The organism is Bradyrhizobium niftali (assembly GCF_004571025.1).
Taxonomy (GTDB): domain Bacteria; phylum Pseudomonadota; class Alphaproteobacteria; order Rhizobiales; family Xanthobacteraceae; genus Bradyrhizobium; species Bradyrhizobium niftali.
Genome location: NZ_SPQT01000023.1, coordinates 1 through 56,071 on the forward strand (window position 1 = coordinate 1; position 56,071 = coordinate 56,071).

At 64.9% G+C, this 56,071-nt stretch carries 52 protein-coding genes and 2 pseudogenes (1 of these 54 cut by a window edge); 27 read left to right on the top strand and 27 right to left on the bottom strand.

Going from position 1 to position 56,071, the window contains the following annotated elements; all coding sequences use genetic code 11:
• From E4K65_RS31745 to E4K65_RS31770, 6 genes and pseudogenes are all read right to left on the bottom strand, one after another.
• Positions 1-223, bottom strand: a pseudogene (locus E4K65_RS31745) (IS110 family transposase); the annotation flags it as partial.
• 154 nt (positions 224-377) lie between these two features.
• Positions 378-1,226, bottom strand: a pseudogene (locus E4K65_RS48910) (acyltransferase family protein); the annotation flags it as partial.
• Positions 1,227-1,676: 450 nt separating this feature from the next.
• Positions 1,677-2,354 (bottom strand): hypothetical protein, encoded by a 678-nt coding sequence (locus E4K65_RS31755; RefSeq protein WP_135177479.1) that lies wholly within the window; start codon positions 2,352-2,354, stop codon positions 1,677-1,679.
• A 135-nt stretch (positions 2,355-2,489) separates the two neighbouring features.
• Positions 2,490-2,972 carry a transcription elongation factor GreA gene (gene greA, locus E4K65_RS31760; RefSeq protein WP_135177480.1) on the bottom strand — a complete coding sequence of 161 codons (483 nt, stop codon included), beginning with the start codon at positions 2,970-2,972 and terminating at the stop codon, positions 2,490-2,492.
• A gap of 68 nt (positions 2,973-3,040) precedes the next feature.
• The gene (locus E4K65_RS31765) at positions 3,041-3,529 is read right to left on the bottom strand and encodes a hypothetical protein (protein WP_135177481.1); all 489 of its coding nucleotides are present in this window, start codon (positions 3,527-3,529) and stop codon (positions 3,041-3,043) included.
• Positions 3,530-3,673: 144 nt separating this feature from the next.
• Positions 3,674-4,012 carry a hypothetical protein gene (locus E4K65_RS31770; RefSeq protein ID WP_135177482.1) on the bottom strand — a complete coding sequence of 113 codons (339 nt, stop codon included), beginning with the start codon at positions 4,010-4,012 and terminating at the stop codon, positions 3,674-3,676.
• Between the two features lie 513 nt (positions 4,013-4,525).
• Here E4K65_RS31770 and E4K65_RS31775 point away from each other — a divergent pair.
• The 4 genes from E4K65_RS31775 to E4K65_RS31790 all read left to right on the top strand — a co-directional run bounded on the left by E4K65_RS31775 (position 4,526) and on the right by E4K65_RS31790 (position 7,517).
• A complete protein-coding gene (locus E4K65_RS31775) occupies positions 4,526-6,061 on the top strand; it encodes a peroxidase family protein (RefSeq protein WP_135177483.1) in 1,536 nt (511 codons plus the stop codon).
• Positions 6,062-6,399: 338 nt separating this feature from the next.
• A complete protein-coding gene (locus tag E4K65_RS31780) occupies positions 6,400-6,681 on the top strand; it encodes a hypothetical protein (RefSeq protein WP_135177484.1) in 282 nt (93 codons plus the stop codon).
• A gap of 39 nt (positions 6,682-6,720) precedes the next feature.
• Positions 6,721-6,951: a hypothetical protein gene (locus E4K65_RS31785; protein WP_135177485.1), complete on the top strand. Its 231-nt coding sequence runs from the start codon at positions 6,721-6,723 to the stop codon at positions 6,949-6,951.
• Positions 6,952-7,049: 98 nt separating this feature from the next.
• Positions 7,050-7,517: a peroxidase family protein gene (locus E4K65_RS31790; RefSeq protein ID WP_235885798.1), complete on the top strand. Its 468-nt coding sequence runs from the start codon at positions 7,050-7,052 to the stop codon at positions 7,515-7,517.
• Positions 7,518-7,623: 106 nt separating this feature from the next.
• Here E4K65_RS31790 and E4K65_RS31795 read toward each other — a convergent pair whose 3' ends face one another.
• The 3 genes from E4K65_RS31795 to E4K65_RS31805 all read right to left on the bottom strand — a co-directional run bounded on the left by E4K65_RS31795 (position 7,624) and on the right by E4K65_RS31805 (position 9,743).
• Complete coding sequence (locus E4K65_RS31795; RefSeq protein WP_135177486.1) at positions 7,624-7,998, bottom strand: DUF427 domain-containing protein; 375 nt, start codon at positions 7,996-7,998, stop codon at positions 7,624-7,626.
• A 74-nt stretch (positions 7,999-8,072) separates the two neighbouring features.
• On the bottom strand, positions 8,073-8,984 hold the full coding sequence (locus E4K65_RS31800) for an alpha/beta fold hydrolase (RefSeq protein WP_135177487.1): 912 nt from the start codon (positions 8,982-8,984) through the stop codon (positions 8,073-8,075).
• A 15-nt stretch (positions 8,985-8,999) separates the two neighbouring features.
• The gene (locus tag E4K65_RS31805; protein ID WP_135177488.1) at positions 9,000-9,743 is read right to left on the bottom strand and encodes an SDR family NAD(P)-dependent oxidoreductase; all 744 of its coding nucleotides are present in this window, start codon (positions 9,741-9,743) and stop codon (positions 9,000-9,002) included.
• Positions 9,744-9,934: 191 nt separating this feature from the next.
• On the opposite strand from E4K65_RS31805, the gene E4K65_RS31810 reads away from it, so the two are divergent.
• Positions 9,935-10,885 carry a LysR family transcriptional regulator gene (locus E4K65_RS31810; RefSeq protein ID WP_135177489.1) on the top strand — a complete coding sequence of 317 codons (951 nt, stop codon included), beginning with the start codon at positions 9,935-9,937 and terminating at the stop codon, positions 10,883-10,885.
• A gap of 214 nt (positions 10,886-11,099) precedes the next feature.
• On the top strand, positions 11,100-11,456 hold the full coding sequence (locus tag E4K65_RS31815) for a hypothetical protein (RefSeq protein ID WP_235885800.1): 357 nt from the start codon (positions 11,100-11,102) through the stop codon (positions 11,454-11,456).
• An 83-nt stretch (positions 11,457-11,539) separates the two neighbouring features.
• Here E4K65_RS31815 and E4K65_RS31820 read toward each other — a convergent pair whose 3' ends face one another.
• Both E4K65_RS31820 and E4K65_RS31825 read right to left on the bottom strand, forming a co-directional pair.
• Entirely contained in the window at positions 11,540-12,058 is a 519-nt protein-coding gene (locus E4K65_RS31820) for a hypothetical protein (RefSeq protein WP_135177490.1), read from the bottom strand.
• Positions 12,059-12,247: 189 nt separating this feature from the next.
• Positions 12,248-13,795, bottom strand: a complete 1,548-nt coding sequence (locus tag E4K65_RS31825; protein ID WP_135177491.1) for an acetolactate synthase large subunit — start codon at positions 13,793-13,795, stop codon at positions 12,248-12,250.
• A 442-nt stretch (positions 13,796-14,237) separates the two neighbouring features.
• Between E4K65_RS31825 and E4K65_RS31835 the strand changes: the two genes are divergently transcribed.
• Both E4K65_RS31835 and E4K65_RS31840 read left to right on the top strand, forming a co-directional pair.
• Positions 14,238-14,738 carry a L,D-transpeptidase gene (locus tag E4K65_RS31835; protein WP_404559184.1) on the top strand — a complete coding sequence of 167 codons (501 nt, stop codon included), beginning with the start codon at positions 14,238-14,240 and terminating at the stop codon, positions 14,736-14,738.
• Positions 14,739-14,823: 85 nt separating this feature from the next.
• Positions 14,824-15,639, top strand: a complete 816-nt coding sequence (locus E4K65_RS31840; RefSeq protein ID WP_167771305.1) for a DUF2927 domain-containing protein — start codon at positions 14,824-14,826, stop codon at positions 15,637-15,639.
• A gap of 253 nt (positions 15,640-15,892) precedes the next feature.
• Here the strand turns inward: E4K65_RS31840 and E4K65_RS31845 are convergent, their stop codons facing one another.
• From E4K65_RS31845 to E4K65_RS31855, 3 genes are all read right to left on the bottom strand, one after another.
• Positions 15,893-16,699 (bottom strand): class I SAM-dependent methyltransferase, encoded by an 807-nt coding sequence (locus tag E4K65_RS31845; protein ID WP_135177495.1) that lies wholly within the window; start codon positions 16,697-16,699, stop codon positions 15,893-15,895.
• A gap of 111 nt (positions 16,700-16,810) precedes the next feature.
• Positions 16,811-17,464 (bottom strand): helix-turn-helix transcriptional regulator, encoded by a 654-nt coding sequence (locus E4K65_RS31850; protein ID WP_135177496.1) that lies wholly within the window; start codon positions 17,462-17,464, stop codon positions 16,811-16,813.
• 9 nt (positions 17,465-17,473) lie between these two features.
• Positions 17,474-18,601, bottom strand: coding sequence for a threonine synthase (locus E4K65_RS31855; RefSeq protein ID WP_135177497.1), 1,128 nt, complete (start codon positions 18,599-18,601; stop codon positions 17,474-17,476).
• A gap of 377 nt (positions 18,602-18,978) precedes the next feature.
• On the opposite strand from E4K65_RS31855, the gene E4K65_RS31860 reads away from it, so the two are divergent.
• From E4K65_RS31860 to upp, 3 genes are read left to right on the top strand one after another with little or no spacing between them, the layout of a single operon-like run.
• Positions 18,979-20,235, top strand: coding sequence for a GTP cyclohydrolase II (locus tag E4K65_RS31860; protein ID WP_135177498.1), 1,257 nt, complete (start codon positions 18,979-18,981; stop codon positions 20,233-20,235).
• A 7-nt stretch (positions 20,236-20,242) separates the two neighbouring features.
• On the top strand, positions 20,243-21,481 hold the full coding sequence (locus E4K65_RS31865) for a URC4/urg3 family protein (protein WP_135177499.1): 1,239 nt from the start codon (positions 20,243-20,245) through the stop codon (positions 21,479-21,481).
• A gap of 54 nt (positions 21,482-21,535) precedes the next feature.
• The gene (gene upp, locus E4K65_RS31870) at positions 21,536-22,165 is read left to right on the top strand and encodes a uracil phosphoribosyltransferase (protein WP_027548356.1); all 630 of its coding nucleotides are present in this window, start codon (positions 21,536-21,538) and stop codon (positions 22,163-22,165) included.
• A gap of 9 nt (positions 22,166-22,174) precedes the next feature.
• Here upp and E4K65_RS31875 read toward each other — a convergent pair whose 3' ends face one another.
• Entirely contained in the window at positions 22,175-23,284 is a 1,110-nt protein-coding gene (locus E4K65_RS31875) for a M48 family metallopeptidase (protein ID WP_135177500.1), read from the bottom strand.
• A gap of 3 nt (positions 23,285-23,287) precedes the next feature.
• Complete coding sequence (locus tag E4K65_RS31880) at positions 23,288-24,442, bottom strand: YjgN family protein (RefSeq protein ID WP_167771306.1); 1,155 nt, start codon at positions 24,440-24,442, stop codon at positions 23,288-23,290.
• A 391-nt stretch (positions 24,443-24,833) separates the two neighbouring features.
• Between E4K65_RS31880 and E4K65_RS31885 the strand changes: the two genes are divergently transcribed.
• Positions 24,834-26,099 (top strand): cytochrome P450, encoded by a 1,266-nt coding sequence (locus E4K65_RS31885; RefSeq protein ID WP_135177502.1) that lies wholly within the window; start codon positions 24,834-24,836, stop codon positions 26,097-26,099.
• A gap of 92 nt (positions 26,100-26,191) precedes the next feature.
• Positions 26,192-27,466 carry a cytochrome P450 gene (locus E4K65_RS31890; protein WP_135177503.1) on the top strand — a complete coding sequence of 425 codons (1,275 nt, stop codon included), beginning with the start codon at positions 26,192-26,194 and terminating at the stop codon, positions 27,464-27,466.
• A 272-nt stretch (positions 27,467-27,738) separates the two neighbouring features.
• Here the strand turns inward: E4K65_RS31890 and E4K65_RS31895 are convergent, their stop codons facing one another.
• Positions 27,739-28,659, bottom strand: coding sequence for a LysR substrate-binding domain-containing protein (locus E4K65_RS31895; protein ID WP_135177504.1), 921 nt, complete (start codon positions 28,657-28,659; stop codon positions 27,739-27,741).
• Positions 28,660-28,784: 125 nt separating this feature from the next.
• Between E4K65_RS31895 and E4K65_RS31900 the strand changes: the two genes are divergently transcribed.
• The 4 genes from E4K65_RS31900 (at position 28,785) to mdlC (ending at position 33,746) form a co-directional block, all read left to right on the top strand.
• Positions 28,785-29,954: an acyl-CoA dehydrogenase family protein gene (locus tag E4K65_RS31900; protein ID WP_135177505.1), complete on the top strand. Its 1,170-nt coding sequence runs from the start codon at positions 28,785-28,787 to the stop codon at positions 29,952-29,954.
• Between the two features lie 10 nt (positions 29,955-29,964).
• Complete coding sequence (locus E4K65_RS31905; protein ID WP_135177506.1) at positions 29,965-31,065, top strand: CaiB/BaiF CoA transferase family protein; 1,101 nt, start codon at positions 29,965-29,967, stop codon at positions 31,063-31,065.
• 15 nt (positions 31,066-31,080) lie between these two features.
• The gene (locus tag E4K65_RS31910; protein WP_135177507.1) at positions 31,081-31,932 is read left to right on the top strand and encodes an HTD2 family dehydratase; all 852 of its coding nucleotides are present in this window, start codon (positions 31,081-31,083) and stop codon (positions 31,930-31,932) included.
• 191 nt (positions 31,933-32,123) lie between these two features.
• Positions 32,124-33,746: a benzoylformate decarboxylase gene (mdlC, locus tag E4K65_RS31915; RefSeq protein WP_135177508.1), complete on the top strand. Its 1,623-nt coding sequence runs from the start codon at positions 32,124-32,126 to the stop codon at positions 33,744-33,746.
• Positions 33,747-33,922: 176 nt separating this feature from the next.
• Here mdlC and E4K65_RS31920 read toward each other — a convergent pair whose 3' ends face one another.
• The gene (locus E4K65_RS31920; protein WP_135177509.1) at positions 33,923-34,699 is read right to left on the bottom strand and encodes an SDR family NAD(P)-dependent oxidoreductase; all 777 of its coding nucleotides are present in this window, start codon (positions 34,697-34,699) and stop codon (positions 33,923-33,925) included.
• A 75-nt stretch (positions 34,700-34,774) separates the two neighbouring features.
• On the opposite strand from E4K65_RS31920, the gene E4K65_RS31925 reads away from it, so the two are divergent.
• On the top strand, positions 34,775-35,236 hold the full coding sequence (locus E4K65_RS31925) for a MarR family winged helix-turn-helix transcriptional regulator (protein ID WP_167771307.1): 462 nt from the start codon (positions 34,775-34,777) through the stop codon (positions 35,234-35,236).
• Between the two features lie 141 nt (positions 35,237-35,377).
• On the opposite strand, the gene E4K65_RS31935 is transcribed toward E4K65_RS31925, so the two are convergent.
• Positions 35,378-36,172: an SDR family oxidoreductase gene (locus E4K65_RS31935; protein WP_135177511.1), complete on the bottom strand. Its 795-nt coding sequence runs from the start codon at positions 36,170-36,172 to the stop codon at positions 35,378-35,380.
• Between the two features lie 66 nt (positions 36,173-36,238).
• Positions 36,239-36,934 (bottom strand): PAQR family membrane homeostasis protein TrhA, encoded by a 696-nt coding sequence (gene trhA, locus E4K65_RS31940; RefSeq protein ID WP_027547154.1) that lies wholly within the window; start codon positions 36,932-36,934, stop codon positions 36,239-36,241.
• A 178-nt stretch (positions 36,935-37,112) separates the two neighbouring features.
• On the opposite strand from trhA, the gene E4K65_RS31945 reads away from it, so the two are divergent.
• A complete protein-coding gene (locus tag E4K65_RS31945) occupies positions 37,113-38,582 on the top strand; it encodes a YcjX family GTP-binding protein (RefSeq protein ID WP_135177512.1) in 1,470 nt (489 codons plus the stop codon).
• Entirely contained in the window at positions 38,579-39,607 is a 1,029-nt protein-coding gene (locus tag E4K65_RS31950; RefSeq protein ID WP_135177513.1) for a YcjF family protein, read from the top strand. The genes E4K65_RS31945 and E4K65_RS31950 overlap by 4 nt, the downstream gene beginning before the upstream one ends.
• Before the next feature lie 7 nt (positions 39,608-39,614).
• Here the strand turns inward: E4K65_RS31950 and E4K65_RS31955 are convergent, their stop codons facing one another.
• Positions 39,615-41,132, bottom strand: a complete 1,518-nt coding sequence (locus tag E4K65_RS31955) for a glycosyltransferase family 39 protein (RefSeq protein WP_135177605.1) — start codon at positions 41,130-41,132, stop codon at positions 39,615-39,617.
• A 460-nt stretch (positions 41,133-41,592) separates the two neighbouring features.
• On the opposite strand from E4K65_RS31955, the gene E4K65_RS31960 reads away from it, so the two are divergent.
• The 4 genes from E4K65_RS31960 to E4K65_RS31975 all read left to right on the top strand — a co-directional run bounded on the left by E4K65_RS31960 (position 41,593) and on the right by E4K65_RS31975 (position 45,392).
• A complete protein-coding gene (locus tag E4K65_RS31960; RefSeq protein WP_135177514.1) occupies positions 41,593-43,317 on the top strand; it encodes an adenylate/guanylate cyclase domain-containing protein in 1,725 nt (574 codons plus the stop codon).
• 155 nt (positions 43,318-43,472) lie between these two features.
• Positions 43,473-44,672 (top strand): SorA family sulfite dehydrogenase catalytic subunit, encoded by a 1,200-nt coding sequence (sorA, locus tag E4K65_RS31965; RefSeq protein ID WP_135177515.1) that lies wholly within the window; start codon positions 43,473-43,475, stop codon positions 44,670-44,672.
• 13 nt (positions 44,673-44,685) lie between these two features.
• Positions 44,686-44,994, top strand: a complete 309-nt coding sequence (gene sorB, locus E4K65_RS31970; protein WP_167771308.1) for a SorB family sulfite dehydrogenase c-type cytochrome subunit — start codon at positions 44,686-44,688, stop codon at positions 44,992-44,994.
• A 197-nt stretch (positions 44,995-45,191) separates the two neighbouring features.
• Complete coding sequence (locus E4K65_RS31975) at positions 45,192-45,392, top strand: cold-shock protein (protein WP_008563500.1); 201 nt, start codon at positions 45,192-45,194, stop codon at positions 45,390-45,392.
• A gap of 172 nt (positions 45,393-45,564) precedes the next feature.
• On the opposite strand, the gene E4K65_RS31980 is transcribed toward E4K65_RS31975, so the two are convergent.
• Positions 45,565-46,026: an Lrp/AsnC ligand binding domain-containing protein gene (locus tag E4K65_RS31980; protein ID WP_135177517.1), complete on the bottom strand. Its 462-nt coding sequence runs from the start codon at positions 46,024-46,026 to the stop codon at positions 45,565-45,567.
• Positions 46,027-46,140: 114 nt separating this feature from the next.
• Between E4K65_RS31980 and putA the strand changes: the two genes are divergently transcribed.
• Together putA and E4K65_RS31990 are read left to right on the top strand one after the other, a co-directional pair.
• Positions 46,141-49,140: a bifunctional proline dehydrogenase/L-glutamate gamma-semialdehyde dehydrogenase PutA gene (gene putA / locus E4K65_RS31985; protein ID WP_135177518.1), complete on the top strand. Its 3,000-nt coding sequence runs from the start codon at positions 46,141-46,143 to the stop codon at positions 49,138-49,140.
• A 111-nt stretch (positions 49,141-49,251) separates the two neighbouring features.
• On the top strand, positions 49,252-50,457 hold the full coding sequence (locus tag E4K65_RS31990; protein WP_135177519.1) for a CaiB/BaiF CoA transferase family protein: 1,206 nt from the start codon (positions 49,252-49,254) through the stop codon (positions 50,455-50,457).
• A 178-nt stretch (positions 50,458-50,635) separates the two neighbouring features.
• Here the strand turns inward: E4K65_RS31990 and E4K65_RS31995 are convergent, their stop codons facing one another.
• From E4K65_RS31995 to E4K65_RS32015, 5 genes are all read right to left on the bottom strand, one after another.
• Complete coding sequence (locus E4K65_RS31995; RefSeq protein ID WP_135177520.1) at positions 50,636-52,171, bottom strand: hypothetical protein; 1,536 nt, start codon at positions 52,169-52,171, stop codon at positions 50,636-50,638.
• A 93-nt stretch (positions 52,172-52,264) separates the two neighbouring features.
• Positions 52,265-53,236 (bottom strand): hypothetical protein, encoded by a 972-nt coding sequence (locus tag E4K65_RS32000; RefSeq protein ID WP_167771309.1) that lies wholly within the window; start codon positions 53,234-53,236, stop codon positions 52,265-52,267.
• Positions 53,237-53,608: 372 nt separating this feature from the next.
• The gene (locus tag E4K65_RS32005) at positions 53,609-54,106 is read right to left on the bottom strand and encodes a TPM domain-containing protein (protein WP_135177522.1); all 498 of its coding nucleotides are present in this window, start codon (positions 54,104-54,106) and stop codon (positions 53,609-53,611) included.
• A gap of 5 nt (positions 54,107-54,111) precedes the next feature.
• Complete coding sequence (locus tag E4K65_RS32010; RefSeq protein WP_209312105.1) at positions 54,112-55,029, bottom strand: TPM domain-containing protein; 918 nt, start codon at positions 55,027-55,029, stop codon at positions 54,112-54,114.
• 138 nt (positions 55,030-55,167) lie between these two features.
• Positions 55,168-55,776 carry a LemA family protein gene (locus tag E4K65_RS32015; RefSeq protein WP_008563456.1) on the bottom strand — a complete coding sequence of 203 codons (609 nt, stop codon included), beginning with the start codon at positions 55,774-55,776 and terminating at the stop codon, positions 55,168-55,170.
• A 177-nt stretch (positions 55,777-55,953) separates the two neighbouring features.
• On the opposite strand from E4K65_RS32015, the gene E4K65_RS32020 reads away from it, so the two are divergent.
• Positions 55,954-56,071, top strand: the beginning of a protein-coding gene (locus tag E4K65_RS32020; RefSeq protein WP_135177524.1) for an enoyl-CoA hydratase. 737 nt of this gene lie beyond the right edge of the window; only the first 118 of its 855 coding nucleotides appear in the window; the start codon lies at positions 55,954-55,956; the stop codon falls past the right edge of the window.

The window sequence follows — 56,071 nt, forward strand, 5'->3', positions numbered from 1 at the left end:
GACCAAGCGATGCGAGTTTGCGGCTCAAATGATGTGCGCCGACGCAGGCTTCCATGCCGATCAGGCAAGGCGGCATATTGGCGAGCCGCGCCTCCACTTGGCCACGCGACCACTTTTGCCGCAGCACGATGGCGCCGCGCGTATCGTGGCCCACGACATGGAACGAGTTTTTGCCGATATCGATGCCGATCACGGCGATCGCGGTATTGGGTGTCTGGGACATGGCGTGCTCCTTGTCTTGGCGCCCCTGGCCAGCTTATCGCTGGCGGGGCAGGAGCACGGCCGGACCATCCCATTAGCGATGATGGCATGAGCCATGCGATGATCTTCACGATCGTGAAGTGGATGAGATACAGGCTATAGGAATAGTTGGCGAAGAACCCGATGACAGGCTGAAGCCGTAAGAGCCATTGCTGCCCTTGCGCAGCGATCACGATGCTCACAAACCACAACGCAAAATAGGGCTGTGCAGCGAGCGCAGCCTCGTCGCCGCGCACATGAGCGACGCGCCATTGCCAAAACAACAGGACGGAAAGGATGGCGCAGGCGACTGTCGTCATCCGGTTCATCTTCATGCTGATTGCGACGAAGTATCCGCCGAAGCCGAGCAGCCAGAGCACGAAAAGGCTATGGGAGGCGTTAGTCCTCTCCGCAAAATGGAATAAAGGGGCGGCGGCGGCGGCGATTGCCAGCACCAGGCCAGCGATCTGGTTGCGGCCCTTGCAGAAGAAGAACAGTCCGCCAACGAAGAAGTAGATATGAAACTCGATCGCGATCGTATTGAGCTGGCCCGCCGAACCGAACGCGCCTCCGCCCAATGCGCCGGGATACCCCTGCAGCATCAGCAAGTTTCTCAAGAAACTCGCCGTGCTGTCGAGTTGGAACCAGGCAATGCCGAGGGCGACGGCGACATAGTCCAGCGCAGCGATCACGACGAGTGCCGGCGCGTAAGCGCAGTAGATCCGGGCGAAGCGTTCGACGACGTAGTTCAGAAGTGAATAGTCGTCGGCCTTGGTGCGATCGTGAAGCGTGAAGGCGATGACGAAGCCCGACAGCACGAAAAACAGGAGTACGCCGATATCGGGGACTAACGTCTGCTGCGCTCCGCCGAAGGACGCGAAGGTCAAATTCCAGGTATGCCCGACGCAAACCATTTGGGCCGCCAGTGCGCGGAGGAGATCCAGCAACGCGGAGCTATCGTTCTTCGTTCGGTCGAGGCTGAACATTCAAACCTTGCGGCGGCTTGGGCCAGAGCCGTTCTGATGGGGAGCGTCCGCAAGGAGTTAAGACCTAGGCGTAACACCTCCATAGGCGCGGGCGCATGGAATAGGCGGGGACCTCAACTTTATCAACGACAGAAGCCCCATGCCACCGGGTATCGACGCCGGACGGCTTTCGTTACCCGTTTCGTCAAAAAATCGGAAAACAACCCCATGCACAGTAGCCGACGTCAGTCGGATCAATGGGTTACGCATTTCCCGAATCCGCTTGCTCCGTCGGGCAAGACACGGGCATGATGGGAGCATCCGAGGAGTTAGTTCCTGAGCCCGTCATTGCGCGCGCAGCGTAGCAATCCAGAATCCCTCCGCGGAAAGACTCTGGATTGCTTCGCTGCGCTCGCAATTACGGAGCAAGGGGTGAGACCGCGCCGGTTGACGCGCACGCCACCGCAAGCCCTAAGCGGCCCGCTCCGGTCGCAAGGCCGCGTAGAGACCGGCCAGCGTTCCGATCGCCACCAGCGCTGCCGCCAGCAGCACCTGCAATTCGCCATCATCGGTGGTGCCTACCGACGACACGAGTCTGGTCACGACGACGAACAGAATGCCCACGGAGGCTGCTGCACCCACGCTGAGATAGGCGAGCTCTCGCGTCAGGTTTCGGCCGAGAAGTCCGAGTGCGGTGAAATACATCGCGCAAGCGTTGGGATGAACGAACAGGGCGACGCGCGCGTAAGGACCGTAGGCGTCGAGGAGGGACTCACACCGGTTCAGCGCCGCTCTTGAGGCAACCCGCTGCAACAGCGGTCTGAAGAAACGAGCCTGCCCGTAACTCAAGACGGCGCCCGCAATGATGGCCAGCCAGGCCACGATGAAAACGGAGAGATCCGCAGGCTTCGGATTGAGCGCCGCGGACATCAGGATGAGGGCGGTTCCGGGAAAATAGCCGAAATACGGGAAGACCGATTCCAGGAGCACGCAGATGAACATGAAGACCAGAAACCATGACGAACCGGTCGCGCCATGGACGATGGCGTTCAAGTCGAAGAGGTCAGTCTTGTAGAGGACGAGGTACATGCACATGGCCAATCCGGCCAGCGCATAAAACGGCAACGCCCCCGACAGAAACCGTCTCATCCAACCATCGGGCTTTGTTGCGCGGGCACGGCGGAGACCATCGATATCAGGACAAGACAAGGAAGACGCATGGATCATGCTTTAGGCGAATGGGCTTGCTCCTGTCGATAGCATTCCTCGCCTCACCTGCGCCCCCTACGCGATCGACAAAATCTCGATCTCCTGCGTCCCCGACCCCACGACGTCGCCCACCGCCTTTCCCATCAGCGACCTTGCGACCGGCGAGACGAACGAGATCGAGCCGGCCTTCGGGTCGGCCTCGTCCTCGCCGACGATGCGATAGGTCTGCACGCGGCCGTCAGGGCGGCTGAAGGTCACCGTGCTGCCGAAGGCGACGGTTTCGGTCGACACTGGGGTAGGAACGACCTGGGCGGTGCGCAGCCTTTCCGTCAGATAGCGGGCATCGCGCAGGGGGACCGCGGACTGCCGGCGCTTCTCGTTGATGTCGTCGATGGCTTGCGCGGCCTCATAGGCCTCGCGCGCCTGTTGAAGCTGGGTCTGCAATGCCTGCAGGCCGGCTTCGGTCACGAGGTTCGGATGAGGCGAGATCGGCCGATCCGGCAACAACGTCTCGGACGCCGTCTCGGCGCTTTCTTCCTTGGTAAAGGCAACGCTCAATTCGTAGATCCTGTCGAACTGTCTTGGCCAACGGCGGCGCGTCCGCTCCGCACCGGCGATTGCCCGGACTATATCTCAAGTTGGACGAAACGGCGCAGCTTGAAGACGAGGTCCGGCATGGCCTGGCGGAACCGCGTCGCGTTCTGGAACGTGGTCGAGAACGGCGCGAAGGTGATCATCGCGTTCCAATGCCGGTAGCCATAGACCGTGACCGAGACGCCGGACGCTGGAAAGTCATCCAGCTTGCGCAACTCGCCGAGCACGAGATCGGCAATCGCTTCCGCGGGCAGCAATTGCTTGCCATCCGGTGTCGTGGCGATCTTCGCGGGCGGTTCGACCGGCTTGGTGACTGCCGGCGCGGCATCGGAGGCATGATCGTCCGGCTTGACTGGTGCCGCAGCGGGGATGGGCGCCTCGACCGGGTCAAATGCATTCGTCGGCGCTGTTGGTGGACCCTCGGTGAGCGGCGGCGGTGCGACGATGTCTGCGCGCTTGCCGCCTCCCAGGATGCTGCTGATCATGGCCACAAGGCCAGCATCCTTCACGTCGTCGCTCATCACTTCCCCCGGCTTCGCCCTACTCTAGCACTGCTCCGGCAGACCGCCACAACGTATCTGTAGTCGGCCTCCCGCTTGGCCAGGGCCGCCTCCGTATCGCACGGCGGCGCGACGTCCAATCGCGCCGCGCCGCCGTGCGATTCGTCACTGCTTCTCGAACGGAATATATTGCTGGTACTGCTTGGGCACGGAACTGCGATAGCGCGCGGGCACCGTGCCGGTGTCGACCGAATGATCGATCTCCTGCTGCCGCGTCATCTTCTTCTTCGCCGGCTTCTTCGATGCGCTCTTCTTGGAGTCGGACGGCTGGCCTGACGTGTCGGTGGTCGCGCTCGGCGTTGTCGTCGTTGTGGCCGGTGCGGCGGTCGTGGCCGCAGGTGCTGCGGTCCCGCCGGCGGCCGGCGCGCTCTGCGCCAGCGCGAGCGGTGTTTGCATGAGAAGCGCCAGCGCTGCTGTCGCAGCCAGCAAATATGACCTTTGCATCAGAACCTCCAAAATAACTGACCCGAATGCGGCAAAGCGTAGGCCTCCGGGAGCAACGTGTGCAAGTCCGCCGACGATAGGCCGGAACCCGGCCTCGAACTGTGGCCGAGATCACATGACTCGCCGCGGCTCATCATAGACGCATGTCGAACGCGGCGCCCACTACGGACACCAGGACGAGCACGACAAAGTGTCGGGCAAGTCCCCGCGCATGACGCGCGCGCTGCCACAGTCTTCGCGTGAAGACGATCCGCCGCGCCGACAGCCCGGCGAACTGACGCGAAGCCGCTTGCGCTGATCGATGACGAGAATGTTATCCGTCATCGCTCCGGGAAAAATTTGCAAAGTGCGGCCGCAGCTTGCTCGCAAAGCACCTCCCTCTGAAGAACCGCCGATGCCGGACAAGTGTGATCTATCTCGCTTTTGGCGAGTGCGATCTAGCCTAGCCTGCATATTCCAGCGCGAACAACTTCAGCTTGACTTGTTTCCATCGTGACTTTTCAGGGAGGTCTCATGAGCAGCCGCCACAGCATTGTTCCGCGCGGTCTGAACGCAACGCGCTCGCCGCTTTCGCAAGGCCGCTTCGGCCGCATGTTTCGCAAGCTCACACCGGCAAAATTCGGTCTCAACGATGCCGACAACATCGCGAACCTTTCGGCGCTGGCCGACAAGATGGTCGGCACGTTCGATGCGCCGAAGGACGGACCGGACGCAGAGGAGAGCGGCATTCCTTCGCTCTACACCTATTTCGGCCAGTTCATCGACCACGACATCACGTTCGATCCGGTCAGCTCGCTGACCAAGCAGCAGGATCCCGACGGGCTCGTTGACTTCCGCACGCCGGCGCTCGATCTGGACAATCTCTACGGCCGCGGTCCGAACGACCAGCCCTACATGTATGACGGCATCAAGTTCCGCCTCGGCGAGAAGCTGACCGGCGCGGGCGTGCCCGATGCCAGCGACCTGCCGCGCTTCAAGGGCCGTGCGCTGATCGGCGATCCCCGCAACGACGAGAACAGCATCGTCTCGCAGTTCCAGGCCCTGATGCTGCGCTTTCACAACCGCATGGTCGACGACAACGACAGCCTGTCGTTCGAGGAGGTACAGCAGCGCGTCCGCTTCCACTATCAATACGTCGTCATGAACGACTTCCTGCCGCGCATCGTCCACGCCAGCGTGCTGGACGAGCTGAGGACCGCGGGCCGCTACGACCGCAGCAAGCTCGCTCACTACCACTGGAAGACCTACCCCTTCATGCCGGTCGAGTTCTCGGTCGCGGCCTACCGGCTCGGGCACTCCATGATCCGCCCCGGCTATCGGCTGAACGATGCGGCCAACATGCTGTTGCAGATCTTCCCCGATCCGCACAATCCCGACCACAATGCGCTGACCGGCTTCCGCGCCATGGGCCCGGGACGCGCCATGGACTGGGGCCGCTTCATCGATCTCGACACGCGCCCCTATGGCGTCGAGGACGACGACACCAATGCCGACAACAGCAGGCGACTTCAGTTCGCCTACCGCATCGATGCGTCGCTGGTCGACCCGCTGCGCAAGCTGCCGCCGGAAGTCGCGTCCAATCCGTCGTCGCTCGCGCTGCGCAATCTCGAACGCAGCTGGCGGCTCGGCCTGCCCTCGGGCCAGGCCGTCGCCAGGGCGATGAATCTGACGCCGCTGACGGACGACCAGATCATCATCGGCAAGGCCGTCGACGAGCCGGGACCGGACGATCCGCAAGTTCAGATCGCCTCGATCGCGAACGGCGTGTTCGCCGGCAATTGCCCGCTCTGGGCCTACATCCTGGCCGAGGCACGGCAGTTCCAGACCGCCGTCACGATCCCGGCCACCGGCGCGCCCGGCCCCATCAACACGCCGCAGCTCGGCCCCGTCGGCGGTCGCATCGTGGCCGAGGTCTTCCTGGGCATGATGTTCGGCGACCATTCCTCCGTGCTGTCGCTCGACCCGCAATGGACACCGGTGACCGGCGCCGGCTTCGCGCTGAGGGATCTCGTGGCCTACGCGCTCGGCCAAGGCGATCCCCTGCACTGAGCGCGTGACGGAAGATGGTGCAAAGGCCGCTCGTGTCGTGCGAGCGGCCTTATGGCCATCTTGCCCCGACGAGGAGAGGTGATTGAGGTCCTAGCGCGCATCGAGCCAAACGCCGCGCGAGCGGCGGGTTCTTTGAACGTGTCATTCGGGGTAAAATCAACAAGGAGATCGCCGGCTTTGGGCGCAACAGAGCGCACGATGACGTGCATACCGCCACGGCTGCAGCACTGACATCTTCGCGAAACACCTTGCAGCGCACCTACGGAACAGCATTACATCTGAGAAATTCGCGGAACGAAACGGCTCATCAGTCTTTCTCTGACCTTCGGGAGGTGCCCATGACTTCTCAGGCCATAGAAGGCGCATGTGCGTTCGCATGGCGGAACTACTTGCTGCTCCATAGTGGTATTAGTGAGAACGATAGCAGGCGTTCCGCCCTCTTTCGCTACGTCACCAATCTTCGCGGTACCGGCGAATATGATTTCGATCTCTTGCAAATAGCAGCGGTCGCTTACCTGAAAAAGCTGGACGAACTGCATGACGACCGACGTGCGAGACTCGCGGCAGATCAGGCTTTGGCCGAGCGGTTAGCATCACGTAGTGCACAACCTGGCAGGTAGCTTTGGGCTCAATCACCAGAGCAGAAGGAGCAAGCAGCCATGGCAGACAACACCTCTAACTCAGACCGTCTCGCGCGCGACGCCCAAAAGCGCACAACCGCAGCGACAGAAATCGGTATGATTGCCTTGAAGCCAATTATGCATTTTCAGGTCTCAATGCTGAGGATGTGGGCCGACAGCATCGAAAGGTTTGCGGGCAATTACGAAAAGGGATTCGAAGAAACCGTGACCGCAGTCGAGGAACAGTCCGACAAGGATCGCGCCGCGTAAATCAACGCAATCGTTCGGCGGAGTCCGAGCTGGGTCAAAAGCGGTCATTGCCGGAAGGCGCTTCATACATCCGCTATCGGCTGAACGATGCGGCCAACATGCTGTTGCAGATCTTCCCCGATTCCCACGATCCCGACCACAATGCGCTGACCGGCTTCCGTGCCGTGGGTCCAGGGCGCGCCATGGACTGGGGCCGCTTCATCGATCTCAACACGCGCCCTTATTGCGTCGAGGACGACGACACCAATGCCGACAACAAGCGGCGGCTTCAGTTCGCCTACCGCATCGATGCGTCGCTGGTCGACCCGCTGCGCAAGCTGCCGCCGGAAGTCGCGTCCAATCCGTCGTCGCTCGCGTTGCGCAATCTCGAGCGCAGCTGGCGGCTCGGCCTGCCCTCGGGCCAGACCGTCGCCAGGGTGATGAATCTGACGCCGCTGACGGACGACCAGATCATCATCGGCAAGGCCGTTGACGAGCCGGGACCGGACGATCCGCAAGCACCCCACCACCATAAATGCTACGATCCTTGGGCTGTTCTTAGTTCCTGTTCGCACTGGTCGTCGTGACTTTCTCCATCACATCGCTCACGGTGAGGCTAGCCGCCTTCGCTCCGTCGCTATCATGATCGATCTTCGAAGCTGTTGCCGAACATCAGCAGACCGCTCCGTGCTCTCACCGGTTAATTATCTCGTCGACCCGGTCCGGGTAGAAGGCGACGTAGTCCTTGACCTGCGCCACCGCTTCAAACGGCGTCTCATAAGTCCACACCGCATTGACCGAACGATCTCCTCCAACCGGAATGCTGTAATAGGAGGCGTCGCCCTTGTAGGGACAGTACGACGTGTGTTCGCTCCGCGTGAGCGCGGTCATATCGACGTCCCGACGGGGGATATACTGAACGGACGGATAGGACGCCTCGCGCAGCGTTAGCGCAGCGCTTGTGTCTGCGACGGTCTTTCCGCCGATCTTGACCACGATGCGCGACGGGTTCACCTCGATCGAAATCGGGTGATCAGCCCCCGGAATCTTCACCACTTTGTCTGCCATGATTTGCATCCTTTTTCAGTTGGAAACGGGGTCTTGGGCGGCGTTTCCATGACCTGGCTCCGTGTCCCAGCCAGCTAAATTGCTTCCGAGACGATGGAGGGGAATGGTAGCCGCTCGGCGGGTTGCAGGTTCGCATCGTCGCCTTGATGTGACGATCTGAGGAACTGATCGGCTTGCGACACGAAGAGTTCCGGGTACTGGTAGAACGACCCGTGATTTGCATCCGGATAAAGGATGAGCTGCGCATTCGGCAGGTTTCGCTGCAGGATGTAAGAGTTCACCGTAGGTATGATGACATCGTTACTGCCCTGCACGATCAGCGTCGGCTGGCGGATATTTTTCAGATGGTCGAAGACGCGGTCGGCCGGCGCAATGTATTTGCCGATGGCTTCGCGCTGCGCGGATGCAGCTTCTCCGCTCACCTCGGGATCGCGATCGTCGCGCGAAAGCTTGCGTTCCAGAAAGGCGAGGCCTGCCGCCTGGCTCGAAGGGGACGGCGAGAAGTGAACGGCGAGCCAGAGATACTCCGGCGAGTCGTAGGTGGCGGCGAATATCTCTGCTGATCTGCTCGTTGCCATGTCAGCCCCACGCGGCCCGGTTCCGACAAGAATGAGCCGGCGAACAAGATCGGGAGCCTGGATTGCAATTTCCTGGGCGACCATGCCGCCGATGGAAAAGCCGAGCACGTCGACCTTGGTAAGCCCGAGTGCCTTGATGAACGCGATCGCATTTGCACCCATTTCCTGAAAGCTCGTCGGGACCCGGCCTGAACTGCTCGATACGCCCGCATTGTTGAAGAGGATCACCTCGTGGTTCCCGGCCAGACCGTCGGTGACGGCCGGGTCCCAATAATCCATGGTCCCGCGGAAATGCTGGTTGAAGACCAGCGGCACGCCACCTGCCCTGCCGAAGCGGCGATAGGCGAAGCGGATGCCGTTGGCCTCGATGAACCGCGTGGGAGCGGTCTGGTGATTGTGTTTTGTCATGGAAGGCCCCGACAGTCAGTGGCTCTTGCCGCCATCGACATGGAGGACATGGCCGGTGATGAATGAGGCTCCTTCCGACGCGATGAAGACGATCGTATTGGCAAGCTCCTCCGAGAGGCCGAGGCGAGCCATCGGCACGGTCGTCACCAGAGCCGCCTTGTTCTCGGGGGTGCCGGTGAAGCGGGTCAACATGCCGGTGTCGGTCGGACCGGGAGCCACGGCGTTCACACGGACGCCCGACTTTGCGAGTTCGAGCGCCACCGACTTGGTAATGCCTTCGACGGCGTGCTTGCTGCCGACATAGATGGACGCTCCAGCCGCGCCCTCATGCCCGTAGGTCGAGGAGATGTTGATGATGTTGCCGCTGCCCTGTCCCTTCATGACGCGGGCTTCGTGCTTCATGCTCAGCAGCACACCGAGAACATTGGTGTCGAACGTCGCGGCGTAGCTTTCCGCGGTCTGGTCGGTAATCGGGCCGGGTTTGCCTTCGGTGCCGGCATTGTTCACCGCGACATCGAGACGCCCGAAGCGCTCGACCGTGCGGTCGACAAGGCGACGGACATCGTCTTCCTTGCGCACGTCGGCTTGGACGAACTCGGCCTCGGCACCGGACGCACGGAGTTCGCGGACCAAGGCCTCCCCGGCATCCGGCTTTCTCCCGGAAACAACGACGCGATGGCCTGCTTTTGCGAACGCGACTGCTGCAGCGCGGCCGATGCCAGTGAGGGCCCCTGTGATCAATACGACTGACGATGACATGACTATCTCCTTGAAAAAGCGAGGTTTTGAACAGAGGCTCCTCTGCTCTGGACCGCCCGTCATCTCCATCTCTTCAGTGAAGCGAAAGAGACCGCAGCGTTCGGCCGAAGATGAGCGCTCCTGAACGCTTTGAAAATTGGGCCGCAATTCCAAACATATCGGACTAGAATGTCCGAAATGGAGGATCGCCTATGGACAGTCTGGGGTCGCTCAATGCCTTCGTACGGGCGGCGGAAGCCCGAAATTTCACGGTCGCGGGACGGCAGCTTGGCGTGTCGTCGTCAGCGATCGGCAAGGCGGTAGCGCGGATGGAGGAACGGCTCGGCGTGCGCCTTCTCCATCGCAGTACGCGCAGCATCACGCTCACCGCGGAAGGTGCCCGGTTTCTGGAGCGTTGCCGTCGCATCTTTGCTGAGATTGAAGCGGCCGAGCTTGAGCTGTCGCAGACGCACGAAACTCCGCGCGGCACACTGCGTGTCGCCCTGCCATTGGCCGGCATGCTGATGATGCCCACTCTGGTCGCGTTCATGCGGGCATATCCGGAGGTAACATTGGATCTCGATTTCAGCGATCGGGTCGTCGATGTGATCGAGGAAGGCTTCGACGCCGTCGTGCGCTTCGCCGACGCCGGCGACACGCGCTTGATGTCCCGGGCTTTGGGCATGTATCGACGACGCCTGGTGGCATCGCCGGCCTATCTGGCGGCCAAAGGCGTTCCTCAGACCCCCGACGACCTTAAGGCTCATGCCTGTCTGCGCCACATGTTTCCAACCAGCCGAAGGTTCGAGCGATGGCCGCTGCGGGGAGAGCATGCCGACATCGAGAACGAGCTGCCAAAGACGGTCGTGGCGAGTACGCTTGAGCCGCTCATCTATATGGCCGAACAGGGCATGGGCATCGCATACCTGCCGGACTTCGCCATCAACCGCCAGCTTCGCGAAGGTCTGCTCGTCCCCGTGCTCGACGATTACACTGATCGTTCGGGACCACTACGGGTCCTGTGGCCGTCGAGCCGGCAACTCGCTCCCAAACTCAGAGCCTTCGTGGACTTTCTCGCCGCGAACCTTGTGCCATCCGTCGAGGGCGAAGCAGAAAGCGGGATAAGTCCCCTAGCAAAGGTCGATCTCGATCGGCGCGGGTAAGCAATGTTGGCTGCACTTCGAGACCGAGCGCTTCTGCGGTCGTGAGGCCAGTGTACACCTCAATCTTTGTGGACTGCTGAAGGGCAAGTCAGTCAATTTTCTTGGGCAATCGCCTGATCGACACAGGTCGACATGTTGATGCAGATCAATGGTCATCCCGACGCTTCGGGGATCAATGGCCGCGGATGCCACTTCATCGTCACGGGAGACGAGCATGCGGATGTTGGCTGTCGCTGCTGTCCTGAGCCTGACGCCGGTTACGGCATTCGCCGCCTCCGAGTGCCGGGTCACCGGTCATCCGTCCGCGTTTGGCGTCGACATGACGGCCTACTTCGCCGTCAGGTCGGGTGAAACGTGCAATTTCCCGATGCGAATTCCGGGAGCGATGCTTAGCTCGGGCGTTTCGCAGAAGCCTGCGCACGGGACGCTCAGACAGATCAACGTAACGACGTTCAGGTACACCGCGGCATCCGGTTACAAGGGCAACGATACGTTCGCCATCTATGGTGAAGGAAAGGGTCCATACGGGTCAGGCAGATCGGTCATGACGGTGAATGCAACGATCGAGTAGGAGCGGCAAACGAACCATCCGAGGCCGTTGGGCAAGCTCCAATCACTCTGTGTCCTCGACATCCGACGTTAGAAGTCCACGCCCTAATGTGCGGCTCCGAGGCCGAGCTCCGCGAGGCGCGTTGCGAACCAGCGCGACAGCGGCTCATCCACGAGGCCGCCGACATAGACCTCCGACATCGTCACATGGTGCTTGTCCAGCACCAGCAGAACGCCGATCCAGCAGGCGAACCAGACATGCGGATCGGTCAGCGCCCGCAGCTTGTGCTGGTCGTGCGTCACCGGCGTGTGATTGCTCGCCTTGCGGATCTCGACGCTAAGCAAATTGTTCGGGATCTCGCGCTGATGCACGACGACATCGGGGTAGATCGACTTGTCCAGGTGATCGTCGGTCGAGATGATGGTGCCGTGCGGCAGGTGCAGCGTGCGCTCGCCGAGCCGGTCGTAGTTGCAATCGACAGACCAACCCGAGAACTGCTTCTCCAGATGCACGGCGAAGCGATGCGTGATCGCGCGCTCGCCGATATCCTTTTCGAACAGGAATCCCTCGTGGGCGTAGAAGTCCCGGAGCGCCGCGATCACCTTGTTCAGCTCGGTCTGCATCTTGCCACCCGGCCCATTGCGCGCTTAGCTCAGTGTCGTCCCGGCGAAGGCCGGGACCCATACCGCGAGGTCTATCGAGTGCGCGCGGTGCGCGTACCGGACCCCGAATCTTCGCCAAATCTCTCCCTGGGGTTATGGGTCCCGGCCTTCGCCGGGACGACGCCGAGAGAGAACTTGGCCAACCAGACCCTACATCTGAACTTCGATCAGCCGCGGGCCGGGCTCGGCGACGGCTTCGGCGAGTGCCTTGTTGAACTCGTCGGCATTGGTGACAGCGCGGCCGGGCACGCCCATGCCCTTCGCCAGCGCCACGAAATCCAGCGTCGGACGGTCGAGCCGCAGCATATCGTTGGCGCGCTGGCCGGGCTCGCCGGCGCCGACATTGTCGAATTCGCCGCGCAGGATCTGGTAGATGCGGTTGGCGAACACGATGGTGACGATGTTGAGATTCTCTCTCGCCTGCGTCCACAGCGACTGGATCGTGTACATCGCGCTGCCGTCGCCGACCATGGTGATCACCTTGCGGTCCGGGCAGGCGATCGCGGCGCCGATCGAGAGCGGCGTGGAGAAGCCGATCGAGCCGCCCATGTTCTGCAGCCAGTCGTGCGGCGCGGCGGCCGCCGTCGGCGGGAAGAAGGCGCGGCCGGTGGTCAGCGACTCGTCGACCAGGATCGCGTTCTCGGGGATCGCGTACGCGATCGACTGCGCGATGGACGCGTGGGTCAGCGCGCCGGTCGGCTTGACCAGCTCAGCCACGGCCTGCGGCTTGACGTCCCTGGCGCTCGCCTTCACGGCACCCGCAAGCGCTTCCAGCGCCGCGACCGAATTCTCGCCCCAGGAGGTCATGCGATGGACGTCGCAGCCTTCGGGCCTCAGTACGCTTGGCTTGTTCGGATAGGCGAAGAACGCCACGGGATCGTCGGACTCGACCAGCACGATATGGCGGAACTTCGCCAGCATCGGCAGCGCGTTCTCGATCACGTAGTGGATGCGGTCGATCGAGAAGCGGCCGCGGCCGCGCGCCATCTTGGGACGGAAGGTCGGGCCCATCACGGTGCAGCCGGTCTTGGCCGCGATGCGCTCGGCCAGCGCCAGGCCCTGCTCGGAGAGCGCGCTGCCGGTCATCAGCAGCAGCGTGCCTTCGCCGTCGCCGTGCAGGATTTTTGCGGCCTGCTCGACCGCCTGCGGCGAATAGCTGGCGCGCTGCTGCTCGGCCGGGACCTCGGCGATGCCGTCGGCTTCGTTCCAGGCGGTGTCGGCGGGCAGGATCAGGGTCGCGACCTGCGGCGGCGCGCTTTTGGCGGCGGCAATCGCAGCGGCACCGTCGGCGGCAACCGACTTGGAATCCGGCGAGGTGCGGACCCAGGACGACATCGGCCGGGCAAGGCCCTCGATGTCGGAGGTCAGCGGCGCGTTGTAGCCGATATGGTAGACCGCGTGCTGGCCGACGATGTTGACGATGCCGGAATTGGCCTTCTTGGCATTGTGCAGATTGGCAAGGCCGTTGGCGAGGCCGGGACCGAGATGCAGCAGGGTCGAAGCCGGCGTGCCCTTCATGCGGAAATAGCCGTCGGCAGCGCCCGTCACCACGCCCTCGAACAGGCCGAGCACGCAGCGCATTCCGGGCACGCGGTCGAGCGCTGCGACAAAATGCATCTCGGAGGTGCCCGGGTTGGTGAAGCAGACGTCGACCCCACCCTTGACCATCGTCCGCACCAGGCTTTCCGCACCGTTCATCCCAAAGCTCCCGCAACCGGCAATATCCAAAGATCCGTCCGATCAATCATTGTTCGCTCGTCTCGTCAAAGCAATAGCCGGCATCGCGGCCCTGCCCCGCATGACGACGCGCTGGTTTGGCTAACGCCCCGTTCCGATGGAATCGGAACGGAGCGTTAGATTCTTGTTTTGACGCGTTTTCTTTGTGCGAGCCGGTATCCACTTCGCTTGAAAACGCTCTAATGTTTTCCGGCAAATTGGCCCGGTTGCCGATTTGGTAACGGCATTCGTTAAGGTTGACCTGCCTCACGGGGCCGTGGCTTGCGAAATGCCGGCAAATATGGCCTGTGACGTTCGTTGAATCGATTTTTTGCTGGGGGAAACAATGATCCGGTTTTTTGCCGCGCCGATTGCCGCCATGGCGCTCTTGCTGGCTGGTGCGGCCGACGCATCCGCGGCGGGGATGATAGACTTCACAGGCACCAGCTCAACCGGCTATCTCGGCGGCGGCGGCGCGAGCCCGATTCCCCGCTCCACCGTGATGTATCCGACCAATTACGCGCCCGGCACGATCGTGGTGAACACGACCGAGCGCCGGCTCTATCTGGTGCTCCAGAACGGCCAGGCGCTGCGCTACGGCATCGGCGTCGGCCGCGACGGCTTCCGCTGGGGCGGGGTGCACAGGATCACCGCCAAGAAGGAATGGCCGGACTGGACGCCGCCGTCGCAGATGCTGTCTCGCCGGCCCGACCTGCCGCGCCACATGAAGGGCGGCATCGAGAACCCGCTCGGCGCGCGCGCGATGTATCTCGGCTCGACGCTGTACCGCATCCACGGCTCCAACGAGCCCGAGACGATCGGCCAGGCGGTATCTTCAGGCTGCTTCCGCATGACCAATGACGACGTCAGCGACCTCTACAGCCGCGTCTCGGTCGGCACCACCGTGGTCGTGCTCAACAACTAGCCGGCCGTCGAACTGCGGGAACCCGCGGCGCGCGTGAATTTGCGGTCTTGTGCGCGCGACGCGAATACGGCAGCGTCGGGTGACGATGAGCGCATTGAACCCACCCGCGCGTGGCCTTCGCATCGCCCTCCTGGCGCTCGCGGCGCTCACCTGTGTGCCTGACACCGCTACCATGGCCGCCGCGGGCGAATTGCCCGCGATCGCCTCGCGCCAGCGCGCCGAGACGAAGAGCTTTACCGACAGCGAGATCGTCGAGGGCTTTCTCAAGACCGCTTTCGGCGCCGAATACCATCTCGCCGGCCGCGTCGACCGCATCCGCAAGTTCGACGGGCCGGTGCGCGTGTTCGCCGAGAGCGACCGCGCCGATCGCAAGGCGCAGCTCGCCAAGGTCGTCGCCGACATCGGCAGGCGCGTGCAGCATCTCGACATCGCCATGACCGACAGCAGCGAGGCGGCGAACGTGCGGGTGAAGCTCGTGCGCGACCGCGATCTCTTCCGCACCATCTCGAGCTTCTACGGCGCGGAGAAGGCGCGCGAGATCCGCGCCTCGCTCGATCCGCAATGCCTGTCCGGCTTCCGCAAGAACGACAATTTCGAGATCGAGCATTCCGACGTCATCCTCACCGTCGACAACGGCGACTTCACCTTCCTCGACTGCGCCTATGAGGAGCTGTTGCAGTCGCTTGGTCCGATCAACGACACGACGAGCGTGCCCTGGACCATGTTCAACGACAACGTTTCGATGGGCTATTTCGACGTCTACGACCAATACATCCTCAACCTGCTCTACGACCCCCGCATCAAGGCCGGCATGACCGTGCCGGAGGTCAAGGCGGTGCTGCCGGACGTGCTCGCGGATGTGCGCGCCTGGGTAAAGCGGGTGAACGATCTGAAGGAGTGAGGCGACACGATTGCTGCCTCTGCCCCTCCCCTGGAGGGGAGGGGCTATCGCATGTGACTTCTTGGCAGGGGCCTGAGCGCACGCCTCGTCCTTCGAGACGACCGCTTCCAGCGGTCTCCTCAGGATGAGGCTGAGCGGCATCTTTGCCGGTCGAAATTGCTGCCGCGCACTCCGTCCTCATCCTGAGGGCCCGCCAAAGGCGGCGTCTCGAAGGATGGGCCGCAGAGCAACGGCCAAGGATGCTCTCGCCTCCTCACGCCTTCCTTGCCTTGGTCATCAGAAATTGCTGGCGCATCACGTTTTGGCCGGCGTCGAAATACTCCGAGATCAGCGCCTCGAACTCGGCACCGAAGCTCTTGAGCCTGTCCGGCTCGTCCTTGTACTGGGCGACGAGCTTGATCAAGGGCCCGATCGTCGCCTCCATGGTGCGGCGGAAATGCTGCGGGCTGAGTGCGGACGGCGTCATCATGTCCATCTCGAAAGAGACACCCTTCGCTTTCCCGGCGAGACGCTCGGCGACGATTTTCGGATCGCCCCACAACACCGGCGATGCCACGCCCTCGGGCGGCGGCAGATGGCGGCCGATCATCGCGAACATCCGTCCGACATACAGATGCGGCGGCCAGGTGGAGAAGGCGATGGTGCCGCCTGGCTTCAGCACGCGCAGCATCTCGCCGATGGCAACGTCCGGACGCGGCGCGAACATGTGGCCGAACTGGCTGAGCACCACGTCGAACTCGTTGTCGCCATAGGGCAGGCTTTCCGCATCGCCGTCGACGAAGTCGACATCGAGGTTCGCCAGTTGCGCGTGCTCGCGGGCGCGCTCGATCAGAACCGGCGACAGGTCGAGACCCCTGACCGTGGCACCGCGGCGTGCCGCCGTGATCGCGACAACGCCGGTGCCGCATCCGACGTCGAGCAGCCTTTGGCCGGCGGCAACGCCGGCAAAACCAACGAGCTTGGCGGCGGCCGGAGTCGTGAAAACTTCCATCGGCGTGAACAGCGACCAGGCTTCCTTCTGGACGGCCTTGAAGCCTGCAAACGGATCCTGTGCGGTCATGGAACTCTCCCATCGCTCGAGGGTCGATCTCCATGAGGCGGGCGACGGACGCCGAAGGTTCAAGGCGGGCTGATGGTAGCAACGGCACTGCGTTCCGGCTGGCGCGCCGCCTCACCTCGCATCGGCATACACCGTGGCGCGCGACACGCCGAGATGGGCGGCGATGATGTCGGAGGAACGGCGAACCTGCATGCAGCCGGCGTCGCGCAATTCGCGCAGCAGGCTGCGGCGGTCTTCCGTGGTGAGCGCGCGGGGCGTGGTGGCGCGGCGCGCGGCGAACCGGTCGATATGGGCGCGGATCGCGTCGGCGCCGACGGGGGTGAGGGATTCGCGCGGGCCGTTTTGCGCATCGACGCTGACGAACTGGCCGATCGCGCTCTGTAAACCCTGGAACAGCGTCAGGTCGACGTTGAGGCAGAGCGCGGCGACGTAAGCACCGTCCGCGCCCTTGATGCCGATCGAGGTGCTCTTGGCCTGCCGTCCGTCGGCAAAGCTGTTGGCGTAGTTCGCAATCACCTGCGGATAGTCGGGATCGGCGATGCGGGCGAGGCCAAGTTCAGTCGCGCCCTGGCCGACCTTGCGGCCCGACAGGTTGTTGTGAATGGCGACGATCGCATTCCTGGGATCGGTGAGATCGTGCAGCACGACCTCGCAGAACGGCGCAAAGGTCTCCCCCAGCCCTTGCGCGATCTGCTGCAACTGGTCGAACAGCAATTTTCGTTCGGCGGCGGTCTTGATCGGGACTGACGATCTGCTGCGGCTCATCGCCCGGCCCTACTGCACGAGATCGACAACGGTGGTCGCGGCCTTCAGCCCCGTGCCGGTGAGCACCGCGACCGTGGTCTCGTTCGCCTTGATGGCGCCAGCGGCGGAGAGTTTGTCCAGCGCGGCGGCTGCGCTGGCGCTGGTCGGCTCGGCGAACAATCCTTGCCGTGCAAGACGCCGCAGGGCGGCGACGATCTCGTCCTCGGCCAGCGCCACGGTGCCGCCGCCGCTCTCGCGCAGAGCGGCGATGATTTCGCGCAGGCGCAGGGGGTTCTTGATCGCGGTGCCCTCAGCGATGGTCTTGTTGACCTCGCGCGCGACAGGCGTATCGACGCCGGCCTTGAAGCTCGCATCGATCGGCGAGCAGTTGAGCGGCTGCGCCGCGAACAGCCGCGGCAGCTTCGTGATCTGCCCGGCTTTCAGCAGCTCGCGGAAACCGAAGGCGCAACCCAAAAGGCTGCTGCCGGCGCCGACAGGCACGATGACGTTGTCGGGGGCGCGGAAGCCGAGGTCTTCCCAGATTTCATAGGCGAGCGATTTGGTGCCTTCGAGGAAGAACGGCTGCCAGTTGTGGCTGGCGTAAAATGTCTGGCTCGACTGACGGATCGCCTCGGCCTCCGATTCCTCGCGCGGGCCTTCGACGAGCTGCACCGCCGCTCCATAGGCGCGCACCTGCGCGATCTTGGCAGGCGAGGTCGAGGCCGGCGCCAAAATCTTCACGCGCATGCCGCCTGCGGCGCCCAACCCCGCCATCGACGAGCCGCCATTGCCGGAAGAGTCCTCCAGTATGGCGTCGACGCCGATCTGCCGCAGGAAGGACAGCATCACGGAGGAGCCGCGGTCCTTGAAGCTGCCGGTCGGGTTGAACCATTCGAGCTTGAACAACGGGCGCAGGTCCCCCCACGCCTGCTGCACCAGCGGCGTGCAACCCTCGCCGAGCGTGATCGGATTTTTGATCTCGACCGGCAGCGCCGCCCGGTAGCGCCACAGCGATCGCGTACGCGGCTCGACCTCCTCGCGCGACATCCCTGCCCCCGGCGTCACCAACAGCGGCGTACGCGCGTCCGAGCACCAGCGTGGCTGGTCGAGCGGATAGAGCTTTCCGGTGCGAGGCTCGATGTAGCTGGCGGCGGGCATGGCGGTCTCCAGGGGGCAAAGACGATCTATACGATTTGTCTGATTATATACGATTTGTCCAGCCGCGACGCAACTGCCGCGACGCCTCTTGAAAACAGAAAAACTAAAACTATTTCAAATCATTAGAGCTATCCCGCGGATCGAACGGCAAGGTTCGACCGGAGCGAGGGGGCGGGATTCACGCGGACCGGACCGGTTCGCCGATGACGGAATTTGGCGATGAACGCCTGCCGGGCGCAGCAGCATTAACTTGTCTGTCGCCGTCGGCCGCTACAATATGTTGGATTGAGCTTGCGCCGCCGGTGCTCCGCATCGGTAACGCAAAGTGAGCCAGGCCCGTCCGAGCGGCGGGCCGTTGGCTTTTTGGGAGCCTGGACATGAGCCGCGCGAACCGTACCGATCACATCCGCCTGACCTCCCATCCGGAGCCGGGCAGGAAGGCCGCCTTTCCGATCCATTGGGGCGCAGCCGACGCGCGCGCCCGCGGGCCGATCATCGGCACGGTGTCGCGCGCCGGGGATCGCAACGTGATCGGCAGCCATGGCGGCTCCTATGCGATGTACCGCGCGCTCGCCGTCTCCGCCGGCGCGCTCGACCCTATCCGGCGTCCCGACCTCACCAACACGTTTCCGGCGGCGACCATCGGGCCGTTTCCGCAATGGAACGATCCCGCCAAGATCGTCGCGCTCGACCCCTGGGGGCATCTGGTCGCCGAGAACTTTGGCAAGGAGATCGCCGAGGGCTCCGACATCCGCCCGAGCATCGCGGTGACGCGCGCCCGGCTCGACCTGCCGGAGATCCGCGAGGCGCTGGCCGCCAAGCGCTTGCGCGCCGACGGCGAGGTCGTGCACGCCAATGGCAGCGTCTCGGTGGTGAAGATCGCGATCGACCCGGTCTGGTATCTGCCGGGCCTCGCCGAGCGCTTCGGCACCGGCGAGACCGAGCTGCGGCGCACGCTGTTCGAGCAGACCGCCGGCATGTTCCCGGAGCTCGTGACGCGGCCGGACATGAAGGTGTTCCTGCCGCCGATCGGCGGCACCACCGTCTACATGTTCGGCGACGTCACCAAGTTGCCGGACCATCGCACCAAGATCACCTGCCGCGTGCACGACGAATGCAACGGCTCCGACGTGTTCGGCTCTGATATCTGCACCTGCCGGCCCTACCTCATCCACGGCATCGAGGAATCCGCGCGCGGCGCGCAGGAGGGCGGGCTCGGGCTCGTCGTCTACAACCGCAAGGAAGGCCGCGCGCTCGGCGAGGTCACCAAATTCCTGGTCTACAACGCCCGCAAGCGCCAGGAGGACGGCGACGCGGCCGCCGCCTATTTCGAGCGCACCGAATGTGTCGCCGGCGTCCAGGATGCACGCTTCCAGCAGTTGATGCCGGACACCATCCACTGGCTGGGCCTGAAGCGCATCGACCGCTTCCTGTCGATGAGCGACATGAAGCACGACGCGCTGACCTCGCAGGGTATCGACATCGTCGAGCGCGTGCCGATTCCGCCCGAGCTGATCCCGGCCGACGCCTATGTCGAGATCGCCGCCAAGAAGGCCGCCGGCTATTACTCGACCGACATCGCGCCGGAGAAGGACGTCAATGGCGTGGTCGGGCGTTCGCTGGAAAAATACTGATCGATTGATGGCGGACACTGGAGAACAACAGGCCCGTTCGCTGCTCACCGCAACAGCGGTTCGCGCGCGCGCCGGGCAGATGCTCGAGCTTGGCCTTGACGGCGGGCTCAACCACTTCACGATCGATCTCGACCGCATGGACGGCGTTGCCGATGCCGTGCTCGCGGTCACGCGAAAAGCCTATCCGACGCTGGCCGTGCCCTTCCATGCGCGCTGGCGGCATTTTGTGCTCGGCGGCGTCGATCGCTGGGCGCGGCTGGCGGACGCCGCATCATGGCCGGATCGCGCCGCGCGGGCGCGCGCGGAGTTCGACCTTGCCATCGTCAGCGTGCTGCTCGATGCCGGCGCCGGCGCTGCCTGGCGCTATCGTGACGCGGTGACGGGCGAAAGCATCGGCCGATCCGAGGGGCTCGCCATCGCAAGCCTCGACATGTTCGCAAGCGGCCTCTTCTCCGGTGATGCCCGCGCGCCTTTCAGGGCCGACGCGGACGTGCTCGCAAAACTGCCGCTTGCCGCGCTCACCTCTGCGTTTCAGGTCAGCGACGCCAATCCGCTGCTCGGCCTCGACGGACGCACGGATCTGCTGCGGCGCCTGGGCAGGCAGGTGGCGGACCGTCCAGAGATCTTTGGACTGCACGATACGCCGCGGCCCGGCGGCCTGTTCGACCACATCGCGGCGCACGCTGTCGGCGGTGCTGTCGCTGCACCCGCCATCCTGTCGGCGGTGCTGAACCAGCTCGGGCCGATCTGGCCGTCGCGGCTGGAGCTTGCGGGGATTCCGCTCGGCGATTGCTGGCGCCATCCGGCAATCAAGGCTGACGATGCGACCGCCGGCCTCGTGCCTCTGCACAAGCTGTCGCAATGGCTCAGCTATTCGCTGATCGAACCGCTCCAGCGCGCCGGATTTGCGGTCACCGACATCGACGGCCTGACCGGACTTGCCGAATACCGCAATGGCGGCCTGTTCGTCGACCACGAGGTGCTGCGCCTGCGCGATGCCGCGGATGCCGGGCGCGCGCATGCGGTGGATTCCCTGCTCGTCGTGGAGTGGCGCGCGCTGACCGTCGCGCTGCTGGATCGGCTTGCCGGACTGGTTCGCATCAAGCTCGGCCGCACGCCTGAAACCTTGCCGCTCGCCAGCATCCTGGAAGGCGGCACCTGGGCCGCGGGTCGCGCCATCGCCTTTGCACGCCGTCCCGACGGCTCGCCGCCGCTCAAGGTGATCAGCGACGGCACGGTTTTCTAGCTCGCAGTTGCCGCCCTACCGCATTCACTTGATGAATTTCAGGAGCATCCGATCATGGAAGGCGTCACGATCGTCGATCATCCGCTGGTGCAGCACAAGCTGACGCTGGTGCGGGACAAATCCATCTCCACCAAGTCGTTTCGGGAGCTGATCAAGGAGATCGGCATGCTGTTGTGCTACGAGGTGACGCGCGACCTGCCGCTCGCCGATACCGTCATCGAGACGCCGCTGGCGACGATGCACTCGGCCAAGATCGCCGGCAAGAAGCTGGTATTCGTGCCGATGCTGCGCGCCGGCACCACCTTCGTCGACGGCATGATGGATCTGGTGCCGACCGCCCGCGTCGCGCATATCGGGCTCTACCGCGAGCCGCACAGCTTTGCCGCGGTCGAATATTTCTTCAAATCGCCGTCCGACCTCGGCGAACGGCTGGCGATCGTCGTGACGCCGGTGGTCGCCACCGCCAACACGGCCGTCGCCGCCATCGACCGGCTGAAGGAGCGCGGCGCCAAGGACATTCGCCTCGCCTGCCTGATCGCCGCACCGGAAGGGTTAGAGCGGCTGCGCGGGTTGCATCCTGACGTGCCGGTCTGGACGGCGGCGGTGGACGAGGGTCTCGACGAGAACGGCTTTATTTTGCCGGGCCTTGGCGACGCCGGCGACCGCGCCTACGGCACGCGATAGCGCGGAAGCTCAGATCTTCCCGCTGCCGCAAATGCCCTTCAGCGCCTGCCACTCCGTGTCAGTCAGCAGCGGCGGGCCGCTGGCGGGGCGATCTTCCCTGGTCATGCGGGCGAGGCGGTCCTCGGTCAGCGGGTGGCTGGCGAGGATGGTGAAGCCGGAGCCGCCTTCCTTGCCGGTGATGCGGAACATCAGCTCGGCCGAGGGCTTCGGCGAGCGCCCGAGCGCGTGCATGATCTCGATGGCGAAGGTGTCGGCGGCGGTCTCCGCTTCGCGCGAATAGGAGGCCTCGACCACGCTGCGCGAGGCGAAGATCACGGCGGATGAGCCGGTGACATCGCCGAACAGCAGGCCGATCAGGAACGAGGTGCCGCCGTTGTAGATCAGGCCGCGCATGTTGTCGTGATGCTTGAGATGGCCGAGCTCGTGGGCGAGGATGCCGGCAAGCTCGTCGGGGCTTTCGGCCTTGTCGAGCAGGCCCTGCAACAAGAACACCTTGCCGCCCGGCAGCGCGAACGCATTCGGCACCGAGGTCGGCAGCACGCCCGCGGTCATGGCATCGTCGTCAAGGCCGGCCGCATCGCGCAGGCGGTTGACCAGCTTTGTGAACGCGGCCTTGCCCGCGGGGTCTTCGCACGTGCGGCGGCCGAAGATGGTCTTCACCTGGACCTCGGACGCATCGCCAATGCGGCGCTCGATCGGTTTCGGCACCAGCGGCGCGAGGCGGTCGGCGGCGAGCGGCACGCCGAACAGCACGACACAGACGATCGAGACGGCGGCGGCCACCGACCAGCCGACGATCTTCGCGACACCGCGGCGCGTGGTCTGGTGCTCGTCGAGACGCATGCAGCGGACGGTCACGTCGGCCGCGAGCGCGGCATCGCGGATCTCCAGCCGTGCCAGCGGCGGCGCGGACGTCGCGGCCAGACGCAGGATACCGGCCGGACTGTCGGCGCGGCGAATGTCGGCATAGGCCCAGCGAACCGGCGACCCGCCCTCCTCAACGATCTCGATGGCATCACCGAGCGTCAGCGTCACCTGCCGCCTGCGGCTCGACACGCCGTCGAAGAAGATCGTCGGCTTTGCGGACTGCGCCGGAGCCTCGGTGGACAACTCGCTCACAGATCAGAATCCCGCGACATCGAGTCCGTCGGCAAAGCCTTCGCCGAGTGCGCTGGCGAGCTCGCCGCTGCCGCGCACATCCGCCGCGGCCCCGATGTTATGCACCTCGACGGTCTCCAGCACCTTGGCCCAGAGATCGCGCTGAAGATAGACCCGCATGATGATGTTGACCGCAAGCGCCACGGCAAAATAGCCGATGACCATCATCACCAGCATCGGGATGCTCTTGGCGGTATTGTCGGGACCGAACACCTGCTCGACCGGAAGGCCGCTCAGCTTGACGACGAGCATCGTGGCGCCGCCGAGATAGGCGGCGAAAATGATCGAGAGCAGCATCCACCAGCCGATCACCTTCCAGTACAGGCCGTAGAATGCATCATGCGGCAGCTCCGAGGAGAGGCTGACGCCGCCGATGCGGATGCCGTCGAGCCACCAGCGCCATTCGCGCGCCTTGAACTCGGCATAGAAGAACGGGGCGAGCGGAAAGATGACCATCGCGATCGGGCTGAGCAGCCACAGCCACCAGCCGCGCTTGAAGAACGTCCAGCCATCGCCTTCGAAATCGCCGGAGAGATCACCGTAATGGGTGTGCTGCATCTTGTAGCGTTCGAGCGAAGCCTCGCGCCACGGCAGCGCCAGGCCGAGGGTGAGGAACACCAGCAGGCCCCACGCCATCGCGCGGAACGAATAGGCCCAGCCCGAGCCGTCCATCCAGAACCGCACGCCGCGCCAGACCGTGCGCGTCAGGCGATATCGCCGCGCGCGAAAAATCGCGAACTGGCCGAAGGCGTAGAAGCTGATGAACAGCGGCGTCGAGGCGAAGCCCTGCCAGCGCTCGAACTCGATACCGATGAGGAAATAGGCGAGATAGATCGGCACCAGGATCGCCAGCGCGAACAGGAAGCCGATCAGCAATTCCTTGCCCCGGCCGGTATATTCGGCGGCGTCGCCGTCGATCGACGTGTTCGACCACAGGTGACGGCGGATGTCGGTGACGAGCCAGAACCGGTAGAAGCCGAAAGTGACCAGCTCCAGCATGGCACCCTTGGTGACCATCTTGCGGAAGACGGAGCGGTCGCCGGCGAAGTCGACCCGCGTGGGCGGCAGTGGCGGCGGGACGGGTTCGGAACCGATGGGGGCCCATTGCATGTCGTTCACGGCGGCAACCTCGGGATGTTGGCCTGTTGCGGTCAAACTATAGATCAGGAATTGGTCGATCCCCAAGATGGGCGGGTTCGATTTGCCTCGTTTCCCGTCGATTTCTCGCACGTTTCCCCGTCGAACCGCGTGCGGGAGATCACGTTGACACATCTGCGTGACAGTTGCTGATCCGTAGCCCGGATGGAGCGCAGCGTAATCCGGGACAGCTTGATTGGCGGCCCGAATCCCGGATTTCGCTCCGCTCCATCCGGGCTACGCACCTCACCCAAAGGTTGGATGTGGCAAAACTCGCCCTTGCCCCGACGCAGACAACCGGCTGTAATTGCAAATCAAATACCGCAGCGCAGAATTCAACGAGAACGCGCGGTTCATGTCAGGGAGAGCGGTCATGCACGGGACCATCGAAAGCACGGCAAAGCTCGATGCATTGCGCGAGCGCGCCACGTCACTGCCGCTGGAGCAATTCGATCCGGGCGATCCTGAATTGTTCAGGACCGATACGTTCTGGCCCTATTTCGACCGCCTGCGCCGTGAAGACCCCGTGCATTACTGCAAGGACTCGATGTTCGGGCCGTACTGGTCGGTGACGCGCTACAACGACATCATGGAGATCGAGACCAACCATTCGGTGTTCTCCTCGGCCTCGGCCCTCGGCGGCATCACCATCCGCGACATCGATCCGGATTTGCGCCGCGAAAGCTTCATCTCGATGGACCCGCCGCGCCATGCGGCACAGCGCAAGACCGTGGCGCCGATGTTCACGCCGACGCATCTGGACAATCTCGCGCTCAGCATCCGCACCCGCTCGGCCGAGTGCCTCGACAATCTGCCGCGCGGCGAGGTGTTCGACTGGGTCGATCGCGTCTCGATCGAGCTCACCACGCAGATGCTCGCGGTGCTGTTCGACTTCCCCTGGGAGGATCGCCGCAAGCTGACGCGCTGGTCGGACGTCGCCACCACCATTCCCGGCCCCGACGGCCTCGTCGCCACCGAAGACGAGCGGCAGGCCGAGCTGACCGAATGCGCCGGCTATTTCGCGCGGCTCTGGAAGGAGCGCATCGAGCAGCCGCCGAAGAGCGATCTGCTCTCGATGATGGCGCATGGGGCAGCGACGCGCGACATGGACGCAAAGAACTTCCTCGGCAATCTCGTCCTTTTGATCGTCGGCGGCAACGACACCACCCGCAACACCATGTCGGGCTCGATCTACGCGCTGAGCCAGCATCCGGAACAATATCGCAAGCTGCGCGAGAATCCTGATCTGCTCGACAGTTTCGTGCCGGAAGTGATCCGCTGGCAGACGCCGCTCGCGCATATGCGCCGCACCGCGCTGTCCGACTTCGAGTTCCGCGGCAAGCAGATCAAGAAAGGTGACAAGGTCGTGATGTGGTACGTCTCTGGTAACCGCGACGAGGAGGCGATCGAAAAGCCCTACGATTTCATCATCGACCGCGCCCGCCCGCGCACGCATCTCTCCTTCGGCTTCGGCATCCACCGCTGCGTCGGCTTGCGGCTTGCCGAACTCCAGCTCAAGATTATCTGGGAAGAGATCCTCAAGCGCTTCGATCATATCGACGTGGTCGGCGAACCCAAGCGGGTCTATTCGAGTTTCGTAAAGGGTCTTGAAACCTTGCCGGTCAAGATTACGGCGTAGGAGACCTCCCCTCCCCGCATCCGCCTTCGCTAAAGCTTCGGCGGACAAGTGCGGGGAGAGGCGGAAGAAGAGCGACAACTGGAGCCACGACCATGAACATCCAGACGCCGGTGAAAGTGGACAAGGCCGAACGCATGCGCAAGGCGCGCGAGGAGGCCTACGCGACCCCGCTCGCGCAGTTCCACCCCGGCGCGCCACGCCTGTTCCAGGACGACACGCTGTGGCCGTGGTTCGAGCGGCTGCGCAAGGAAGAGCCGGTGCATTATTGCACCAACGCCCCGATCGAGCCCTACTGGTCGGTGGTGAAATACAACGACATCATGCATGTCGACACCAATCACGGCCTCTTCTCCTCCGACTCGACGCTCGGCGGCATCTCGATCCGCGACGTGCCGGAAGGCTACGACTATCCGAGCTTCATCGCGATGGACCAGCCGCGGCATTCGGCGCAGCGCAAGACGGTGTCGCCGATGTTCACGCCGACGCATCTGGACGAGCTGGCAAAGCTGATCCGCCAGCGCTCGCAGACCGTGCTCGACAATCTGCCGCGCAACGAGACCTTCAATTTCGTCGAGCGCGTCTCGATCGAGCTGACGACGCAGATGCTGGCGACCCTGTTCGACTTTCCCTGGGAGGAACGGCGCAAGCTGACCCGCTGGTCCGACGTCTCCACCGCGCTGCCCAAGAGCGGCATCGTCGGCTCGGCCGAAGAGCGCCGCCGCGAGATGGACGAATGCTACGCCTACATGTCCAGGCTGTGGAACGAGCGCGTCAACTCCGCGCCGCGCAACGACCTGCTGTCGCTGATGGCCCATAACGACGCCACGCGCTTCATGGACCCCGACAACCTCATGGGCAACATCATCCTGCTCATCGTCGGCGGCAACGACACCACGCGCAACACCATGACCGGCTCGGTGCTGGCGCTGAACGAGAACCCGGAGCAGTACGACAAGCTGCGCGCCAACCCTGCGCTGATCGACACCATGGTGCCCGAGGTGATCCGCTGGCAGACGCCGCTCGCGCATATGCGGCGCACCGCACTGCAGGATACCGAGATCGGCGGCAAGCAGATCAAGAAGGGCGACCGCGTCGTGATGTGGTACGTCTCGGGCAACCGCGACGAGGAGGCGATCGACCGTCCCGAGGAGTTCATCATCGACCGCCCGCGGCCGCGCACCCACCTCTCCTTCGGCTTCGGCATCCACCGCTGCGTCGGCATGCGGCTCGCCGAGCTCCAGCTCAAGATCGTCTGGGAGGAGATGCTGAAGCGCTTCGACCGCATCGAGGTGGTGGGCGAGCCGAAGCGGATCTATTCGAGCTTCATCAAGGGATACGAGTCGCTGCCGGTGCGGATACCGGGGTAGGCTCTATCCTCCGTCATTGCGAGCGCAGCGAAGCAATCCAGAATCCCACCGCGGAGACAGTCTGGATTGCTTCGCTGCGCTCGCAATGACGAGTTCCGGGATGCACATGCGCACCAAATTCGCCGTGCCCCTGGCCCAGCTATAAAATTTCGGCATGACAGGTCGCGCCAAAAGCGAAGGGTCGGCGGCTAGCTGGTGTCCTAAGCATTCACCGCGCGCTCGGTGCGCTCCCTCGCCCCGCCTGCGGGGAGAGGCGAAGAATGCACCGGCACTCAAGCCAACTTGATGTCCCAGACCCCTTCCTTGCGGCAGGCGGCGACTTCCTCGCGCAGGAGCGCGGTGATGGCCAGCGAGGCCGTCGAGGCCGGGCGGTCGATCGGAGAAGCGAAAATGAGCTCGCGCGTCATCGGCTTGGACACGACGGCAGTTTCCAGCCGCCCGTCCGCGACCTCGCCGTGGACCGACGAGGGCGGCAGCAGCGCGAAACCGAGCCCCTCCTCCACGAGGCTCGTCAGCACGCGAAACGAATCCGCCTCGAGCTGGACGTTGAGCTTGATCTTGCGCTGGGCGGCCGCGTGCTCGATCAGCGCACGGAGGCCGTGGGAATGACTGGGCAGCACCAGCCGCTGCCGCAGCAGCCAGCCGACATCGACGCTCTTCTTGCGCGCGAGGCCGCAGCCGCGCGGGCCGACCGCAACGATGTTGTCGCGGCCGAGGCTCTGCACATTGAGGTGCAGATCCGCCGAGCGGCCGTAGAGGATGGCGAGATCCATCTCGCCGCGGTGCAGCCATTCGACGAGGTGGCCGCTGTAGCTCTCGACGATGCGCAGCGAAATGCCGGGAAATGTCTCGACGCAGCGCCGCGCGAAGCGCGCCGAGAGCACGCAGCTCACGGTCGGAACCAGGCCAAGCACGACCTGGCCGGACGGCGGCCCCTTGGCCGACTGGATGTCGTCGCGGATCTGGTCGATCTGCCGCACGATGCCGGACGTGCGAGCGAGCAGAAGCTGCCCGGCATCGGTCAGCACCATGCCGCGGCCGTTGCGCGTGAACAGCTCGACGCGCAGCTCGTGTTCCAGAAGCTTGATCTGGCGGCTGAGCGCCGGCTGCGCCACGCGCAGCGTGTCGGACGCCTTGGAGAGGCTGCCGAGCTCCGCCACACAACTGAAGGTCCTGAGCTGTCGGAAATCCATGCTTGCCAATCCTGGAAGGCTACTCCATACGCTATAGCAAATGAGCATAGGGGGCTGGCGTTGTTTTCACAACGCCGGAGGATCGGCCGGCGTTATCTTAACTGCGGCACCAAACGGGAAACGCCATGAGTGAAGAACACCACACCGAAGATCACGCCGATATCCGCGAAGCCGTCGCAAAGCTCTGCGCGCAGTTTCCCGGCGAATACTGGCGCAAGCTCGATCGCGAGATGGCCTACCCGACGGCCTTCGTCGACGCGCTGACCGCGGCCGGCTATCTCTCGGTGCTGATCCCCGAGGAATATGGCGGCGCGGGCCTGAAGCTTTCCGCGGCGGCGGCGATCCTCGAAGAGATCCAGCGTGCGGGGTGCAACGGCGGCGGCTGCCACGCCCAGATGTACACGATGGGCACGGTGCTGCGGCACGGCAATGCCGAGCAGAAGGCAAAATATCTGCCGAAGATCGCGAGCGGCGAATTGCGCCTGCAGGCCTTCGGCGTCACCGAGCCGACCAGCGGCACCGACACCTCGTCGCTGAAGACCTTTGCGCGCAAGGACGGCAACGACAGCTACATCGTCAACGGCCAGAAGATCTGGACCAGCCGCGCCGAGCATTCCGACCTGATGGTGCTGCTGGCGCGCACCACGCCGAAGGAGCAGGCCAAGAAGCGCACCGACGGCCTTTCGGTGTTCATCGTCGACATGCGCGAAGCCAAGAACAACGGCCTCGAGATCCGCCCGATCCGCACCATGATGAACCACGCCACCACCGAAGTGTTCTTTACCGACATGAAGGTGCCGGCGGAGAATCTGATCGGCGAGGAAGGCAAGGGCTTCCGCTACATCCTCTCCGGCATGAATGCCGAGCGCATCCTGATCGCGGCCGAATGCGTCGGCGACGCCAAATGGTTCATCGCGAAGGCCGCGAACTATGCCAAGGAGCGCAGCGTTTTCGGCCGGCCGATCGGCCAGAATCAAGGCATCCAGTTTCCGATCGCGAAAGCCTACGCCTCGATGCGCGCGGCCGAGCTGATGGTGAAGGAGGCGACACGCAAATACGAGGCCGGGCTCGACTGCGGCGCCGAGGCCAACATGGCCAAGATGCTCGCGGCGGACGCGTCCTGGGAAGCGGCCAATGCCTGCATCCAGACCCATGGCGGCTTTGGCTTTGCCGAGGAATACGACGTCGAGCGCAAATTCCGCGAGACGCGGCTCTACCAGGTGGCGCCGATCTCGACCAACCTCGTGCTGTCCTTTGTCGCCGAGCACGTGCTCGGCATGCCCCGCTCGTACTGAGGCAGCAATCATGGGAGCACTTGACGGGATCAGGGTGATTGCGGTCGAGCAGGCGGTCGCGGCACCGTTCTGCTCCTCGCGGCTGGCGGATGCCGGCGCGGAAGTCATCAAGATCGAGCGGCCCGAAGGCGATTTCGCCCGCGGCTACGACGCGGCGGCCAAGGGCCAGAGCAGCTATTTCGTCTGGCTCAACCGCGGCAAGCAGTCGGCGGTGGTCGATCTCGCGACGAAAGAAGGCTGCGCCGAGCTGGAGAAGCTGATCGCGAGCGCCGACGTGCTGATCCAGAACCTCAAGCCGGGCTCGATGGACAAGCTCGGCTTCTCGCGCGAGCGGCTCCTGAAGGACTATCCGAAGCTGATCTCCTGCACCATCACCGGCTATGGCGACGAGGGCCCTTACGCGCACCGCAAGGCCTATGATCTGCTGATCCAGGCCGAGAGCGGGCTGGCCTCGATCACCGGCAATCCCGACGGCGCCTCGCGCGTCGGCATGTCCATCGTCGACGTCGCAACCGGCGCCACCGCGCATGCGGCGATCCTGGAGGCGCTGATCGCGCGCGGGCGCACCGGCAAGGGCGCCGATATCCGCATTTCCATGTTCGACGTGATGGCGGACTGGTGCACCGTGCCGCTGCTCAATTCCGAGGCCGGCAATCCGCCGAAGCGCATGGGCCTGCGCCATCCCTCGATCGCGCCCTATGGCGTGTTCACCTCGAAAGACGGCAAGGACATCCTGATCTCGATCCAGAGCGAGCGGGAGTGGAAGACGCTCTGCGTGAAGGTGCTCGACCAGCCGGACCTGCCCGCCGATCCGCGCGTCGCCAACATGGTCGAGCGCGTGCGCAACCGCGACTTCACCGACAAGACGGTGGCGGATGCCTTCGGCAAGATGACGCGCGACGAACTGCTCAAACGCCTGTCGGACGCCGACATCGCGTTTGCCGAGGTCAACACCATGGCCGACCTCACCAACCACCCGCACCTGCGCCGCATCGAGGTGGACACGCCGAACGGCCGCGTCAGCTATCCCGCGCCGGCGCCGATCATCGTCGGCGAGAGCCGCGCTTACGGTGCCGTGCCGGCCATCGGCGAACGTCCATCCAAGAAATAACAAGAGCGAGGCGTCATGACCGAGAAGCTCGACATCGATCATCTCAGGCAATGGATCGGCCGCAGCACGGAGGCCACCGACATCGTCACCGCGCAGCTCGTGAAGGGCCTGCGCGCGACGCTGTTCCAGGAGGTCGGCGAGCCCAAGAAGGGCGACGCCGCGCCGTTCACGGTGCACTGGTGCCTGGCGCAGCCGGTGTTTCCGATGTCGATGCTGGGGCCCGACGGCCACCCCACGCGCGGCGGCTTCCTGCCGCCGGTGCCGCTGCCGCGCCGGATGTGGGCCGGCGGCGAGATCGAATTTCTGGGGCCACTCCGCGTCGGCGATGAATCGACGCGGACCTCGCGCATCGCCGACGTCACGGTGAAATCAGGCTCGACCGGCACGCTGTGCTTCGTCGCGGTCGAGCACACCGTGACCTCACCGCGCGGCGTCGCCATCCGCGAGCGGCAGGACATCGTCTATCGCGAGATAACGAGCGGCGCGCCTGCCGGCGCCAAGGCCCCGCCTCCGCCGCCCAAGGCGCAGCATCGCGAGACGCATGTGTCCGATCCGGTGCTGCTGTTCCGCTACTCGGCGCTGACCTTCAACGGCCACCGCATTCACTACGACCGCGACTACGTCACCAAGGTCGAGGGCTATCCGGGCCTGATCTTCCACGGCCCGTTGCAAGCGGCGCTCATCATCGAGATGGCAGCCAGGCTTCGCGCCGGCAAGGCTCCGAAGAAGTTTACCTATCGCGGGCTTCAGCCGCTGTTCGAAGGCACGGAGTTCTCCATCAACGCCAACGAGACCGAGGCGGGCATGGAGCTGTGGACCGCGAATGCGGAGGGACAGCCGACGATGAAGGGCACGGCGGTGTGGTAGCGGCGACGTCGTCATTGCGGGCGGCGACGCGACGATCTAGACCCTCACCCTGAGGAGCGCGCCCTACGCGCGCGTCTCGAAGGGCGAGGCCACCAGCCGGGCCTTCATCCTTCGAGACGCGCGAAGACGCGCTCCCAGCGACAACGGCTTCGCCGTTGCGCGGGGATGAGGAATCAACAGGGACGGAAACCATGTCCAAGAACGGCAAGACCGGCAGCAAATCCGTCACCGTCAAGCAGGCGACAATCGACCTGCTGCGCGCCTTCGGCATCAGACGCGTCTTCGGCAATCCCGGCTCGACCGAGCTGCCGTTCCTCAGCGACTGGCCCGACGACATCGACTACGTGCTGGCGCTCCAGGAAGCCTCCGCGGTCGGCATGGCCGACGGCTACGCGCAGGCGACGCGCAATGCCGGCTTCGTCAATCTGCATTCGGCCGCCGGCGTCGGCAACGCGCTCGGCAACATCTACACCGCACATCGCAACCAGACCCCGCTCGTGATCACCGCGGGCCAGCAGGCGCGCTCGATCCTCCCCTTGCAGGCGTTCCTCTATGCCGAGCGCGCCTCGGAGTTCCCGCGGCCCTACGTCAAATACAGTGTCGAGCCGGCGCGGCCCGAGGACGTACCGGCCGCGATCGCGCGCGCGTATTACACCGCGCTACAGCCGCCATGCGGGCCGACCTTCGTCTCGATCCCGATCGACGACTGGACCCATGCCACGGCACCGGTCGAGGCGCGCAAGGTCAGCCGCGAGATCGGACCCGATCCGGAGGCGATGAAGGCGCTGGTTGCCGCACTCGGTTCCGCAAGACACCCAGCCCTCGTCGTCGGCCCCGGCGTCGACCGCGCCGGCGCGGTCGATCTGATGGTGCGCGTCGCCGAGAAGGCCAAGGCGAGCGTCTGGGTCAGCCCGTTCTCGGCGCGCTGCTCGTTCCCCGAGCGACATCCGCAGTTCGCCGGCTTCCTGCATGCCTCGCCGGCGCAACTCTCCGACGCGTTGCGCGAGCACGATCTCGTCGTCGTGGTCGGTGCACCCGTGTTCACCTTCCATGTCGAGGGACACGCCGCGATCTTCGATGGCGGCGCGACGATCTTCCAGATCACGGATGATCCGGATGCCGCGGCGGTGACCCCGGTCGGCACCAGCATCGTCGCCACGATGAAGCCGGCGCTCACCATGCTGCTCGACCTGCTGCCGGAGAGCAAACGCGCGGCGCCCAAAGGCCGCACGCTGCCGCCGGCGCCGCAGGCCGCCGATCCGCTGCCGGTCGAATTCCTGCTGCATTCGCTGTCTCAGGCTATGCCTGATGGCGCATCGCTGGTCGAGGAAGTGCCCTCGCACCGGCCGGCGATGCAGAAGTTCATGCCGATGCGCGGCCAGGACAGTTTCTACACCATGGCGAGCGGCGGCCTCGGCTACAGCCTGCCGGCCGCGGTCGGCGTGGCGCTCGGCAAGCCGAAGAGCCGCACAGTGTGCCTGATCGGCGACGGCTCGGCGATGTATTCGATCCAGGCGCTGTGGACCGCCGCGCAACGCAAGCTGCCGCTGACCGTCGTCGTCATCAACAATTCAGGCTACGGCGCGATGCGCTCGTTCAGCCAGGTGATGCAGGTGAGGAACGTGCCCGGGCTGGAATTGCCGGGCATCGACTTCGTGCGGCTCGCCGAGGGCATGGGCTGCCACGCGGTGCGGGTGAGCAAGGCCGCAGAGCTGGCTGAGGCGCTGAAGTGCGGGATGGCGTACGACGGCACGAGCCTCGTGGAGGTGGTCGTGGATTCGGCGGTGCCGGTGCTGTACGGGCAGAAGCATTAGGCGGCGCGGTATATCCACATCGTCGTCCCGGCGAAGGCCGGGACCCATACCCACAAGCAGGAGTTTGGCGAGGACTCGTGGTGGGAGTGTCGCACCATAACTCCTCCCTGGGGTTATGGGTCCCGGCCTTCGCCGGGACGACATTGAATGTTTGGCGCCACCACCCGCAAGCAAAACTACGACGCCAGAAATCCCCCGTCCGCCGCCAGCACGTGGCCGACCACGTAGGACGACGCGTCCGACGACAGCCACACCACGGCCTCCGCGACTTCCTCCGGACTCCCCATCCGCCGCAGCGGCAGGCCTGCGCTGACCGTCGCGACATCGCCGACGCCGGCGCGCAGCATCATGTCGGTGACGACGCGACCGGGCGCGATGGCGTTGATGCGGATGCCCCGCGGGGCGTTCTCCATGGCGGCCGAGCGCGTCAGCGAGATCGCCGCGGCCTTGGAGGCCGAATAGAGCGAGAAGCCGGGATTGGGATTGCGTACGCCGCTGACTGAGGCATTGACGACTATGCTGCCGCGGCCTTGCGCCAGCATCGCCGGCAATTGGTGGCGCAGGCACAGGAACAGCGCGCGGACATTGGTGTCGAACACGCTGTCGTAGATCTCCATGCCCTGCTCTTCCAGTGGCGCCCGGCGCTCCTGGAAGCCGGCATTGTTGAAGGCAACGTCGAGCCGGCCGCAACTCTTCACGGCCGTGCCGACGAGGCGCGCCACGTCGTCCTCGCGCGTGATGTCGGTCTTGAGCGCGATCGCGTCCGTGCCGATCTCGCGGCATGCCGCCGCGGTCGCCTCGATCTCCGCTTCGCGCCGCCCCGCAACGATGATCGCTGCCGCGCCTTCGGACGCCATCCGCAAGGCCGTGGCGCGGCCGATGCCGCTGCCGCCGCCGGTCACCAGGCAGACCTTGTCCCTCATCCGCTGACCAGCCGGGGAAATTCCGCTCATGGGTCACTCCAAAACGCTTGCACGCGCCGCCCTGTGCATATAGTTGTATGATACAACTATATGCCGGGAGTCAAGATGACCGGGCTATCGCTGATCGACGACATCCGCGCCGCCTCGCGCCTGATGGTGCGCGAGCTCGGCTTCATGGACGCGACGGTGGCGGCGTCGGACTATCCGCCGTCGGCCGTGCACACCATTCTGGAGATCGGCATCCGCGGGCCGATGACCTCCAGCGAGCTCGGCGATTTCCTGCGGCTGGAAAAATCCAGCGTCAGCCGCCTGGTGCGCAAGCTGATCGATTGCGGTGAGCTGAAGGAGACGCCTGACGAGCGAGATGCACGCAGCAAGCTGCTGTCGCTGACGGCCAAGGGCCGGCGCACGCTGGAGGCGCTGCATGCGTTCGGACGGAGACAGGTGAGCGGCGCGCTGGCGGCGCTGACGGAGGCCGAGCAGCGCACGGTGCGCGAGGGCATGATGCTCTATGCCCGGGCGTTGCGGCAAAGCCGGGCGGAGGATGAGGCGCAGTCGGCGGCGTGAGGGGCACTCACGGTGTCATCGCCCGGCTTGACCGGGCGATCCGGTACTCCGAGACGGTCGTGGTTCAATCGATAGGCCGCGGCGTACTGGATGCCCCGCCTTCGCGGGGCATGACAGCGTCAGCTGTAGAAACACCGTTGGCTACTTCCCGAACTCCTCCCGCATCCTGGCCTGGATCTTCGCCATGCCGCCGATCCAGCGGTCGTAGTTCTCGGTCTTCTTGCGCATGTAGCCGAGCACCTGGGGGTGCGGCAGGATCAGGAACGTTTCCTGCGCGAGGCCCGCGAGCACGTCACTGGCGACCTGCTCGGGCGTGAGATCGCCGTCGCCGGATTGCGGGCCCTTGGGGATCGAGCGCAGCATGTTGGTGTCGACGCCCTGCGGGCAGAGGATCGAGACCTTGATGTTGTCGGCCTTGTGGGAGATCGCGAGGTTCTCGGCAAACCCCACCGCGGCGTGCTTGGTGGTGGAATAAGCAGGGCTGCCGACCTGCGACAGCAGGCCCGCGGCCGAGATCGTGTTGAGGAAATAGCCGCCGCCCCGCGCCTTCATCCGCGGGACCAGATGCCGCGCCGCATAGACATGGGCCATGACGTGGATCGCCCAGCTGCGCTGCCACGGCTCATCCGAAGCACCACCGGCATTCACCGACATGGGATCGAAGCCGCCGCCGATGCCGGCATTGGAGCAGAACAACTCGATCGGGCCGAACTGCCGCTCGGTCTCCTCGATGACGTGGGCGATTTCTTTTTCCTGCGCGACGTCGCATCTGAAGGCCGCGCCATCAACCATGGCAGCGACGGCTCTTGCGTTGGCGGCGTCCATGTCCGCGACGACGACCTTGGCGGCGCCCGCCTTGTGAAACGCCTCGCACAGCGCCTTGCCGATGCCGTTTGCGCCGCCCGTGACGACCACGACCTTGCCAGTCACCTGCATGCGACGTCTCCTCTTGTCCCGTACCGCTCTTATACCGCTCGGCTTATTCCGCTTCGCGGGTCCTGCTCAGCTCAACACGAGGTCGAGCACTGCGGTATAATGGCACGCCGCACCGGCCAAGACAAAGCCATGCCAGATCGCATTCTGGAAGCGCAGCCGCCGCCAGGCGTGGAAGATCACGCCAAAGCTGTAGAGCAGCCCGCCCGCAAGTATGAAGCCCAGCACCAGCGCGGGCAGCGCCTTGACCACGGCGTCGTAGAGCATCACGCCGCTCCAGCCCATCGCGAGGTAGATGCCGACCGCGACGCGGTCGAACCGGCCGGGATAGCGAAGCTTCAGCACGATACCGACGATCGCCACGCACCAGACGCAGACGAGCAGCGCCAGCGCGAAGACGCTGTCCTTCAGCTCCAGGATGAACGGCGTGTAGGTCGCAGCGATCAGGAGATAGATCGCCGAATGGTCGAAGCGCCGCAGCAGCCATTTGACCGGCGAGACCGGCCAGAGATTATAGCTCGCCGACAACACCAGCATCGAGAGCAGGCCGGCGACATAGATCGAGACGCCGACGATGTCGGTGGCGTCGGCATAAAGCACCGCAAGCACCACCAGAACGGTCGCGGCGACGGTACCGAAAAATACACCGACTGCATGAATGACCCCGTCGGCGATCAGTTCTGCGCGGTCGTAGTTCCAGCCGATCGCGTCGGCCGCGGCATGGACGGAATCGGATGCAAGCTGTTTCAGTTGGAAGACGGTCATGGCAATCCACAAAGCGAGTCAATCTCTCGTTGTATGTGTCTTTCGGGATCGGCGCGTCGTTCAAACAGCTGATTTACCGACAAAGGCGGTGGAAGTATGAAGCTTGATTTTCCCCACGCAATTGCCACCTTTGTGAACAGCTTCACGTTTCCGCCCGCCGAGATCCCCTAACGTTCACATGGCATTCAGTTTTCAGGATATGGTCGAAGAGGCGCGCCTGTCGGCCCGGGCGCTGATCGACTATGGCGAGCACTTCTTCAATCCGACGGTAAGGCTCGGGGTCACCGGCCTGTCGCGGGCCGGCAAGACGGTGTTCATCACCGCGCTGATCCATGGGCTGACGCGCGGCGGCCGGTTTCCGGTGTTCGAAGCCTATGCCTCGGGCCGGATCGCTCGGGCGCACCTCGCGCCACAGCCCGACGATGCCGTGCCGCGCTTTGCCTATGAGACTCATCTGCGCGCGCTGGTCGAGGAACGGCACTGGCCGACCTCGACCGTCGACATCAGCGAGCTGCGCCTCGTCATCGACTATCAGCGCCACAACGGCGCCGACCGCACCCTGACGCTCGACATCGTCGACTATCCCGGCGAGTGGCTGCTCGACCTGCCGCTGCTGCAAAAGAGCTACGAGCAATGGTCGGTGGAGAGTCTTGCGCTGTCGCGCGAGGCGCCGCGCGCGCATCTTGCCGCCGAATGGCACGCCCATCTCGCCACGCTCAGGCCCGAGGCGCGCGAGGACGAGCAGGCCACGCTAACAGCGGCAAAGCTCTTCACCGATTACTTGCGCGCGTGCCGCGACGAGCGCTTTGCCATGAGCCTGTTGCCGCCCGGCCGCTTCCTGATGCCCGGCAATCTCGCAGGCTCCCCGGCGCTGACCTTCGCGCCGCTCGACGTGCCCGTCGGCGCCCAGGCGCCGGACGGCTCGCTGTGGGCGATGATGGTGCGCCGCTTCGAAGCCTACAAGGACGTCGTGGTGCGGCCGTTCTTCCGCGATCACTTTGCGCGCCTCGATCGCCAGATCGTGCTGGCCGATGCGCTCGCCGCGTTCAACTCCGGACCCGAGGCGCTGCACGATCTCGAAGCCGCGCTCGCCGGCATTCTCGATTGCTTCAACATCGGCCGCAGCACCTTGCTCTCCAGCCTGTTCCGGCCGCGCATCGACCGCATCCTGTTTGCGGCGACCAAGGCGGACCATCTGCATCATTCCAGTCACGACCGTCTCGAGGCCGTGCTGCGCCGCGCCGTGACGCAGGCGGTGGCACGCGCGGAAAATACCGGCGCGGCGATCGACGTGGTGGCGCTTGCCGCGGTGCGCGCCACGCGCGAGGCGCAGGTCGCGCATGGCCGCGACAAATTGCCGTCGATCCTGGGAACGCCCGCCGCAGGCGAAAGCGCCGGCGGCGAGTTCTTCGACGGCAACACGGAGGTTGCGACCTTTCCCGGCGACCTGCCCCTGGATCCCGAGCCGCTGTTCAACGGAACGGATGCGTTCCGCGGCCTCGCGACCGGGGCCGCCGAGAAAAGCGACTTCCGCTTCCTGCGCTTCCGCCCGCCAAAGCTCGAACGCGAAGGGACGGACGAGCCGACGCTGCCACACATCCGCCTCGACCGTGCCCTGCAGTTCCTGATCGGAGACAAGCTCTCATGAACGAGCGATCCCCGCCGCGGCGGCCGGCGACGTTCCGCCTCGACGATCCCGGCGTCGTCGTCACCGAGGCCGACGAGACGGCGCGGCTCGGTCGGGCCACCATCCAGATCACGCCGGAGCACGATCCAGCGACATTGCCCGTGCCGATCGCGCCGGCGCTTCCGGCGCGGCGCGGCCTTCCCTGGGGCGCGCTGTTCTGGTCCGGCCTTGCCGGGCTGACGCTGCTCGGCGTCGGGCTCGGCGTGGTTCATCTGATCGAGGATTTGTTTGCACGCAGCGAAAGCCTCGGCTTCGTCGGGCTCGCCTTCGCGTTCGTCACCGCGCTTGCGCTCGCGGTGGTGATCGGACGCGAGGCGTATGGATTGGCGCGCCTCGCGACCATCGAAAAGCTGCATCAGCGCGCAGCCGCCGTCCTTGCCAGTGACGACCGCAAGGAGAGCCGCGTCATCGTGCAGGATCTCCTGAAGATCGCGCACCAGAATCCGCAGCTCGCCCGCGCCCGCGCCACGCTGGAGAGCCACACCGGCGAGATCATCGACGGCGCCGACATGATCCGCCTCGCCGAGCGCGAATTGATGTCGCCGCTGGATGTGGAGGCGCGACGGCTGGTGTCGTCAGCCGCGCAAAAGGTCTCGATTGTCACGGCGGTTTCGCCCCGCGCGGCGATCGACGTGATGTTCGTGTTCGTCGCCGCGCTGCGTCTGATCCGCCAGCTCGCCTATCTCTATGGCGGCCGACCCGGCACGCTCGGCATGATCCGCCTGCTCCGCCACGTCATCGCCCATCTCGCCATCACCGGCGGCATGGCCGCGAGCGACAGCCTGGTGCAGCAGATGCTGGGCCACGGGATTGCAGCGAAGCTGTCGCAGCGGCTGGGCGAAGGCGTGCTCAACGGATTGCTGACGGCGCGACTCGGATTGGCCGCGATCGAGGTGACGCGCCCGCTGCCCTTCGCGGCGTTGCCGCCGCCGAAGCTGTCGGATCTCGCAACGGATCTGCTGCGGAAGAAAGAGGACGAGGAGTAAGTCCCCCTCACCCCAACCCTCTCCCCGCACGCGGGGAGAGGGAGAGAAGGGCCAGCACCCGCCACTGAAACAGCGGCGAGTCCTTCGGCGGGGACAGGTCCGGGGTCCAGCCGGTGAGCTTTTCAAGCACGTAGGTATCCGTCAGTACGCCGCGCCAGCGGCGTTCGACCTGACCGAGCTGCTCGCGCTTCGCAGGGATGTTCTCCCACAGCGATAAACGATTGTCCGGCTCGCGCCCCACATAGATGCCGGCGTGTCCCTTGATCCGGTCCATGCCGGGATCGCGGAAATCCTGGAAGCGGCCGCGCTCGCTGATCTCGATGACGGGCACGCGGCCCCTGAACAGCCAGCGCATCATGGCATAGGTGCGGTAGTCCGTGGTTGCGATCCAGGTCGCGCCGGTCTCGTCCAGCGCAGCCTGCGCGCGCGCTGCGACCTGCTCGTAGCCGGCCTCGCCGCCGATCGGATCGATCTTGCCGAGAAAATTCCAGGGCGCGGCGACATAGTAGAGGAACACGATGACGACGAAGGCGATGCCCGAGACGATCGCCGTCTTCGCCCAGAACAGGCTCGACCGGATCAGCCAGGCCGACCAGTTTTCACGCGACAGCATGACGAGGTTCACCGCCGCCGCCGCGAAGCCGATCGGCCACATGAACATCGGCCAGGTATCGCCGACCCGGAGCGTCAGCGATTTCATGAGGAAATAGAGAAACGGCACCAGCACCGCGGTGGACAGCAGGATCGCGACCGGCTCGCGCGTGCGATAGCCGCGCCACGCCGTCGTCACGAGCCCCCACAGCACCACCGGCAACATGACGAAGCCGACGAGACCGAATTGCAGGCCGATGTAGTCACCGGCGGTGCGGAGCGAGATGCCGTAATTGGCGGTGGCGCGCACGCCCTGGAACCGGAACGAGGCCCAGTCGTGCTGCACATTCCAGATCAGGACCGGCGAGAATATTGCGATCGCGACCAGCACCGCGAGATAGGGGTAGGGACTGCGCAGCCAGCGCCAGCGCCAATCCGGCACGAGAAGAAAAGCGGCCACCGCCGGTGCGAACATGACCACGGTGAATTTCGACAACATCGCCAGCCCGGCGAACAGCCCCGCTGCCAGCCACCAGCGTCCGTCATCGCTCTGCGCCAGCCGCACCAGGGACCACATCATCGCCACCGCGAACGGGATCATGGCGACGTCGGGCGCGACCTTGGCCATCAGGAGGCCGTAATAGAGCGCGGCCTCCGGCATCAGCACCGCGATCATGACCGCACGCGCGTCATGGGTGAGGCGGCGGACGATGTCGGCGAGCAGCAGCTGCGTCACCAGCATTGCGACAATGCCGCCGAAGCGGACACCGAGGGCGGTGTCGCCGAAGATCGCAGTGCCGAAACGGATGAGCCAGGCGATGCCCGGGGGATGATCGAGGAAGCTGAGCGCCGCCTCCTTCGACCAGGTCCAGTAGTAGGCCTCGTCGGTGCGCAGCTCGATCGCGGAGGCGTAGACGATGCGCAGCAGCGTCATCGCGGCGATGACCAGCACGGCAGCAAGGATGAGACGGCGTTCGGCGCCGTCTGGCTTCTTAGAGATGTCGGGAGCGATCGTCACGGCCGCGCTTTTCCCCGACTTGGGAGGGGGAGTCAATGCGGGGTGCCCCAACGTAGGTGTCGTCCCGGGGCGCGACGAAGTCGCGAGCCCGGGACCCATAGCCACAGGGAGAAGTCGTGGCGCGGTAACCACGAGTCTTCGCCAAACCGCTCCCTGTGGTATCGCGACGAGCGCAAGCGCTCGCGCGGGGATCCCGGATCGGCGCGCGCTTTGGGCGCGCTTGTCCGGGACGACAGCGGAGGCTGACCGCGGCAGCGCGCCTTTGCCCACCCTACGGTTTTGTAACCTTGCCGCGCATGTGATCGGGCAAGCTGTTCGCCGCGGGAATTAAACGCTAGGCTGGCTGTTCTCCTTCATGAACTGATACAACCGAATCATGGCCACCGCTCCCATACACATGCCCGAACTCGTCCGCGCGACCGGCGTGCGGCAGGTGCGGCTCATCTGCGGCGTCATCCTGTTCTCCTATGTGGTCAGCCATTTCCTCAACCATGCGCTCGGCAACGTCTCGGTCGATGCCATGGAGGTCGGGGTCTACTACCACACCGCATTCTGGCAGTTCCTGCCCGTTGCGATCGTGTTCTACACCGCCGCGCTCACCCATATGGGGCTCGGCATCTATGCGCTGTACCAGCGGCGGCAGTTCCGCTGGCGGACGATCGAGCCGCTCCAGCTCGTGCTGGGCTTAAGCATCCCCGCCCTGGTCATGGCGCACGTGATCGGCGTGCGGCTCGGCCAGACGCTGTACGGACACCAAAAACTCTATCCGCAGGAACTCTATCTGTTCTTCGTCGCGTCGAACCGCATCTGGACCATGACGATCCTGCTGATCATCGCCTGGGTCCACGGCTGCATCGGCATTTATTTCTGGCTCCGCCTCAAGCCGTTCTTCACGCGCGCCGCGCCCTATCTGCTCGCGGCCGCGGTGCTGATCCCGACGCTGGCGCTGCTCGGCGTCTATCAGGGCGGCCGCAGCGTCGTGGTCGAAGCCGACGACGGGGAATGGCGCACGCATAATCTCACCCGCCGCCAGGTCGGCACCGTCGCCGAAGCCAACACGCTCGACCGCATCACCGGCGGCCTCACCATCGGCTATGTCGGGCTGCTCGGACTGGCGCTGGCCGCGCGCGGCGTGCGCGCCTGGCGCGAGCGGCGCGGCGGCATGATCGCGCTGTCCTACGGCAACGGCAAGACGGTGCGGGTCCCCAAGGGCCTTTCCGTGCTGGAAGCGAGCCTGCGCCACAATGTGCCGCATGCCAGCGTCTGCGGCGGCCGCGCCCGCTGCTCGACCTGCCGCATCCGCATCATCGGCGACCACGGCGCCCTGCCCGAGCCGTCACAGCGCGAGGCCTTCGTGCTCACTCGTGTCGGCACCACTGACCCTTCGATCCGCCTCGCCTGCCAGCTGCGGCCGACGTCGGATCTCTCCTTCTTCCAGCTCTTCACCTCGCACACCCTGTCAGCGACTGCCTCGACGCCGGCCCGAATCGGCCAGGAGCGCTATCTCGTCAGCCTGTTCGTGGACATGCGCGGCTCGACGCAGCTCGCCGAGAAGCGGCTGCCGTTCGACACCGTCTTCATCGTCAACCGCTTCCTCGGCGCGGTCTCGCAGGCCGTGGTCGAGAACGGCGGCCAGCCGAACCAGTTCGTCGGCGACGGCATGCTGGCGCTGTTCGGGCTGTCGGCCGATCCGCAAGCGGCCTGCCGGCAGGCGCTGAAAGCGGCCGCAGGCATCGCCACGCATATCGACGAGCTCAACGAGCTGCTGAGCCACGATCTGCGCCAGCCGATCCGCTTCGGCATCGGCATTCACGGCGGCGAGGTCATCATCGGCGACATCGGCTATCGCGATCACATCGTGTTCACGGCGCTGGGCGACGCCGTCAACGTCGCCGCCCGCCTCCAGGACATGACCAAGACGCTGGCCTGTGAAGCCATCGTCTCGGAAGAGGTCCGCCGCACCGCCGGCCTTGCCGACGACGCGCTGCCGCAGCAGGAGGTCGCGATCCGCGGCCGCGACGAGCCGATGGCCGTGCGCGTGGTTGCGGATGCCAGGGAGCTGTCGGCGCTGGTTGAGGGCAGCGCGCGCGTCGCGGCCTGATTCTTCGCCTCTCCCCGTAACACCGGCTTGCTGCAATGCAGCGGCATGGGCCTGCTGCGAAAGCACGAATTGACTTCATCGGCATCGTTGCAACAGATGAACGCGGGATCGCGGTGATGACCGCGATCCAACGAAAAGCTCCGGGAGGGGACCAGATGTTCGATCGACGCGACCTGCTCAAAGGAGCGGGGCTTGCCGCAATGGCGGCCACACTGAACTCCACCAAAGCGCTGGCACTCGACACCGTCACCCTGCCCTTCGCCAATGGCGAACGGCCGCTGGTGAAATATCCGCAGAAGCGGCCGATGATCGGCCTGACCAGCCGGCCGCCGCAGCTCGAGACGCCGTTCGCCGTGTTCAACGACGGCCCGATCACGCCGAACAACGCGTTCTTCGTGCGCTATCACCTGTCCGACCTGCCCTACAATCTCGACCCCGACAAGTTCACGCTCGAGGTCAAGGGCAAAGTCGACAAGCCGCTCAAGCTGTCGCTCAAGGACATCCGCAAGATGAAGGCGACCGAGACCGTCGCCGTCAATCAATGCTCAGGCAACAGCCGCGGCTTCTTCGAGCCGCGTGTCGCCGGCGGTCAGCTCGCCAACGGCGCCATGGGCTGCGCGCGCTGGCGCGGCGTGCCGCTGAAGACCGTGCTCGAGATGGCGGGGGTGCAGAGCGGCGCCAGGCAGGTCACGTTCAACGGCATGGACGGTCCGGTCAGCGACAAGACGCCTGACTTCATCAAGGCGCTCGACATCGATCACGCCAGCGACGGCGAGGTGATGCTGGCCTATGGCATGAACGGCGAGGACCTGCCGTTCCTCAACGGCTTCCCGCTGCGCCTGATCGTGCCCGGCTATTACGGCACCTACTGGGTCAAGCACCTCAACGAGATCACGGTCATCGACAATGTCTATGACGGCTTCTGGATGAAGTCGGCCTATCGCATTCCTGATACCCCGAACAACGCGATCGAGCCCGGCACCGCGCCGAAGGCGACCATCCCGATCAACCGCTTCACCATCCGCTCCTTCATCACCAGCGTGCCTGACGGCGCCAGGCTGAAGGCTGGAGCCACGACAATGCGCGGCATCGCCTTCGACGGCGGCAAGGGCATCAAGGACGTCGCGGTCTCCACCGACGGCGGCAAGACCTGGACGAGCGCCAAGCTCGGCAAGGACCTCGGCAAATACGCGTTCCGCGAATGGAAGCTGCCGGTGAAGCTCGCGGCCGGCTCGTACGAGCTCAAGGTCCGCGCCATCGGCAATGGCGGCGAGACCCAGCCGGACACGCCGCGCTGGAACCCGGCGGGTTATTTGCGCAACGTCGTCGAAACCGTCCGCGTCAGCGTGGCCTGAGGGGAGAATGATCATGCAGCGCACCGTTCTCCTCGCCATCTCGCTCGCTTTCGCCGCCGTGGTGGGTTCGGCATTTGCGGCGCCGATCAACTACAAGACGCCGGACGAGGTCGCCGCCTTCAAGCCCGGCCCCAATCTCGAGGTCGTACAGGGCAATTGCAGCGCCTGCCACTCGGCCGACTACGTCAACACGCAGCCGCCAATGAAGGACAAGAAAGGCTTCTGGCAAGCCGAGGTGACCAAGATGATCAAGGTCTATGGCGCACCGATCGACGATGCCGATGTCGGCAAGATCGTCGATTATCTGGCCACGACGTATTGACGGCGCGCAGGCCGATTGACCGCGAAACGGGCAAAATCGGCAAAAACGCCGCGAAGTTGAGCGGAATTCGGCAAAAGCCTGATGTGGTTTGAGCTACCAAGCCTGCCACATTCCGCGTATCCTGTTAGGACCGAACCGGCCGGTTGGCGGGGACTGGCGGTTCGAGATCTCGGAGGAAGACCCGCGGAGAAGTCGTGATGGCTAAAGGTACGGTCAAGTGGTTCAACCCGACGAAGGGTTATGGATTTATCCAGCCTGCGTCGGGGGGCAAGGATGTGTTCGTGCATATCTCGGCGGTGCAGAAAGCCGGTCTGTCCACCCTCAACGAGGGACAGACGGTGGAATACGAAGAGATCGCAAACCGGGGCAAGACCTCCGCAGAAAACCTCAAAGTATAAGCCCGCCAGCGTTTGCTGCCTCCCGGATCAATCCGGGAGCCGGGCCAAAAAAATTTCAGAAGACGGCCAGTGCATTCGACGACAGGCGTTGCGATTGCACACGGAGAGCTATTTTTCCTTTGGAAGACCGCTTGTTCAACGCCACGGCAATGACAATCGCGACGGCACTTCGTCAGCCCACCGGCAACGGTGCGTCGCGCTTGATCTCCTCCATCACCGCGTAGGTCCGCGTCTCGCGCACGCCCGGCATCGACAGCAGGGTCTCGCCGAGGAAGCGCCGATACGCCGTCATGTCCGCAAGCCGCGCCTTCACAAGATAGTCGAAGCCGCCGGCAACCATATGACACTCCAGCACCTCAGGCGCGAGTTTCACCGCGCGCGCAAAGCGCTCGAAATTGTCGGGCGTGGTCTTGTCGAGCATCACCTCGACGAACACCAGAAGCCCGAGGCCAAGCCGGTGCGGATTGAGCCGCGCGCCATAGCCCTCGACGAAGCCCTCGCGCTGCAGGCGCTTCAGCCGCTCGCCGATCGACGTCGGCGACAAGCCGATGCGTTCGGCGAGCTCCACATTGGCGATTCGCCCATCCTCCTGCAGAATCGCGAGGATTCTCCGGTCGATCCGATCAAGTTCCATATTTTATCTTGCTATCATGATATCTGTCTTCATTTTCTAAGGCAAACAGGCTAACTTGTCTATCGAACTACGGTAACGTGGGCCTTATCCTGGATTTGAGCCACAGGACACGCCATGCCGAACATCCCGCCTTCCTTCACCGCCCCCTACGCGCCCGATGATACAGAGATCGCCGCCCGCCTCCTGCCGGCGTCGCATCTGTCCCCGCCGCAGGAAGCGCGGATCGACCGCACCGCGACGCGGCTGATCGAGGCGATCCGCAAGCGCGACGACCGGCTCGGCGGGGTCGAGGACATGCTGCGGGAGTTCGCGCTCTCGACCAAGGAGGGCCTCGCACTGATGGTGCTGGCCGAGGCGCTGCTGCGCGTGCCGGACGCGCGCACCGCCGACCAGTTCATCGAGGACAAGCTCGGCGAGGGCGACTTCATCCATCACGAGACCAAGTCCACCGCCTTCCTGGTCAACGCCTCGGCCTGGGCGCTCGGCCTGTCGGCGCGGGTGATCCAGCCCGGCGAGACGCCCGACGGCACCATCGGCCGGCTGGTGAAGCGGTTAGGGGCGCCGGCGGTGCGCACCGCCACGCGCCAGGCGATGCGGCTGATGGGCAATCACTTCGTGCTGGGTGAGACCATCGAGCAGGCGCTGGAGCGGGGCAAGCCGCGCTCCGGCCAGAAGACGCGCTACTCCTTCGACATGCTCGGCGAAGGCGCGCGCACCGCGGCGGACGCCAGGCGCTATTTCGACGCCTATGCCAGCGCGATCGAGACCATCGGCAAGGCGGCCGGCAACCATCCCCTGCCCGACCGGCCCGGCATCTCCGTCAAGCTCTCGGCACTGCATCCGCGCTTCGAGGTGATCAGCCACGCGCGCGTGATGGCCGAGCTGGTGCCGCAGCTGCTCGATCTGGCGCAGCGCGCCAAGGCCCATGATCTCAACTTCACCGTCGACGCCGAGGAAGCGGACCGGCTGGAGCTGTCGCTCGACGTGATCGCGGCAACGCTGGCCGATCCCTCGCTTGCAGGCTGGGACGGTTTTGGCCTCGCCATCCAGGCCTATCAGAAGCGCGCCAGTGCGGTGATCGACTATGTCGACGCGCTGGCGCGGGCGCATGACCGCAAGCTGATGGTGCGGCTGGTCAAGGGCGCCTATTGGGACACCGAGATCAAGCGCGCGCAGGAGCGCGGGCTCGACGGCTACCCCGTGTTCACGCGCAAGGCGATGACGGACCTGAACTACGTCGCCTGCGCCTCGAAGCTGCTCGGCTTGCGGCCGCGCATCTTCCCGCAATTCGCCACCCACAATGCGCTGACGGTCGCGACCGTGCTGGAGATGGCCGGGGACGGCGGCGGCTTCGAATTCCAGCGCCTGCACGGCATGGGCGAGGCGCTCTACGAGCAGCTCGCCAAGGACCACCCTGACATCGCCTACCGCACCTATGCTCCGGTCGGCAGCCATCGCGACCTGCTCGCCTATCTGGTGCGGCGGCTGCTGGAGAACGGCGCCAACTCCTCCTTCGTGGCGCAGGCCGCCGACTATCGCGTCCCGGTCCCGGCGCTGTTGCAGCGTCCGGCGGATGCCATCGTCCGGCCGCAAGCGGCGGCCCATCCCAGGATTCCGCTCCCCTGCGATCTGTTCGCGCCGGAGCGGCGCAATTCGCGCGGCGTCGAATTCGGCGCACGCACCGCGCTCGACCAGCTACTGACGGACGTCAAGGCCGCGGCAGCCGATCCGAAGCCGATCGCCGATGCAACGCCGAACCAGGCCAACGCAGCGGTGGCCGGCGCCCGTACGGGTTTTGCGGCCTGGAGCCGGACGCCGGCCGGCACGCGCGCGGCAGCACTGGAGCAGGCCGCCTATCTGCTGGAGAGCCGCAGCGCCCGTTTCATCGCGCTGCTCCAGCGCGAGGGCGGCAAGACGCTCGACGATGCGCTGTCGGAGTTGCGCGAAGCCGCCGACTTCTGCCGCTACTATGCCGCGCAGGGCCGCAAGCTGTTCGGCAGCGAGACGGCGATGCCGGGCCCGACCGGCGAGAGCAACGCGCTCGCCATGCGCGGCCGCGGCGTCTTCGTCGCGATCTCGCCGTGGAATTTTCCGCTGGCGATCTTCCTCGGCCAGGTCACGGCAGCGCTGATGGCGGGCAACAGCGTCGTCGCAAAACCCGCCGAGCAGACGCCGCGCATCGCCCGCGAGGCCGTAGCCCTGCTGCACGAGGCCGGCATTCCCAAGAGCGCCCTGCATCTCGTCACCGGCGACGGCCGCATCGGCGCCGTGCTCACCGCGCACCCCGATATCGCCGGAATCGTCTTCACCGGCTCGACCGAGGTCGCCCGCAGCATCAACCGGACGCTCGCGGCCAAGGACGGGCCGATCGTGCCGCTGATCGCGGAGACCGGCGGCATCAATGCGATGATCGCCGATGCCACCGCGCTGCCGGAGCAGGTCGCCGACGACGTCGTGACCTCGGCGTTTCGTTCCGCCGGCCAGCGCTGCTCGGCGCTGCGGCTCCTGTTCGTGCAGGAGGACGTCGCCGACCGCATGATCGAGATGATCGCGGGCGCCGCGCGCGAATTGAAGATCGGCGATCCCTCCGATGTCGCAACCCATGTCGGGCCGGTGATCGACCTCGAGGCCAAGCAGCGCCTCGAGGCGCATATCGCGCGGATGAAGACCGAGGCGCGGCTGCACTTTGCCGGCCCCGCGCCCGAGGGCTGCTTCGTCGCGCCGCACATCTTCGAGCTCAAGGAGGCCGGCCAGCTCACCGAGGAAGTGTTCGGCCCGATCCTGCATGTCGTTCGCTATCGCGCCGAGAACCTCGAACGCGTGTTGCAGGCGATCGAGCGCACCGGCTACGGGCTCACGCTCGGCGTCCACTCCCGCATCGACGACAGCATCGAGGCGATCATCGACCGCGTCCAGGTCGGCAACATCTACGTCAACCGCAACATGATCGGCGCCGTGGTCGGCGTGCAGCCGTTCGGCGGCAACGGCCTGTCCGGAACCGGCCCGAAGGCCGGCGGCCCGCACTACCTCGCGCGCTTCGCCACCGAGCAGACCGTGACGATCAACACCGCGGCGGCCGGCGGCAACGCTGCCTTGCTCGCAGGGGAGGAGTGAGGCCAGCGAGGAGCGTTGCATCCCGCCAAAACATCGGTCTAATGCTCCCATGATGTGGCCGCGCTAATTCCAGCACGCGGGAAACAACAAGAGCGAGGGAGCAACGCCGCGATGGAAAAAGGCATTTTTGCAGGGCTCAAGGTTCTGGACTGCGCGAGCTTCATCGCAGCGCCCGCGGCCGCGACCGTGCTGTCGGATTTCGGCGCCGACGTCATCAAGATCGAGCCGCCCGGCGCCGGCGACCCCTACCGCAATCTGCCGAACATACCGGGCTATCCCACTGGGAAGCATAATTTCGCCTGGCTGCTGGAGGCCCGCAACAAGAAGAGCATCGCGCTCGACCTCTCCAAGCCGGAGGCGCAGGCCGTGCTCTACAAGCTCGTCGAAGAGGCCGACGTCTTCATCACCAACATGCCGCCGCCGGTGCGCGCCAAGCTCGGCATCACCTATGACCACCTCGCCCATCTCAACGACCGGCTGATCTACGCCTCCTTCACCGGCTATGGCGAAAAGGGCGAAGAGGCCAACAAGCCCGGCTTCGACAGCAATGCCTATTGGGCGCGCTCCGGCCTGATGGACCTCGTCCGCGCCGACACCGACACCACGCCGGCGCGCTCGGTCGCCGGTATGGGCGACCACCCCTGCGCCATGGCGTTGTACAGCGCGATCGTCACCGCGCTCTATCAGCGCGAGAAGACCGGCAAGGGCTCGCATGTCGCCTCCAATCTGATGGCGAACGGGGTGTGGGCCGCGGGCACGCTGGCGCAGGCAAAACTGTGCGGCTCCAAGTTCGCCGAGAGGCGGCCGCGCGAACGCGCGCTGAACGCCGTGGCCAACCACTACCAGTGCAAGGACGGCCGCTGGTTGATCCTGTCGCTGCTGAGCGAGGAGAAGCAGTTTCCGATACTGGCCAGATGCCTGGGACGCGAGGACCTGATTGACGATCCGCGTTTCGCCACCAAGGCCGACCGTCACGCCCGTTCGGTCGAACTGATCAAGGTTTTTGACGAGACCTTCGCCACCAGGGATCTTGCCGAATGGCGCAAGATTCTCGACGGCAACGGCCTCGTGTTCGGCATCGTCGGCATTCTCGACGACATCCCGAACGACAAGCAGATGCTGGACAACGAGGTGCTGGTGCCGTTCGAGAACGACACCATGCTCACCATCTCCAGCCCGATCTGGGTCGACGGCGCCAAGAAGGTGCAGCCGCGCAAGCCGCCCGGCGTCGGCGAGCACAGTGACGAGATCTTGCGCGGAGCGGGATACGACGAGGCCGCGATCAAGCAGCTACGGGGCTCGGGAGCGGTGGGGTAAGAGGCGCGCCAGCGCTCAACGCCGCTGTGGAGATAGCTCGCCCCCACAAACTCCGTCATTGCGAGCCAACGCTCTGGGCCGTCATGGCCGGGCTTGTCCCGGCCATCCACGATCTTGAGCCGCGGAAACCAGAACGTGGATGCCCGGGCCATCCAAATCGCTCTGGCTTGCGCACGCGCTAACGCGTCTTGATGAAGCACATGCCGATGCGGCGCGAGGCCGCGGCGGCCTGACAGGTCAACCCTTTGGCACAGCTCCACGACGTAAAACTCTTGTCGGGCGTTCCCGATCCCGCATTTTGCAGGGAACAATGCGCGCCCCAGCCGTCCTGATATTCGGTGCCGGCCAGCTCCTGGCTGCCGCGGGCCTGCGACCGGCTGGCAAATCCACGTGAGAAATCAGGGCGCTGTCCGGCCGCGAACGCGGTCAGGATGTCGCGGCGGCGAAGCTGGTCGCCGAGGAAATGCGGCGAGGCCGGCACGATGGTGGAATTGGACGGCTTGTCCGCCAGCCAGTCCACGCCCGGAAAATGGAAGCCGCCGATGCCGCGGGTCTGGTGACAGCCGGCGCAGGTGACGTCGTTGAGACGGCGCTGGAAGCCTGCGACCGAACGGATGTTCTGCATGTCACCGCGCGCGGCCGCTTGCTTCAACGCGCCGACCACGTCGCTGTCGCTGAAAACGGGATCGCTGTTGCCCTCCCCTTGCATCATGCCGAACTCCGGCTGCAACGCGGACGCATCGAGGCCCGCGGGTGTCGGCACGACCGCGGCCTTGGCCAGGAATTTCTCGGGGATCAGCACCGTGCCGCGATCGAATTCGCGCAGATGGTCGGGCGCGAGCAGCCACGCCTTGAAGTCTCGCCGGAGATCGTTGTCCGCAAAAATCCGGTCGCGGTCGATCTGGTTCTCCAGCGTCGATTCCTCGAACGTCTTCGTCGCGGCATCATACTTGAACACCTTCAGCAAATAGTCCGAGCGGAAGTCGTGCAGCGCCGATTTCGGCGCGATGGAGACCTGGATGTTGGTCTCGATGCGATCGAGCATGGCATCGTAAGGATGGAAGCCGCCGCCGATCAGCCCCTGCCAGTCGCCATTGTCGAGCCAGCGCCGCGCGACCTCGGCGCAGGTGACCGGCTTGCCGTTCGAAGCAATCTGGCGGGCATCGCGCGCCTTCATCACCAGATTGAACGTCATCGGCAGGCGCGTCGCCGTCTTGCTCCCATCCGGTCCGGCGTCGAAACGGGTCAGCCGATAGATTAAGCGGATCTCGCCGCAGGACTCCTCCGCCACATAGGCGCGGTCCATGCGGTTGACGATGCCGGCCAGCACGAAACGCGTGTTGGGGGATTTCAGCGTGGCGCGATCGAACAGCTGTACGTCAAAACTTTCGCCGACGCCGATGGTCTCGCTCGGCCATGCCGCCTTGTGTCCTGCGATGTAGCGATCGAACTCCGCATCGATTGCCGGCGGAATTGGCGCAAGCTGCGGCATCGAGGAGAACAGCAGATCGCTCGTGAGCGGAAAATCCGCGTTCCGCTGCGGCCACACCAGGCGCGAGATGGTGAGCGCATCGTTCTGGTCGAGCTTGCGCAGGACATCGGGATCGGTGATGGCGGTGCCGCGCGTGAGCTGTGCATTCTCCGCTGCCGGCAGCGACATGGCGCCCCCCAAAAGCACGACGACAGCAAGGAGAATTCGCAACGCGCGGTTCATGCCTTCAGTAACACCGCGCGGGGACGCCTATTCAAGCAAAAAGGCGCTTCACATGGTGGTGAAGCGCCTCTTCGAAAGTCGAATGCCGACGGCTTAGCGCGCGACGATCAGGCCCTTGCTGGTGACGACCACCCAGCGGCCGTCCTGGCGGCGGATCGCATCGACGCGGCCGACGCCGGGAATGGGATCGCCGGCATAGACCTCGTAGAGGCCTCCGCGGCCCTCGATCAGCGCACCGCCGTTCGAGACGTCACGCAGGACCCAGCCGTCGATCGTCGGGAGCCGGCCGACCTCGGTCCTGGGCGCGGCGGGTACCGGAGCCGGTGCGGCGGCCGCGGTCGCAACCTGGGTCGGCGCGATCGAGCCGGTGGTTTCCCTGGCGGGCGCCGCGGCTGCGGCCTGCGCGGGGGCGGCGGGCGGCGTCGCACGGAGCTTGTCCACAGTCTCTGACAGTTTTGCGATCCTGGCCATCGGCTCGGCCTGCGCCTTCTCGAGCTTGTCGAGGCGGTCGTTGGCCCGGTTGAACTGGCTGAGACCGGTCTTGGAGGTGTGCTCGACATTCGCCTTGAGCGCGACGACGTCGGCATCGATCCGCGCGACGGAGGCATCCAGGGCGCTGGTGTCGGCGACCTGCGCCGGCGCCGGCGCCGGCGCGGCAAAGTGCATCATGCCGGCAGTTGCAAGCGCACCGCTGATCGCACCGACGCTGGCGGCAATCGCCACCACTGCGACCATCGCCGACAGACGGCGCTTGCCGCCGGCCTCGCGCGGCTCGTCCGCCTTCACGTGCGGGGCGAAATCTTCGCGGTCCCAGGACCGGTCGGAGGGGGCCATCACGATGAGCTTGCCGGGCTTCGGCTCGGGCTTGCTCTCGGTCTTCGGCTCAACCTTGGCCTCGAACTTCGGCACCTCGATCCGCGGCGGCTCGATCTTGACCGGATCGGGCTTGGGCGGCGCCTCATGGTCGGGGGCGATCGAGGGCGCCTCGATCCCGGCAGCTTCGACGGCCTGCGGCGCGGTCGCAGCTTCGACGACGCTCGTGTCTTGGGCAGCCTGCTCAGCCATTGGTTCGCTCACGGCTCAAATACTCCACGCTGGATTGACCTTTTGGTAACTTTCATTGCTTGCGAAATCCTTACCTTCGGACCCGCTTACCGAAATTTTAGGAAGTCATCAGGGGCCGAATTGGGCCGGGAAAGTGGAACCGGTGTGGCGGGCGTGAAACAATTTGTAATCGGGGGAAGATGAACGGCCGCGCAACAGCCGAGCCGTCGAGAGTTGGCGCGCGATCTCAACCTCGTCATTGCGAGCGCAGCGAAGCAATCCAGACTGCCACGGCGGAAAGACCCTGGATTGCTTCGCGGTGCCTGTCATCGGGCCGCGCTTTGCGCAGACCCGTTGGCTCGCAATGACGGAGTGCGAGTTACTGCCCGTCCGTCACATCACCACCGGCGCATCCGGCAGCTCGTTGCGATGTGGGCCGCCTGGCGGAAAATGCTCGGCCAGCTCGCGCGACACCGACGCGATGCCGTCGATCACGCCGCGCTCGAACTGGCCGGACCTGAACTCCGCCTCCATGGCGCGGCAGATGGTCTCCCAGCCCGCCGCGCCCACCTTCGCGTCGATGCCGCGGTCGGCGATGATCTCGACGTCGCGGTCGGCGAGCAGGAGATAGATGAGGACGCCGTTGTTGTGCGCGGTGTCCCAGATGCGCAGGTGCGAGAACACGTCGAGCGCGCGCTCGCGCGCCGGCTGGTTGCGGAACAGGGGGCCGCCGTCAAGCGCACCTTCGACGACGAAGCGGACCTGTCCGGAATGCGTGGTCTCACCCTGCTTGATCGCCTGCTCGATGCGGGCGAGCACCTTTGGCGGAAAGATCTGCTTCGCGCGCCAATGATGCTGCACGAGATGTCTGGCAATGCGCTTGATGCTCATGACCGCTACCAGCTCCCCGAGGCGCCGCCGCCGCCAAAACTGCCACCGCCGCCGCTGAAGCTGCCGCTGTCGCTCGACGAGCCGCTGCTCCAGCCACCGCCCGACGAGCCGCTCGACCACGAGCCGCCGCGCGACCTCCCTGAGCTGGGAGCCATCGCGGAAAACAGATCGGCGATGAACCCGATGACGAAGCCGAGCGCGCCGAGGGCGAGCGCGATTGCGAACGACCCGAGGATGAGCCAGGACAGCGCCGCGATGATGCCGCCGGTCGCCAATGATCCAAGCAGCCGCCCCAGCATGGCCCGAAAGAAGCCGCCGACCCCGATCGAGGCGAACAGCGTCACAATGAACAGCGGCGCAATATCGTCCAGATTGCCGAAATTCACAGTCGGCGAAGGTACTGGCAGCGGCTCGCCGTCGATGACGCGGATCATCCGATCAACGCCGTCCGAGATGCCGCCGCTGAAATCGCCCGTTCTGAATTTCGGTGTGATGATCTCGTCGATGATCCGCCGCGAGGTGACGTCGGTGAGCGCGCCTTCGAGGCCGTAGCCGACCTCGATGCGCAGATGCCGGTCGTTCTTGGCAACGACGAGGATCGCGCCGTCGTCGACCTTCTTGCGGCCGAGCTTCCAGGCCTCCGCAACCCGGATCGAGAACTGCTCGATCGTCTCCGGCTGCGTGGTCGGCACGATCAGCACGGCGACCTGGCTGCCCTTGCGCATCTCGAAATCGCGCAGTTTTTGCGTGAGCGCGGCGATGTCGCCGCTGGAGAGCGTGCCGGTCTGGTCGACCACGCGGCCAGTGAGCTGCGGCACGGCGACGTCGGCCGCGGCGGGGAATGCGAAGGCGAGGAGGAGTGCGAGCTGGAGGATGCTACACAGCAGGAAGGCAGAGCAGACGCGCCACAACCTCGCTGTCATCGCCCGCGGAGGCGGGCGATCCAGTATTCCAGAGGCCGCAGTGCTTGAACCGGGAGGCCGCGGCGTACTGGATTCCCCGCCTCCGCGGGGAATGACAGTGGTGGGCGGAGCTTGGCGCATTCGCAAAACGTCGCGCGCTTACTTCGACGGCGCAGGCGCCGGATTGAAATCGACCTTCGGTGCGGTCGAGATCGCCTTCTCGTTCTCCACCGAGAAGTTCGGCTTCTCCTTGTAGCCAAACATCATCGCGGTGAGATTGCTCGGGAACGAGCGGATGGTGACGTTGTAATCCTGCACCGCCTTGATGTAGCGGTTGCGCGCCACCGTGATGCGGTTCTCGGTGCCTTCGAGCTGGGACATCAGGTCCTTGAACAGCGCGTCCGACTTGAGCTGCGGGTAGTTTTCGGTGACGACCAGAAGGCGCGACAGCGCGCTGGAGAGCTCGCCCTGGGCGGCCTGGAACTTCTGGAAGGCCGCGGGGTCGTTCAGCACCTCCGGCGTCGCCTGGATGCTGCCGACCTTGGCGCGCGCATTGGTCACGCCGAGCAGCACGTCCTTCTCCTGCTGGGCAAAGCCCTTCACCGAGTTGACGAGGTTGGGCACGAGATCGGCACGGCGCTGATACTGGTTCACGACTTCGGACCAGTTGGCCTTGATCTGCTCGTCCTCGCTCTGAATCGCGTTGTAGCCGCAATTGGTGAGGCTGAGCGAGGCCAGCGCCGCCAGCACGGTCAGGATCTTGCGCATCAAATTTCTCCCGGTGGAATCCGGTGCAAACTACCAGATTGAACGCGCGCGGTACCAGACATCTTGTGCCGGCGGCGCGAAAAGCAGCCGATTGACGCAAGCCCCTTGCCTATCACTGGCCAACATAGTCAACTCAACGAAACAACAAGACCAAACGGAAACGCCAGGGGGAACGCGATGTCCTCGTTCGAGACCATCCTCGTGGAGCGGCCGGAGCCGGCGATTACCCGGGTCGTGATGAACCGGCCCGATGCGCGCAACGCGCAGAACCTGCAAATGACCTACGACCTCAACG

What these genes read in the sequence shown, in the direction of transcription:
- E4K65_RS31890 (WP_135177503.1), top strand. Translation starts at nt 26,192, where the DNA reads ATGAACATCCAGACGCCGGTGAAAGTGGACAAGGCCGAACGCATGCGC.
- E4K65_RS31790 (WP_235885798.1), top strand. Translation starts at nt 7,050, where the DNA reads ATGCTGTTGCAGATCTTCCCCGATTCCCACGATCCCGACCACAATGCG.
- E4K65_RS31755 (WP_135177479.1), bottom strand. Translation starts at nt 2,354, where the DNA reads ATGAGACGGTTTCTGTCGGGGGCGTTGCCGTTTTATGCGCTGGCCGGA.
- E4K65_RS31960 (WP_135177514.1), top strand. Translation starts at nt 41,593, where the DNA reads ATGGCCACCGCTCCCATACACATGCCCGAACTCGTCCGCGCGACCGGC.
- sorB (WP_167771308.1), top strand. Translation starts at nt 44,686, where the DNA reads ATGCAGCGCACCGTTCTCCTCGCCATCTCGCTCGCTTTCGCCGCCGTG.
- mdlC (WP_135177508.1), top strand. Translation starts at nt 32,124, where the DNA reads ATGTCCAAGAACGGCAAGACCGGCAGCAAATCCGTCACCGTCAAGCAG.
- E4K65_RS31860 (WP_135177498.1), top strand. Translation starts at nt 18,979, where the DNA reads ATGAGCCGCGCGAACCGTACCGATCACATCCGCCTGACCTCCCATCCG.
- sorA (WP_135177515.1), top strand. Translation starts at nt 43,473, where the DNA reads ATGTTCGATCGACGCGACCTGCTCAAAGGAGCGGGGCTTGCCGCAATG.
- E4K65_RS32010 (WP_209312105.1), bottom strand. Translation starts at nt 55,029, where the DNA reads ATGACAGCGAGGTTGTGGCGCGTCTGCTCTGCCTTCCTGCTGTGTAGC.
- E4K65_RS31840 (WP_167771305.1), top strand. Translation starts at nt 14,824, where the DNA reads ATGAGCGCATTGAACCCACCCGCGCGTGGCCTTCGCATCGCCCTCCTG.
- E4K65_RS31855 (WP_135177497.1), bottom strand. Translation starts at nt 18,601, where the DNA reads ATGCCCGCCGCCAGCTACATCGAGCCTCGCACCGGAAAGCTCTATCCG.
- E4K65_RS31815 (WP_235885800.1), top strand. Translation starts at nt 11,100, where the DNA reads ATGCGGATGTTGGCTGTCGCTGCTGTCCTGAGCCTGACGCCGGTTACG.
- E4K65_RS31865 (WP_135177499.1), top strand. Translation starts at nt 20,243, where the DNA reads ATGGCGGACACTGGAGAACAACAGGCCCGTTCGCTGCTCACCGCAACA.
- E4K65_RS31770 (WP_135177482.1), bottom strand. Translation starts at nt 4,012, where the DNA reads ATGCAAAGGTCATATTTGCTGGCTGCGACAGCAGCGCTGGCGCTTCTC.
- E4K65_RS31895 (WP_135177504.1), bottom strand. Translation starts at nt 28,659, where the DNA reads ATGGATTTCCGACAGCTCAGGACCTTCAGTTGTGTGGCGGAGCTCGGC.
- E4K65_RS31885 (WP_135177502.1), top strand. Translation starts at nt 24,834, where the DNA reads ATGCACGGGACCATCGAAAGCACGGCAAAGCTCGATGCATTGCGCGAG.
- E4K65_RS31825 (WP_135177491.1), bottom strand. Translation starts at nt 13,795, where the DNA reads ATGAACGGTGCGGAAAGCCTGGTGCGGACGATGGTCAAGGGTGGGGTC.
- upp (WP_027548356.1), top strand. Translation starts at nt 21,536, where the DNA reads ATGGAAGGCGTCACGATCGTCGATCATCCGCTGGTGCAGCACAAGCTG.
- E4K65_RS32000 (WP_167771309.1), bottom strand. Translation starts at nt 53,236, where the DNA reads ATGGCTGAGCAGGCTGCCCAAGACACGAGCGTCGTCGAAGCTGCGACC.
- E4K65_RS31800 (WP_135177487.1), bottom strand. Translation starts at nt 8,984, where the DNA reads ATGACAAAACACAATCACCAGACCGCTCCCACGCGGTTCATCGAGGCC.
- E4K65_RS31805 (WP_135177488.1), bottom strand. Translation starts at nt 9,743, where the DNA reads ATGTCATCGTCAGTCGTATTGATCACAGGGGCCCTCACTGGCATCGGC.
- putA (WP_135177518.1), top strand. Translation starts at nt 46,141, where the DNA reads ATGCCGAACATCCCGCCTTCCTTCACCGCCCCCTACGCGCCCGATGAT.
- E4K65_RS31980 (WP_135177517.1), bottom strand. Translation starts at nt 46,026, where the DNA reads ATGGAACTTGATCGGATCGACCGGAGAATCCTCGCGATTCTGCAGGAG.
- E4K65_RS31900 (WP_135177505.1), top strand. Translation starts at nt 28,785, where the DNA reads ATGAGTGAAGAACACCACACCGAAGATCACGCCGATATCCGCGAAGCC.
- E4K65_RS31935 (WP_135177511.1), bottom strand. Translation starts at nt 36,172, where the DNA reads ATGCAGGTGACTGGCAAGGTCGTGGTCGTCACGGGCGGCGCAAACGGC.
- E4K65_RS31955 (WP_135177605.1), bottom strand. Translation starts at nt 41,132, where the DNA reads ATGACGCTGCTGCGCATCGTCTACGCCTCCGCGATCGAGCTGCGCACC.
- E4K65_RS31835 (WP_404559184.1), top strand. Translation starts at nt 14,238, where the DNA reads ATGATAGACTTCACAGGCACCAGCTCAACCGGCTATCTCGGCGGCGGC.
- E4K65_RS31775 (WP_135177483.1), top strand. Translation starts at nt 4,526, where the DNA reads ATGAGCAGCCGCCACAGCATTGTTCCGCGCGGTCTGAACGCAACGCGC.
- E4K65_RS31780 (WP_135177484.1), top strand. Translation starts at nt 6,400, where the DNA reads ATGACTTCTCAGGCCATAGAAGGCGCATGTGCGTTCGCATGGCGGAAC.
- E4K65_RS31945 (WP_135177512.1), top strand. Translation starts at nt 37,113, where the DNA reads ATGGCATTCAGTTTTCAGGATATGGTCGAAGAGGCGCGCCTGTCGGCC.
- E4K65_RS31925 (WP_167771307.1), top strand. Translation starts at nt 34,775, where the DNA reads ATGACCGGGCTATCGCTGATCGACGACATCCGCGCCGCCTCGCGCCTG.
- E4K65_RS31820 (WP_135177490.1), bottom strand. Translation starts at nt 12,058, where the DNA reads ATGCAGACCGAGCTGAACAAGGTGATCGCGGCGCTCCGGGACTTCTAC.
- E4K65_RS31995 (WP_135177520.1), bottom strand. Translation starts at nt 52,171, where the DNA reads ATGAACCGCGCGTTGCGAATTCTCCTTGCTGTCGTCGTGCTTTTGGGG.
- E4K65_RS31975 (WP_008563500.1), top strand. Translation starts at nt 45,192, where the DNA reads ATGGCTAAAGGTACGGTCAAGTGGTTCAACCCGACGAAGGGTTATGGA.
- E4K65_RS31785 (WP_135177485.1), top strand. Translation starts at nt 6,721, where the DNA reads ATGGCAGACAACACCTCTAACTCAGACCGTCTCGCGCGCGACGCCCAA.
- E4K65_RS31795 (WP_135177486.1), bottom strand. Translation starts at nt 7,998, where the DNA reads ATGGCAGACAAAGTGGTGAAGATTCCGGGGGCTGATCACCCGATTTCG.
- E4K65_RS31845 (WP_135177495.1), bottom strand. Translation starts at nt 16,699, where the DNA reads ATGACCGCACAGGATCCGTTTGCAGGCTTCAAGGCCGTCCAGAAGGAA.
- E4K65_RS31810 (WP_135177489.1), top strand. Translation starts at nt 9,935, where the DNA reads ATGGACAGTCTGGGGTCGCTCAATGCCTTCGTACGGGCGGCGGAAGCC.
- E4K65_RS32005 (WP_135177522.1), bottom strand. Translation starts at nt 54,106, where the DNA reads ATGAGCATCAAGCGCATTGCCAGACATCTCGTGCAGCATCATTGGCGC.
- E4K65_RS31765 (WP_135177481.1), bottom strand. Translation starts at nt 3,529, where the DNA reads ATGAGCGACGACGTGAAGGATGCTGGCCTTGTGGCCATGATCAGCAGC.
- E4K65_RS31850 (WP_135177496.1), bottom strand. Translation starts at nt 17,464, where the DNA reads ATGAGCCGCAGCAGATCGTCAGTCCCGATCAAGACCGCCGCCGAACGA.
- E4K65_RS31920 (WP_135177509.1), bottom strand. Translation starts at nt 34,699, where the DNA reads ATGAGCGGAATTTCCCCGGCTGGTCAGCGGATGAGGGACAAGGTCTGC.
- E4K65_RS31905 (WP_135177506.1), top strand. Translation starts at nt 29,965, where the DNA reads ATGGGAGCACTTGACGGGATCAGGGTGATTGCGGTCGAGCAGGCGGTC.
- E4K65_RS31990 (WP_135177519.1), top strand. Translation starts at nt 49,252, where the DNA reads ATGGAAAAAGGCATTTTTGCAGGGCTCAAGGTTCTGGACTGCGCGAGC.
- E4K65_RS32015 (WP_008563456.1), bottom strand. Translation starts at nt 55,776, where the DNA reads ATGCGCAAGATCCTGACCGTGCTGGCGGCGCTGGCCTCGCTCAGCCTC.
- E4K65_RS31950 (WP_135177513.1), top strand. Translation starts at nt 38,579, where the DNA reads ATGAACGAGCGATCCCCGCCGCGGCGGCCGGCGACGTTCCGCCTCGAC.
- E4K65_RS31910 (WP_135177507.1), top strand. Translation starts at nt 31,081, where the DNA reads ATGACCGAGAAGCTCGACATCGATCATCTCAGGCAATGGATCGGCCGC.
- trhA (WP_027547154.1), bottom strand. Translation starts at nt 36,934, where the DNA reads ATGACCGTCTTCCAACTGAAACAGCTTGCATCCGATTCCGTCCATGCC.